This window comes from Neobittarella massiliensis (ex Bilen et al. 2018), from assembly GCF_014269355.1.
GTDB classification, from domain to species: Bacteria; Bacillota; Clostridia; order Oscillospirales; family Ruminococcaceae; genus Neobittarella; species Neobittarella massiliensis.
Map to the genome: position 1 here is coordinate 1 of NZ_JACOGI010000004.1, position 44,497 is coordinate 44,497.

37 protein-coding genes, 3 tRNA genes and 1 rRNA gene are annotated in these 44,497 nt (G+C 58.6%); 31 read left to right on the forward strand and 10 right to left on the reverse strand.

Annotation, left to right across the window (positions count from 1 at the left end):
- Nucleotides 1–44 precede the first annotated feature (44 nt).
- From H8K20_RS13075 to H8K20_RS13095, 5 genes are all read left to right on the forward strand, one after another.
- Nucleotides 45–119 (forward strand) — tRNA-Glu (locus H8K20_RS13075).
- Nucleotides 120–282: 163 nt separating this feature from the next.
- Nucleotides 283–399 (forward strand): 5S ribosomal RNA (gene rrf / locus H8K20_RS13080).
- A 114-nt stretch (nucleotides 400–513) separates the two neighbouring features.
- A tRNA-Asn gene (locus tag H8K20_RS13085) sits at nucleotides 514–589 on the forward strand.
- Nucleotides 590–800: 211 nt separating this feature from the next.
- The gene (locus H8K20_RS13090) at nucleotides 801–1,616 is read left to right on the forward strand and encodes an SWIM zinc finger family protein (RefSeq protein WP_186488724.1); all 816 of its coding nucleotides are present in this window, start codon (nucleotides 801–803) and stop codon (nucleotides 1,614–1,616) included.
- A 616-nt stretch (nucleotides 1,617–2,232) separates the two neighbouring features.
- Nucleotides 2,233–2,595: a VOC family protein gene (locus H8K20_RS13095; RefSeq protein WP_186488725.1), complete on the forward strand. Its 363-nt coding sequence runs from the start codon at nucleotides 2,233–2,235 to the stop codon at nucleotides 2,593–2,595.
- Between the two features lie 405 nt (nucleotides 2,596–3,000).
- Here H8K20_RS13095 and H8K20_RS14105 read toward each other — a convergent pair whose 3' ends face one another.
- Both H8K20_RS14105 and H8K20_RS13100 read right to left on the reverse strand, forming a co-directional pair.
- Complete coding sequence (locus H8K20_RS14105; RefSeq protein WP_279287526.1) at nucleotides 3,001–3,123, reverse strand: hypothetical protein; 123 nt, start codon at nucleotides 3,121–3,123, stop codon at nucleotides 3,001–3,003.
- A 704-nt stretch (nucleotides 3,124–3,827) separates the two neighbouring features.
- Nucleotides 3,828–4,832 carry a peptidylprolyl isomerase gene (locus tag H8K20_RS13100; protein WP_105205995.1) on the reverse strand — a complete coding sequence of 335 codons (1,005 nt, stop codon included), beginning with the start codon at nucleotides 4,830–4,832 and terminating at the stop codon, nucleotides 3,828–3,830.
- A gap of 374 nt (nucleotides 4,833–5,206) precedes the next feature.
- Here H8K20_RS13100 and H8K20_RS13105 point away from each other — a divergent pair, with 374 nt between their 5' ends.
- The 6 genes from H8K20_RS13105 to H8K20_RS13130 all read left to right on the forward strand — a co-directional run bounded on the left by H8K20_RS13105 (nucleotide 5,207) and on the right by H8K20_RS13130 (nucleotide 10,371).
- On the forward strand, nucleotides 5,207–5,962 hold the full coding sequence (locus H8K20_RS13105) for a hypothetical protein (protein ID WP_186488726.1): 756 nt from the start codon (nucleotides 5,207–5,209) through the stop codon (nucleotides 5,960–5,962).
- A gap of 261 nt (nucleotides 5,963–6,223) precedes the next feature.
- On the forward strand, nucleotides 6,224–6,808 hold the full coding sequence (gene lexA / locus H8K20_RS13110; RefSeq protein ID WP_105205993.1) for a transcriptional repressor LexA: 585 nt from the start codon (nucleotides 6,224–6,226) through the stop codon (nucleotides 6,806–6,808).
- Nucleotides 6,809–6,992: 184 nt separating this feature from the next.
- Nucleotides 6,993–8,813, forward strand: a complete 1,821-nt coding sequence (gene typA / locus H8K20_RS13115) for a translational GTPase TypA (RefSeq protein ID WP_186488727.1) — start codon at nucleotides 6,993–6,995, stop codon at nucleotides 8,811–8,813.
- 207 nt (nucleotides 8,814–9,020) lie between these two features.
- A complete protein-coding gene (locus H8K20_RS13120; RefSeq protein WP_105205991.1) occupies nucleotides 9,021–9,434 on the forward strand; it encodes a bis(5'-nucleosyl)-tetraphosphatase in 414 nt (137 codons plus the stop codon).
- Between the two features lie 133 nt (nucleotides 9,435–9,567).
- A tRNA-Arg gene (locus tag H8K20_RS13125) sits at nucleotides 9,568–9,644 on the forward strand.
- Between the two features lie 184 nt (nucleotides 9,645–9,828).
- The gene (locus H8K20_RS13130) at nucleotides 9,829–10,371 is read left to right on the forward strand and encodes a hypothetical protein (protein WP_186488728.1); all 543 of its coding nucleotides are present in this window, start codon (nucleotides 9,829–9,831) and stop codon (nucleotides 10,369–10,371) included.
- 295 nt (nucleotides 10,372–10,666) lie between these two features.
- On the opposite strand, the gene H8K20_RS13135 is transcribed toward H8K20_RS13130, so the two are convergent.
- From H8K20_RS13135 to rihB, 3 genes are all read right to left on the reverse strand, one after another.
- Nucleotides 10,667–11,596: a ribokinase gene (locus H8K20_RS13135; protein WP_186488730.1), complete on the reverse strand. Its 930-nt coding sequence runs from the start codon at nucleotides 11,594–11,596 to the stop codon at nucleotides 10,667–10,669.
- A 3-nt stretch (nucleotides 11,597–11,599) separates the two neighbouring features.
- Complete coding sequence (locus H8K20_RS13140) at nucleotides 11,600–12,430, reverse strand: BtpA family protein (protein ID WP_186488731.1); 831 nt, start codon at nucleotides 12,428–12,430, stop codon at nucleotides 11,600–11,602.
- A 367-nt stretch (nucleotides 12,431–12,797) separates the two neighbouring features.
- Nucleotides 12,798–13,730, reverse strand: a complete 933-nt coding sequence (gene rihB, locus H8K20_RS13145) for a ribosylpyrimidine nucleosidase (protein WP_105205988.1) — start codon at nucleotides 13,728–13,730, stop codon at nucleotides 12,798–12,800.
- 123 nt (nucleotides 13,731–13,853) lie between these two features.
- Between rihB and yeiL the strand changes: the two genes are divergently transcribed.
- Complete coding sequence (gene yeiL, locus H8K20_RS13150) at nucleotides 13,854–14,534, forward strand: transcriptional regulator YeiL (protein ID WP_186488733.1); 681 nt, start codon at nucleotides 13,854–13,856, stop codon at nucleotides 14,532–14,534.
- A gap of 257 nt (nucleotides 14,535–14,791) precedes the next feature.
- Here yeiL and H8K20_RS13155 read toward each other — a convergent pair whose 3' ends face one another.
- Nucleotides 14,792–15,109, reverse strand: coding sequence for a hypothetical protein (locus tag H8K20_RS13155; RefSeq protein WP_186488734.1), 318 nt, complete (start codon nucleotides 15,107–15,109; stop codon nucleotides 14,792–14,794).
- A gap of 259 nt (nucleotides 15,110–15,368) precedes the next feature.
- Here H8K20_RS13155 and H8K20_RS13160 point away from each other — a divergent pair, with 259 nt between their 5' ends.
- The 11 genes from H8K20_RS13160 (at nucleotide 15,369) to H8K20_RS13210 (ending at nucleotide 27,947) form a co-directional block, all read left to right on the forward strand.
- Nucleotides 15,369–15,764, forward strand: coding sequence for a GntR family transcriptional regulator (locus H8K20_RS13160; RefSeq protein ID WP_186488735.1), 396 nt, complete (start codon nucleotides 15,369–15,371; stop codon nucleotides 15,762–15,764).
- Nucleotides 15,733–16,599, forward strand: a complete 867-nt coding sequence (locus tag H8K20_RS13165; protein ID WP_186488736.1) for an ABC transporter ATP-binding protein — start codon at nucleotides 15,733–15,735, stop codon at nucleotides 16,597–16,599. The genes H8K20_RS13160 and H8K20_RS13165 overlap by 32 nt, the downstream gene beginning before the upstream one ends.
- Nucleotides 16,596–17,312: a hypothetical protein gene (locus H8K20_RS13170; RefSeq protein ID WP_105205983.1), complete on the forward strand. Its 717-nt coding sequence runs from the start codon at nucleotides 16,596–16,598 to the stop codon at nucleotides 17,310–17,312. The genes H8K20_RS13165 and H8K20_RS13170 overlap by 4 nt, the downstream gene beginning before the upstream one ends.
- A gap of 634 nt (nucleotides 17,313–17,946) precedes the next feature.
- Nucleotides 17,947–18,903 (forward strand): carbohydrate kinase family protein, encoded by a 957-nt coding sequence (locus H8K20_RS13175; RefSeq protein ID WP_186488737.1) that lies wholly within the window; start codon nucleotides 17,947–17,949, stop codon nucleotides 18,901–18,903.
- Nucleotides 18,904–18,940: 37 nt separating this feature from the next.
- A complete protein-coding gene (locus H8K20_RS13180; RefSeq protein ID WP_186488738.1) occupies nucleotides 18,941–19,873 on the forward strand; it encodes a carbohydrate kinase family protein in 933 nt (310 codons plus the stop codon).
- A gap of 26 nt (nucleotides 19,874–19,899) precedes the next feature.
- A complete protein-coding gene (locus H8K20_RS13185) occupies nucleotides 19,900–20,847 on the forward strand; it encodes a PfkB family carbohydrate kinase (RefSeq protein WP_186488739.1) in 948 nt (315 codons plus the stop codon).
- Between the two features lie 183 nt (nucleotides 20,848–21,030).
- Nucleotides 21,031–21,885: an RNA polymerase sigma factor gene (locus tag H8K20_RS13190; protein ID WP_186488741.1), complete on the forward strand. Its 855-nt coding sequence runs from the start codon at nucleotides 21,031–21,033 to the stop codon at nucleotides 21,883–21,885.
- 2 nt (nucleotides 21,886–21,887) lie between these two features.
- Nucleotides 21,888–22,562 carry a DUF2461 domain-containing protein gene (locus H8K20_RS13195; protein ID WP_207721597.1) on the forward strand — a complete coding sequence of 225 codons (675 nt, stop codon included), beginning with the start codon at nucleotides 21,888–21,890 and terminating at the stop codon, nucleotides 22,560–22,562.
- 336 nt (nucleotides 22,563–22,898) lie between these two features.
- Nucleotides 22,899–24,212 (forward strand): MurT ligase domain-containing protein, encoded by a 1,314-nt coding sequence (locus H8K20_RS13200; protein ID WP_186488746.1) that lies wholly within the window; start codon nucleotides 22,899–22,901, stop codon nucleotides 24,210–24,212.
- Nucleotides 24,209–24,982 carry a hypothetical protein gene (locus tag H8K20_RS13205; RefSeq protein WP_186488749.1) on the forward strand — a complete coding sequence of 258 codons (774 nt, stop codon included), beginning with the start codon at nucleotides 24,209–24,211 and terminating at the stop codon, nucleotides 24,980–24,982. Before H8K20_RS13200 ends, H8K20_RS13205 begins: the two co-directional genes overlap by 4 nt.
- Before the next feature lie 301 nt (nucleotides 24,983–25,283).
- On the forward strand, nucleotides 25,284–27,947 hold the full coding sequence (locus H8K20_RS13210; protein WP_186488752.1) for a calcium-translocating P-type ATPase, PMCA-type: 2,664 nt from the start codon (nucleotides 25,284–25,286) through the stop codon (nucleotides 27,945–27,947).
- Between the two features lie 76 nt (nucleotides 27,948–28,023).
- On the opposite strand, the gene H8K20_RS13215 is transcribed toward H8K20_RS13210, so the two are convergent.
- The gene (locus H8K20_RS13215; protein WP_186488755.1) at nucleotides 28,024–28,653 is read right to left on the reverse strand and encodes a hypothetical protein; all 630 of its coding nucleotides are present in this window, start codon (nucleotides 28,651–28,653) and stop codon (nucleotides 28,024–28,026) included.
- A 191-nt stretch (nucleotides 28,654–28,844) separates the two neighbouring features.
- On the opposite strand from H8K20_RS13215, the gene H8K20_RS13220 reads away from it, so the two are divergent.
- The 5 genes from H8K20_RS13220 to H8K20_RS13240 all read left to right on the forward strand — a co-directional run bounded on the left by H8K20_RS13220 (nucleotide 28,845) and on the right by H8K20_RS13240 (nucleotide 35,962).
- Entirely contained in the window at nucleotides 28,845–30,875 is a 2,031-nt protein-coding gene (locus H8K20_RS13220; RefSeq protein WP_243206573.1) for a peptidoglycan-binding domain-containing protein, read from the forward strand.
- Nucleotides 30,876–32,161: 1,286 nt separating this feature from the next.
- On the forward strand, nucleotides 32,162–32,713 hold the full coding sequence (locus tag H8K20_RS13225) for a peptidoglycan-binding domain-containing protein (protein ID WP_154867987.1): 552 nt from the start codon (nucleotides 32,162–32,164) through the stop codon (nucleotides 32,711–32,713).
- An 826-nt stretch (nucleotides 32,714–33,539) separates the two neighbouring features.
- Nucleotides 33,540–34,595 (forward strand): TRM11 family SAM-dependent methyltransferase, encoded by a 1,056-nt coding sequence (locus H8K20_RS13230; RefSeq protein ID WP_186488759.1) that lies wholly within the window; start codon nucleotides 33,540–33,542, stop codon nucleotides 34,593–34,595.
- A gap of 14 nt (nucleotides 34,596–34,609) precedes the next feature.
- The gene (locus H8K20_RS13235) at nucleotides 34,610–35,476 is read left to right on the forward strand and encodes an MBL fold metallo-hydrolase (protein WP_186488761.1); all 867 of its coding nucleotides are present in this window, start codon (nucleotides 34,610–34,612) and stop codon (nucleotides 35,474–35,476) included.
- Between the two features lie 66 nt (nucleotides 35,477–35,542).
- Entirely contained in the window at nucleotides 35,543–35,962 is a 420-nt protein-coding gene (locus H8K20_RS13240; RefSeq protein ID WP_154867995.1) for a PPC domain-containing DNA-binding protein, read from the forward strand.
- Nucleotides 35,963–36,367: 405 nt separating this feature from the next.
- Here the strand turns inward: H8K20_RS13240 and H8K20_RS13245 are convergent, their stop codons facing one another.
- Entirely contained in the window at nucleotides 36,368–37,474 is a 1,107-nt protein-coding gene (locus tag H8K20_RS13245; protein WP_186488763.1) for a DNA alkylation repair protein, read from the reverse strand.
- Between the two features lie 139 nt (nucleotides 37,475–37,613).
- Between H8K20_RS13245 and H8K20_RS13250 the strand changes: the two genes are divergently transcribed.
- Nucleotides 37,614–38,450: a class I SAM-dependent methyltransferase gene (locus H8K20_RS13250; protein WP_186488765.1), complete on the forward strand. Its 837-nt coding sequence runs from the start codon at nucleotides 37,614–37,616 to the stop codon at nucleotides 38,448–38,450.
- Nucleotides 38,451–38,628: 178 nt separating this feature from the next.
- Here H8K20_RS13250 and H8K20_RS13255 read toward each other — a convergent pair whose 3' ends face one another.
- Nucleotides 38,629–39,852 carry an AI-2E family transporter gene (locus H8K20_RS13255; RefSeq protein WP_186488769.1) on the reverse strand — a complete coding sequence of 408 codons (1,224 nt, stop codon included), beginning with the start codon at nucleotides 39,850–39,852 and terminating at the stop codon, nucleotides 38,629–38,631.
- Between the two features lie 257 nt (nucleotides 39,853–40,109).
- Here H8K20_RS13255 and H8K20_RS13260 point away from each other — a divergent pair, with 257 nt between their 5' ends.
- Nucleotides 40,110–41,399 (forward strand): HlyC/CorC family transporter, encoded by a 1,290-nt coding sequence (locus H8K20_RS13260; RefSeq protein ID WP_243206577.1) that lies wholly within the window; start codon nucleotides 40,110–40,112, stop codon nucleotides 41,397–41,399.
- 69 nt (nucleotides 41,400–41,468) lie between these two features.
- Here H8K20_RS13260 and H8K20_RS13265 read toward each other — a convergent pair whose 3' ends face one another.
- A complete protein-coding gene (locus H8K20_RS13265) occupies nucleotides 41,469–42,644 on the reverse strand; it encodes an RNA polymerase sigma factor (protein WP_186488772.1) in 1,176 nt (391 codons plus the stop codon).
- Nucleotides 42,645–42,860: 216 nt separating this feature from the next.
- Here H8K20_RS13265 and H8K20_RS13270 point away from each other — a divergent pair.
- On the forward strand, nucleotides 42,861–44,497 hold a 1,637-nt coding region (locus tag H8K20_RS13270; protein ID WP_186488775.1), incomplete at its 3' end, for a hypothetical protein.

The following is a 44,497-nucleotide window of genomic DNA, read 5'->3' on the forward strand; positions in this document are numbered from 1 at the left end:
TAATCAGTGGGTCCCGGGTTCGAGTCCCTGATGGTGCACCACATGGCCCGTTGGTCAAGCGGTTAAGACACCGGCCTCTCACGCCGGTAACGGGGGTTCGATTCCCCCACGGGTCACCACAACGCGGAGCGTTGTGGCTAGAAAAACCCTTTGATGAACGGAGTTCATCAGTTTTGCTGGAGCAAAACACAGTGTTTTTCGGGTCACAGGGCAAAGTGAGAAGGCGACCAGAGACCTTTTTTGACAAGTTGGGTACAGCGAGAGCTGATATTCATATATAGAGTCGGTGTTGATGACGCATAGGATCCACCTGTTCCCATACCGAACACAGAAGTTAAGCTATGTTGTGCCGAAGATACTTGGCGGGAAGCTGCCTGGAAAAATAGGTAGACGCCGACTTACATGAAATTTAAGGGAGTTTGCATAGAAACTCTTTTTTTGGAAAGAATACTTGCAAGCTGTCCAGTAGTTTGTACGTGTTCTTTTTTCTGTTCCGTGCAAACTTTTATATATTCCTCCTTAGCTCAGTCGGTAGAGCATGCGGCTGTTAACCGCAGGGTCGTTGGTTCGAGCCCAACAGGGGGAGCCAAAAAATTCTCTTGTTCATAGGGGCAGGAGAATTTTTTATGTGAATTAGATAGCGATACTCGATAAGAGAGCGTCAAGGCGGCCAAGCAAGGGCCGTCTCTGGCGCTCTTTTTTCGCACTACAGCAGTGGAATTTTAACATATACAGTCCGTTTTATCGTACAGGTGAGCGTGTATACTGGAGATACAAAAGAAATAGAGGAGGTACTAGCTATGAAACACCCGATCGGCTTTACCGCAGAAATACCTGCCGACAAAAGAGAGGCGATGCCCACTCCTGTACAGTTATGCCATTCCACACCGGTCAAGTCTGTGGTGCAGGTACATTTTCCAAGAAAAAACAGGACACTGGGCTATTACAACGACTCCTTTGACCTGCACCGCGGCGACTTGGTATATGTAGATGGCAAGTTGGCGGGGCAGCGTGGCCGCGTGGTGGAAGTCAGCTATCACTTTAAAATAAAGTTGTCAGACTACAGGCGCGTGGTGGCCGTCGCAGATACCGAGGTACACGGCACCTTTTACCTGGCGGGTTCGCACCTGGTCACCTTTGCGCGCGAGACACTGCCCTACAGCAAAGTGCGCAGTTGGTTTAAAGCGCCTGAACAGGAAGAGACCTATGTAACTGGGCACGATAGCGAGACACTTTGCGACCTGGAGCACCTGGATGACCTGCAGGTGAGCAGCGCGATCGCCGACCGCGGTTACACGTATTATTTGGAAGACCGGGTCAAGTATATCTGTCTAGACGGGCCATATGGCCGTGCACTGGTGCAGGGCAGCACGATGTATGAGGTGGAGTTTACCTGCCATGGCCGGGAGATCAGTGATCTGTTGTGCGACTGTTTTTGCAGCTATACCTGTAAGCACGAGCTGGCGGCCATGCTGCAGCTGCGCAATGCGTTGGTGTTCATCGAGAAGTATTATGCAGACCAGTACAATGCGGCCCACTACTTTGCCGCAATTGAAAAAGGGGCCTTTTACACCTTGGTGGTCGACAGCAGAGAGAGCGGCAGCATAACGGTTTAGACCGGGCGTGGACAGCCGCCAGACAGATGGACGCAGGGAGTTGGAAAGACCACTCGGTGATGGGAGAGACCGCAAATGGGGCGAAAAGTGGCAATAAGAAAAAGTGAGTGGACTATAGTGGTGGAGTGGGGTCCAGGCTGTACATAGTGCAAAAATCGACCCTCCGGGGATGGATAATTTGAAATACACAGGGCGAGATGGCCGCCTTAACGAAGCAGCGGTGCTCCTGTCCCTACCTATCCCTCATGTGCCACCGTTCGATAGGAAAGCAGTCGCCGAGCCTGCGGCCCGCTTGCCCTGTGCTGCACGATGCGCTATACTGTCCTCAACAGCACCTTTTAGAGCTACTACAGGGGAGCGCTGTTATAGGCCGTCTGCTCCCCGATACACCGCGTAGTCCCTTACCAGCTGTTTGCTTCGGCTGCCGGTATAGCTGGTGTAAGAGTGGTCGCGGGTTGTCCAAGAGCCGGTATATCTGTAAAAAAGAGAGGTGCAGTAGAATACTGTACGGCGTGCAGAGAAATTTACCACTCTACAGCTTACCTGACCAGTCAGCGCCTCACTGTATTTTACCTGCGGAAAATACATCCCACCCACAACTGTTAGGAGGAACGACATGTATCAGTCCAGCATTTGTTTTTTGCCCTGCCGCGACCTGACCCAGACCACCAGCTTTTACACCCAGACAGTGGGCCTTGAGGTAGCAGAGCAGATGCCGGGATGCGTGATCTTTGATACCGGCCGGGGCTATTGGGGCTTTTGCGCATACGGCGATGACCGGCCCATGGCCACCGGGGTGGTGCTCTCACTCAACTGTGCTGACAACGCCGCTGTCGACGCCGAATATCGCCGTCTGATGGCCGGTAATGCCGCTATCGTGCAGAACCCGCCAGCCATGTATGCGGTCTTTCCCGTCTACTCCTTTTTTATTACCGATCCCAACGGCTATCTGGTGGAATTTCAGAAGATACAAAAGTAAAAACACAGATATCGGTCCCACCGGCAACATCATATCGTAAAAAGGGCTGCTAACCACAGATAGCGCGCTTATGACTGCCACAGCGGCTGGTAAAATTTAGCCAGTAAAACAAGCAGTGTCGTAGTATAAATAGCCATTACCACGTAAAATAGAGCGGTATAAAAGCGATTTATATTTTTACCCAGCGGTGTTATCCGCCCGGACCCATCATGGCGATCACATGTCCCCACTACTACAATTAGGCCGGGCCAAATTTGCCGATCATGGAGCCGGACTGGCAAATGCTTAAAAAGACTTATGTTCCGCCCGGCTGGAAATAGCCGCCGCTCCCCCCTCGATATAGATGGCATAACGAGTGATACGCACACACAGGGTCTGAGGGATCGGTCCATACTGTTTGGCCACTTATTTGTTGGAGAATACACTTACTACAGACTTGACCAGCGCGCATTGGCGTGGCTGTACAGGCGCAGACATCATCTCTCTTTTATCAGCAGGTATTTCTGCAGTATCGATCAGGTGTTTCATAGCTGCTGCCTCCTACATTTCTTTGCTGTGCGATAAAATGGACTGTATGCCTGATCAAACGCTTATGGCTTAAGATGTCTACCGTAGTGGGGGTTATAACATGCCATATACTTCTATCACATAAAAAGAGCGCCGGGGTCGACTACGTGTAAATCTACCCCGGCACTCTTTTATAAAATCTGCTTTTTAATAAAAAATTTTTTCCCCATTTGGGAAAGAGAATGTTTTGGCTCCCCCTGTTGGGCTCGAACCAACGGCCCTGCGGCTGACAGCCGCTCCTCTTTGCCACTGTCTGTACACCACATGCAAAATACCAGCGGCCTGAATATAAATCAATAGAAAGTCCCCAGTTATCGTATCCACACAAAATTTGTATGGGCGGTGCCAAAATAACGGCGTACAGCGCAGCGGTCCAGTCACTGCAACACTGCTCTTGCCGAATGCCGGACCTGCTGCCGCAGCCTTGAGAACCGCTGCATGTCGGTAGGTGTGTAGAACAGTGGGGCAGTATGTCGGGGGGATACCCGTTCCTGTTATGGCGCTGCACATCGGGCGGTCTTCTTCGGTGCAACCGTGGCTGCCCGCTTTACAGGGCAAGCAGCGCATAGCTCTGTTACCCGCCATACCTTTCTGCTGACTTCTTCATCGTGAACGAAAAAAGAACCGCCCAGGCGGTTCTTTTTATTGCTGGTATTCCGTACGACCTATTTCACGGTGTCTACATCGATCAGATCGTAGTTTTTATCGTAGGTCACTTTATACCCATCCATCACCTTTTCGATCTGCTCGTATACCTTGGCGGTTTTATAGGTGCTGGTGTAGGTGCTCAAGTTTTCCTGAATGTAGGCGTCGTCCAGCGGCAGACGCTGAATGATGTGGTAGCCAAAACTCGACTCCACCACGCCGCTGACGCTGTTTTCCGGCAGGGCAAAGGCGGCCTCTTCAAACTCGGCGACCATCTCATTTTTGGTGAAGTAGTAGCCGTCCGGGCTCTGGGTCATGCCCGGGTCCTCGCCGTAGGTGCTGATGAGGCTGTCAAAATCCTCGCCGGCAGCTGCTTTCTGGGCCACCTCGTTTGCCACCTGCTCAGCATTCTCGGTAGCAGAGGTGATCAGCACATGCTTGGCGCGCACGTAATTGTCTTTGACATACTGGGTCACCACATCGTCGCCCATCGGTATCTCGCCACCGTCGCCGGTCAGCTTCTCGGTCAGCTTTTGCTGCAGCGTAGACATCTCGCCCATCGAGAGGTATACCTCTTCGGTCAGGTAATTCTGTGCCAGCGCCTCTTCAAAGGCCTCCTCGCTCTCGTAGTTCTCCTTGATCGAGGCCAGATTGTCGCTGATCGATTTGCGCTCGTCAGCGGTCAGGCTCACCCCTTTTTCCTTGGCCAGGTCCATCAGCGCATAGTTGGATTTGATGGTATCCTCCACATGGGTCCGCAGCAGCTCTTTCTTGTCGTCGGCGCCTTCCTGTTCCCACACCGAGTCGTCGCCGCCGTCCAGCTGGTATTTGGTGTTCAGGTAAAAGTATCGGTATTCCTCCATCGACACGTTGTGGCTGCCCACCTTCATGACGACCGGCATGTTCACCGTCTGCTTACCGACTACCAGGTACGAATTTTTGACACAGCCGCTCAGCAGCGTCAGGGACAGCGCCCCCGTCAGGGCGATTGCCGCCAGTTTGCGTGTGAAAGTATGCTTGGCCATAAAACACTCCTATTTTTATATGCTGTTACAACATAGAATGGGCAGATACGTCTGCGCAGTATCTACTATTATAAACGATTTCTGTGTAAAACGTGTGAAAAAAAGTAAACTTTACGCCGAGTGGGGCAAAATTTTTACAGGGACCGGTCCGCAAAGTGGTTATACCATTGGCAAGTATTCCACAGCTGTGGAATATGTTGTGGAAAAACAGATGTTTACCACCAGATATGCAAATACTTGTAAAGGCAGTCGAGCAAAAGCAAACGATAGTTTGCACCTGGTACGAGTTTTTGGTATACTGAGATTACTTTTAAATATGTCATACACGGCTGGCGGCGATCTTTGCAGCGGCCATTTCGATGGGGGAGACGTCCATGCACAGCAAAACGGCACAAAAATGGTGGTCGGCACTGGCCACAGCCTGTATCCTGGCGGTGCTGTGCCTGCTCGCAGCCGCGGCGGCTGATGACGCGCTGTACGCCTTTACCCACAACGGGCAAGACGTGGTGGTGCTGGGGCAGATCGAAAAAATGAGCGGCGACACCGCCACCGTGCAGGTGCGGGAGCTGCTGCGCAGCAGCAAGTCCCAGCGCGGCGCATCGCCGCTGCACTCCGAGCAGGTGGCAGCCACCATTACCGTAAAGGGGCTGTCCGCATTTGCAGCGGGTGACCGGGTGCTGCTGTCTCTGCAAAAAAAGGGCGGCAGTTATCAGGTAGACATGGGCGCCTACCGCGCCAGCAGCACCGAGCTGCCGCTGCAGATCACCGAGCCAGACGGCGCGGCCAGCGCCCAGAGCGCCTGCCTAACCGTGTTTGCCAACTCCCGCGGGGCGCTGTGCGATTTTACACTGCAAGACGGCAGCGCCTTTCTAGAATACCGCGGCCAGCGCTATCAGGTATACAGCCCCGCGCAGGGCTTTTTAGATCCGCAGGTGCCCGGTACCCCGCAGCTGCAGCCCACCTATCCCGCCGCCGGCAGCAACTGGTTCACCCGGCTGCAGTCACCGGCCCTATTTGGGCTGTTGGGTCTGGGCGCGCTGGCAGTACTGTTTTTCTTTTGGCAGCTGCGGCGCCGGGCCCGCCGCCGTACCGTGCGGCTAAAAAACGGCGTGCATCAGCACGACGACTGACCACCACCCCACCCTCGGGCGCTCCGTTAAAAAAATACCGCCAACAGCAGCTGCTGTTGGCGGCATCAAAAGCCTGAGGGGTGCTTTTGAGGAGGATAGTGCAGCCCTAAAAACATTTGCGGCATTGTCTTTAGGCTTGCCTATATTATAGCAGTGTTATTTTTAGGGTTGTGAATGATGTGTAAATAAAAAGTGAAGAAACCTGCCTGATTTTTTGAACTTTAAAAAGCGGGCAGAAACAGATACAGAGAGGACTGCAAGATGGAAAAAGTAGAGCAGAACAAACAGCGGCTGCTGGCCTTTTTGCGCCAGCGCATCGGTCAGGGCATCCCGCCTTCGGTGCGCGAGATCTGCACCGAGATGGGCTTTAAATCCACCTGCACCGCCCACAAATACCTCAAGATGCTCGAGACCGAGGGCCAGGTGGAGATCCTGCGCGGCTCCAACCGCGGCATTCGCCTGCGCGACTTTGGCACCAGCCAGGTGCCGCTGGTGGGCACGGTGGCCGCCGGTACCCCCATACTGGCCCAGCAGAATGTCGAGGGCTATATCGTCACCGACGACCTGCACACCACCGAAGGGGTGTTTGCCCTGCGCGTCAAGGGCGAGAGCATGATCAACGCCGGCATCCTCGACGGCGACATCATCTTGGTGCGCCAGACCCCCGCCGCCGAAAACGGCGAGATCGTGGTGGCACTTATCGAAGACGAGGCGACGGTCAAGACCTTTTATGTAGAGCGCGACGGCCGGGTGCGGCTGCAGCCCGAAAACGACAGCATGTCCCCCATCTACCCCGAGACGGTGGCCATTTTGGGCAAAGTGGTGCGGCTGATCCGCGACTTCTGACAGGCCGGTACATAGGTGTCCTCCCGCGGGGCGGCAGAGCTGCTGCCCGCGCCGTTAGATACAGCTATATTGTCTAAAAAACTGCACTGTGTTTTGTAAAAAATTTTGCTTTATCGGCGCGGATGTAGTATAATAACAAAGTTAAAGCAGCGGACGTTTCATCACAGCTAGGAGGAGTACCAGCTTGATTAGAGAAGACTTACGAAATATAGCGATCATCGCCCACGTCGACCACGGCAAGACCACTCTGGTAGACGAGATGCTCAAACAGGGCGGCATATTCCGCGAGGGCCAAGTCGTGCAGGACCGCGTCATGGATTCCGGCGACCTCGAGCGCGAGCGCGGCATCACCATACTGTCTAAAAACACCTCAGTGGTGTATAACGGCGTCAAGATCAACATCATCGACACCCCGGGCCATGCCGATTTTGGCGGCGAGGTCGAGCGGGTGCTGCAGATGGTCGACGGTGTGCTGCTGCTGGTCGACGCCTTCGAGGGCCCCATGCCCCAGACTCGTTTCGTGCTGGAAAAGGCGCTGGCGCTGGGCCATAAGGTCATCGTGGTAGTCAACAAGATCGACCGCCCCGACGCCCGCCCATCCGAGATAGAGGACGAGGTCTTAGAACTGCTGCTGGAGCTCGACGCCAACGAGGAGCAGCTCGACAGCACTTTTGTCTACTGCTCTGGCCGCGACGGCACCGCCTCGCTGGATTACAGCCAGGCCGGCACCGACCTCACCCCGCTGTTCGAGCAGATCCTGAAAGACGTCCCCGCCCCCGAGGGCGACCCCGAGGCCCCCACCCAGGCGCTGGTCTCCACCATCGACTACAACGAGTATGTGGGCCGTATCGCCATCGGCCGGGTAAAGCGCGGCACGCTGCGCCAGGGCCAAGACGTGATGGTCTGCAACTACCACGGCGACAAAGAGCCCAAAAAGGGCCGCATCGTCAATCTGTACCAGATCTCGGGCCTCCAGCGCGAGGCGGTGGATGAGGCCCAGGTGGGCGATATCGTTTGTTTCTCCGGCATCGAGGACATCTCGATCGGCGACACCATCTGCCAGCCCGACGCCGTCGAGGCGCTGCCGTTCGTCAAGATCTCTGAGCCCACCGTCGAGATGACCTTCTCGGTCAACAACGGTCCCTTTGCCGGCCGTGAGGGCAAGTTCGTCACCTCCCGCCAGATCAGGTCCCGGCTGTACAAGGAGCTGCTCAAAGACGTGTCGCTGCGAGTATCCGACACCGACACCACCGAGAGCTTCAACGTGGCGGGCCGCGGCGAGATGCACCTGTCCATCCTCATCGAGACCATGCGCCGCGAGGGTTACGAGCTGCAGGTCAGCCCGCCCCGCGTGCTGTACCGCGAGGAGAACGGCAAGCGCATGGAGCCCGTGGAGCGGGTGTCCATCGACGTGCCGGAGGAATGCGTGGGCAGCGTGATGGAGAAGCTGGGCTACCGCAAGGGCCAGCTTCTCGAGATGAGCCCCGCCGGCAGCCGCATGAAGCTGGAGTTCCTCATCCCCTCCCGCGGTCTGTTCGGCTACCGCAGCGAGTTCTTGACCGATACCAAAGGTGAAGGCATCCTCAACACCATCTTCGAGGGCTACGAGGAGTATAAAGGCGATATCCCCATCCGCCAGACGGGCAGTCTGGTGGCCTACGAGGCCGGTACGGCGGTGACCTACGGCCTGTATAACGCCCAGGAGCGCGGCACCCTGTTCATCCCCGCCCAGACCGAGGTGTATGAGGGGATGATCGTGGGCAGCACCCCCAAAGACGAGGACATCGTGGTCAACGTCTGCAAGAAAAAGCAGATGACCAACACCCGCGCCTCCGGCAGCGACGACGCGCTGCGCCTTACCCCGCCCAACATCATGAGTCTGGAAGAGGCGCTGGAGTTTATCGGCGACGACGAGCTGGTGGAGGTCACCCCCAAATCCATCCGCCTGCGCAAAAAGATCCTCTCTAACTCCCTGCGCGCCAAGACCCAGCACAAAAAGAGCTAGAGCCCGCCCGCACGGCGAGCAACGACATAAAAGGCCGACAGCACGCGGTTGCTGTCGGCCTTTTTAGCAGCCGCCGGGTCGGCCGTCTGGTTTTAAGGGCGGCGCTGTGGTATAATAACTCTACTGAGAGCGTTTAAAGAGGTGCCGGGCCGCCGCCCACCCTGCGGCAGCCAGCGGCCCGGGCACTACAGTACGGAGGGATAGCGGATGAGAAAAGAAAAATCCTGCGGGGGCGTCGTTTTCAAGCGCGAGCCCCGCAACCTGCAATTTTTGCTGATAAAGCACCGCAAAGGCGGGCATTGGGCGTTTCCCAAAGGCCATGTAGAGGCGGGGGAGACCGAGGAGCAGACCGCCAAGCGCGAGATCTGGGAGGAGACCGGCGTACACGTGCACATGCTGGAGGGCTTTCGCGAGATGGTCTCTTATAAAATAGGACGCGACGTGAAAAAAGACGTGGTGTATTTCCTCTGCGAGATCGACGGCGACGACCCGGTGCGCATCCAGGAGGAAGAGATCATCGAAGCCTCTTTTTTTACTCCCGGTCAGGTCATGAAACGGCTCACCTATCAAAATGATAAGAACACCTTCCAAAAGGCACTGGAGATGGTCAAGAGCCGATAGCGCTACCTGAAAGCGTACGCCGATACCGGTCTCCGGGCACCATAAATGTGAACCGCCCAGCCGCACCAAAAAAAGTGGGGATTTTACTTGACAAACCCCGGGCTGCGATGTATTATAGATAGGCACCGTAGTTGCGCCAGTAGCTCAGCTGGATAGAGTGTCTGACTACGAATCAGAAGGTCAGGGGTTCGAGTCCCTTCTGGCGCACCAAAGCAAGCAGAAACATTTTGTTTCTGCTTGCTTTATTTTTTGCGCAAAGACTTCGGTCTGGTCCCATGGGTAGCCTGCCTCTGCCGGCCTAGCCGAGATGTACGCCTGGCCATTGTCATGGCGCCCCTTTGCCCTGGGTGCTAGACATCGAGAAGATTTGCCACCGGCTAAAGGAGGGGGCGCAATGAAACAGGCAGTTGTAAAGTGTGACATATGCGGCGGCTATTATGTAGCCCAAATGGCTGCAGATGGCAGCCCGGTCTTTTGCTGTTCAAATACTCCCCGGTGCAGCTCCACAAAAAGTGTTTGTGAATTTGTGCTGGCCTATATCCGCCAATATGGTATCAACGTGTATAGATGGGGTGCTCACTGCTGGAATTGCTGCGAGATCACACCCATATACACATATCGTCTGATAAGAGATCTGGCGTGGGTCAGCCCGTTTTTCAACAGCTTTCCAGAAGTCATGCTCGGCACACTGCCATCGGTCGATGCTTTTTTTATAGAGCATTTTGACTCGGTTAAAGGGGTGGGCAAAGCGGGGAGAGCGGTCAACACTTGTATATACTGTGGCGCGCAACAAGGTCAAGTGTTTCGGATAAACGATCATGCCCTGTTTTTGAAACAGCAGAGAGCGCGTCATGCCAATTTTTGTATGGGAAATATTGTATATCCAGATACAGCGTGGATAGAGAATGATATAAAAGCAATTTTTGATTGCTCATAGTAGAGCTCTTTTTCTATATGAGACGAGAAGACAGCCGTGTCTCCCCGCGGCCATTGCAGCTGGGCCGATCCACTTTCATGAACCGAGTTTCCCCCCCTGGATATGCCGGCTGACGATTGACCTTTTAAATGACCAGATATTTATAACTGTAAGATTAGCAGGTATAGAGCGAATGCTTTTTCGGTCAGCTTTTTGTCCAGGGGAGATATGGGCCTGTTGTCGGAAACGCCGTTATTTTCCGTCTAATGATGGCTCTTAAAAAGAGAGGCATATAAGCGCCTCTCTTTTTGTGCGTTTACCTATGTATCAGTGCCAGCACATCCTCCCGCCGGGGTATCGAGGTCTGCGCCCCCATTTTGGTGGTGCTCAGCGCCGCGGCCGCCACCGCCATTCGCAGTGCCTGCAGCAGGTCGCCGTGCTGGGTGAGCTCGCCGCAGAAGGCGCCGATAAACACATCGCCGGCGCCGGTGCTGTCGATAGCTGATACCGCCGGGGCCGGCAAATGCACCGGCTGCCCATCCACCCAGGCCAGTATGCCCTGTGCGCCCAACGACACGATGGGCCGGGCAAAGCCAGCTTGCCGCAGCACCTCGCCGGCCCGGCGCGCCGTATCCGGGTCGCAGACTTCTATACCGGTCAGGGCGCTGGCCTCGGTCTCGTTGGGCTTAACAAATTCCACCATGGGCGGTATGTCGGCTGGAAACTCCGACAGCGGGATGGCCAGCGGGTCCAGCATCACCCGCATCCCCTGCCGGTGCGCCATGCGGATCGCCGCATACACCGTCTCCCGCTCAAATTCCATAGTCAGGGCCAGCATGTCGCCGGGCACGAACAGCTGTCGGCTGTTTTCAATGTCCTGGGGCGTCAGCCGCAGCGTGGCCGCCGGGTCAAACACCACGTAGTTGTTGCCCTGCTTATCCACCAGCACGATGGCCATGCCCACCGTAGTGTCCGGGTCCACGATCATCCCCGCCATATCCACCTGCTCCCGGCGCAGATAACCGTCCATCTCGCAGCTGGTGGCGTCGGTGCCGATGCGGCCGATAAAGCGCACCTGTCCGCCAAATCGGGCGGCGGTAATGGCCTGATTGCTGCCCTTACCGCCGGGAAAGCGGTGGAAGTTGTCGGTCATCAGCGACTGGCCCACGGTGGGCAGCCGGTCCACATACATGGTGTGGTCCATCACGATGCTGCCCATCTCCAAAATGCCCCGTTTTGCCGCCAAAGCCTACAGCTCCTCTCTCAAAAGCTCCACCTGCTCCATAAAGGCACGGGTGCGCTGGTACTCCACTGGGTTTTTCCAGTTGTTGTCGGTCTTGAACCAACTGCCCACAATGGCACCATCGGCTACCGAAAGCAGCTCACGGGCATTCTGGGTGGTGGTGCCGCTGCCCAGCAGCACCGGCAGATGCACGTGCTCCTTACAGGCCCGCACCTTGTCTGCGGTGGGGGCTTTGCCGGTCTCGAACCCGGTGACGATGAGCACCTCCGCCCCTTCGTCCTCGTTGTCTTTGGCCTGGTCCATCACCGTGCGGTCGTGTATCATGTAGTGGCTGCCGTGCTTTACGTTTACGTCGCAGAAAAATTTTACCTCTTTGGCCTGCAACTGCACCCGCATGCGGGCCAGCCGGGCGCCGATCCCCTCGGTGATGCCGGCGTGCGACACATAGGCGTTTACGAACTCAAACACCCGTATCCACTTGGCGCCGCAGGCTACCGCCGCCGCCAGCGACGATGCGCCGCCGTTTAAATGGCAGTTGAGTCCCACCGGAATGTCCACCGCCTCAATGACTTTGCGCGCCGCCACCGCCAGCGCAGTAGAGGTCTCGTGGCCGATCTGCTGGTCTTTCAGGTAGGGGTAGTCCCAGATGTTCTCCACCTGCAGGCCGTCCACCCCGGCGCTCTGCAAGATCTTGGCCTCCTCCACCGCCGTGGCGATGATCTGGTCCATGCCCATGCTGGCCGGGTCATACAGCGGCGAACCGGGCAGCGGCCGCAGATGGATCATGCCGATAATGGGCTTTTGATGGGTAAAGATGCCGTCTAAAACACTGTTCATAGCTGTGCGCTCCTTATGGTCGTGGCGCGTGCCGCGCCGCCGTGGCCGCCGGCCAGGCACGCGCGGCGGGCCACTGTCTTACAGGTTATGCACATCATAACACACCGCCGTCGGTCATTCTATCCGCAAAGTGGCGCAAAAAAAGCGGCTGCATTGCCCATAGTACACAAATACACGCTTTACCGGCTGTCGGGCCCCGCCCCACTGCTGCCGCGCCTGCATACCAGCTGGGGTCCACCTGGCCCTTTAAGGCCGGTGAGTCACCGCTCCACCGCCACCCGTACAAAAAGGAGCCGCCGAGCATTGCCCGGCGGCTCCTTTTTGTAAAAATGACAGCAGCTGATGTGCGCTCATAGCGGCGCAGCCATCAGGCAAATTTCGAGATGGCCCCCTCCACCATGTCCCAAAATTTGTCCAGGTCCAGCGTGATGCCCACCTTGCTGTTGGGCGTCTTGCCCATATAGCCCGACCAGTCGCACACGGTGCGCCCGTAGCTGGGGCCGTGTTCCAGGTCGATCTCGGTGTACATGTCCCGCATGGTAAACAGCTCCGGTGCGATCAGGTAGGCCACACAGGTCACGTCGTGCATCGGGCCGGCGTCCAGGCCAAAGCACTCGTGGGCGGTCTTGAGTGTAAAGCGCATAATGTCGCCGAACAGGTGGGCGGCCCGGTTGTCCAGCCGCTCCATGCGCTCGATGATGTCGGGGGTGCACACCGTCTGGTTGGTCAGGTCCAGCCCCATCATCACAATGGGCGCGCCCGAGCGAAATACCACGTCGGCCGCCTCCGGGTCGGCATACAGGTTGAACTCGGCCGCCGGGGTGATGTTGCCCAGCCCGTAAGCGCCGCCCATCAGCACGATCTCCCGGATCTTGGGGATGATGCGCGGCTCCATGCGCATGGCCACGGCAATGTTGGTCAGCGGCCCCACCGGCACCAGCGTAATGTCCCCGTCCGAGGCCATCAGCGTGCGGATGATGTAGTTGACGGCGTTCTCCTCCTCCGCCTGGCGCTGCAGCGGCTCAAACACGGGGCCGTCCAGGCCGCTCTCGCCGTGGATCATATCGGCCACCACCTGTTTTCGCACCAGCGGCAGCGGCATGCCCCCGTACACCGGCACATCGATATCCAGGTACTGGCACACGTGCAGCGCGTTGGGCAGCGTCTTGTCCAAAGTCTGGTTGCCCGCCACCACAGTGATGGCCATCAGGTCGATGGCCGGGTGGCTGGCTGCCAACAAAATGGCGATCGCGTCGTCGTGGCCCGGGTCACAGTCCAAAATGATCTTGCGTTTTTCCATAGTGATCTCCTTTTTGTCATGCGGCGTGAACACCGCGCTCTTCCATTGACTTTATTGTACGTTTTGCCGTATGCTGCAGATAGGAGAAATCTCCGAGTTTTGGCAAAAAGGGGGCCGATTTATTTGAAAGAGGTATTTGATGAGCCGCTGCGGCAGCGATTTATCGACCGCTCCGGCTTTGGCGACTATTTCTCCTTCCCGGTGGCGGAGGTGGTGCGGCTGTATCGCGCTGCGCGGGGGGCGCACATCCTGCGTGAGGGAGACCCGGTCGACCGGCTGATCTATCTGGTCTCCGGCCGCGCCCGCCTGTCCGAGAGCCTGCCCAACGGCAAATCGGTGCTGCTGGACTTTCCGCAGGCCACCTGCTTTTTCGGCGAGCTGGAGCTGCTCGGCGTCCCGGGCGAGACACTGGGCATTCGCGCCCTGACCAACTGCTGGCTGCTGGTGCTGCCCTTCGATACCTGCCGTCACGCGCTGTTAAACGATGTCAAGTTCCTCCGCTTTCTCGGTACCTACCTGGGCGAAAAGAGCCGGCGCATGGAGCGCACCATCGTGCGCACCCACGGCTATCCGCTGGCCAACCGGCTGGCCGAGTTTTTGCTCACCGCCGCCTGCGGCGACCAGTACCGCGAGCGCAACGTCGACGCGGCGGAGTACCTGGGGGTCTCTTACCGCCACCTGCAGCAGACGCTCAGCGACTTCGTTTGCCGCGGCTATCTCGAAAAGCAGGGTCGCAGCTATACCCTGCGCGATGTCGCGGCCCTGCGGCAGCTGGCCGATGCCATGCAGCAGGGCCGGCCCTGACACATGCCCGGCCGGCTGTCTCAGCCCCCTCTGACCATCCGCTTCCTCTGTGCCCGCCGGGCGTCAAATACATGCACAGCATGTCTACGGCTATAAAAAAAGACGCCCCTGGGGGTGTCTTTTTTTGCTGTGACGACCACAGCAGAAGGAGCATATAGCCCGTCTGGCCACTGTGTGTGGGGGCGTGGCCGGGCGAGCCCAAAACAGCGCGGACAGCACCCGCCGCCCGCGCAGAGGCCAGTCATCATACAGGTCGGTCAATGCCGGCTCGCCGGCGGCTGTGCCGCCCGGTCCAGCTCGCGCGAGAGGTAACCCACCAGCAGCTCTTTTATCTGCGCCGCCGTAGCGGACAGGGGCGCCTGCTTGCCGGCAAAGTAGTGCAGGGCGTCGCGCCAGTCGGCCGGCGCGTACTGCGCCGGTAAGATCCCGTCCAGCGCACACAGCAAAAGCGGGTAGGCAGTCAGGGCCCGCAGATCCGACAGGTAGGGCAGCTTTACCGCCGCCGCCAAGTCCTCCAAAAGGTGCAGGGTCTGGTCGCCGGTGGGGGGCAGGTCGCAGTCGTCGATGGGTCGCATAGAGATCCTCCTCTTTTTGCCGTCTACAGGTGGGGGCGGGGATAAGAGCGGGGGGAGCACGGCGCTCTTATCCCCGCCCGGCCGCAGGAGCACTGCCGCCCCCCAGGCCCCCTAAAAGAGCTCCCCTATATAATAAGTGTCACCGGGCGCAGTTTTGGGTCTAAAATATTTTCCTTGACAGCAGTTCCCGGCCGTGGTATAGTTTAGTCAGTTAGTTACATGTGTAACAAACCATCAAACCAGAAAGGCGGCGTGCGGATTGCAGATCGATACCAGCGGCGACCGGCCCATCTTTTTGCAGATAGCCGATCAAATAGAAGACGCCGTGTTCACCGGTGTGTTCCCCGAGGGGCAGCAGGTGCCATCCACGACCGAGATATCGGCCCAGTGGCAGATAAACCCCCACACCGTGCTCAAGGGGATGAACCTGCTCGTCGAGCAGGAGATCTTATTTAAAAAGAGGGGTCTGGGCATGTTTGTAAAAGAGGGAGCTTGCGCGCGTATACGGGCCAAGCGGCAACAGAGTTTTTTCGACCGCTACGTGGCCAGCTTGGTGGCCGAGGCCAAAAAACTCGACCTGACTCGCGAGCAGGTCGTGGCACTGATAGAAAGGGGTTATATCGATGACCGGGATACAGATACAGGAGCTGACTAAGCGATTTGGAGACAACGTGGCGCTGCAAAACGTCTCACTCACCTTCCAGCCGGGCAAGATCTACGGCCTGCTGGGGCGCAACGGGGCGGGCAAATCCACCCTGCTGGGCATCGCCGCCAACCGGCTGTTTGCCGACAGCGGTCAGGTGCTCATCGACGGCGAGCCCGCCTGTGAAAACGACCGCGCCCAAAAAAAGCTCTACATGATGAGCGAAAAAAACCTCTACCCCAAAGACATGCGTGTGCGCGATGTCTTTCGCTGGAGCGAGCGGTTCTACGGCAGCTTTGACCGCCAACAGGCGCAGGTGTTGGCCCAGCAGTTCGGCCTCAACACCAAAAAGCGGGTCAAAGAGCTGTCCACCGGCTACACCTCCATCTTCAAGCTCATCGTGGCGCTGTGTCTGGATGTGCCCTACCTGTTTTTAGACGAGCCGGTGCTGGGTCTCGACGCCAATCACCGCGAGATGTTTTATCACCTCCTGCTCAAAAACTACGCCGACGAGCCCCGCACCATCATCATCGCCACCCACCTTATCGAGGAGGTGGCCAACCTCATCGAGGAGATCGCCATCATCGACGAGGGCCGTCTGCTCATGAGCCAGTCGGTGCAGTCGCTGCTCGATAGCGGCTACTGTGTATCCGGTAAGGCCGGCGATGTCGACGCCTACGCCGCCGGCAAAAAGGTCATCGGCGAAGATGTGCTCGGCGGGCTCAAAACAGCCTACATTCTGGGCAGCTGCGACCGGCAGGCGCTCTGCGACAGCGGTCTCGAGCTCTCTAAACTCAACCTGCAAAAGCTCTTTGTTGAGCTCACCAAAAAGGAGGGGGAACAGTGAACCTAAAAGCATCTATCGGCTACCAGCTGCGCTCCAGCGGCAAGGCGCTGGCCATTTTTTACGGGGTCATCTACGCGATCATCGCCGTGGCCGCCATCGTCGCCGTCTCCACCGACGGGCAGCTCGGCGTAGCGGGGCTCGAGACCAGCACCGCTGTCTTTATGGGCTTTTTGGGGGTCTTTACCTTCTCCGAAGACTTTCGTTTTCTCATCCAAAACGGCTACTCCCGCAAGTCGATGCTGCGCAGCTTTCTCTGCCAGTTCGCGGTGGTATCGCTGCTGGCGGCGGCGATAGATGTGCTCAACAGCCGCCTGCTGCTGCCGCTTTGGGGCTACCGCAGCACCTTTACCCAGCTCTACGGCCAAAGCCAGCTGCCCGGCCTTATCTGGCAGCTCCTGTGGGGCTGTAGTCTCTACTTTGCCATCGCCACCATCACCTACTTCATGGCCGCGCTGTACCAGCGCCTGGGCCGCCTGCAGCGGCTGCTGTTTATGCTCATCCTGCCGCTGGCGGTGCTGGTGCTGTTTCCGGTACTCGACTTTCAGCTGTTGGGCGGCACCGCGACCCGGTGGTTGCTAAAGGTGCTGTCGCAGGCCTTGGGCTTTGCAGAGGGCGGCCTGCAAATGGGCCTGCCGGTGCTCTTCTTCCTGGCCATCAGCGCCGTGTTTTCCGTTTTTTCCTACCTGGCCACCCGCCGCGCCAGCGTCAGCTGAGCGGCCTCTGCACGGCTAGTGTTCATGCCAGAGCCGGGGCGCCCGCAGCGGCGCCCCGGCTCTTTTCTGTTTTGCTGCCGGTATTGGCGTGGTCTTTGTCCCGGCCTGGGGCGCCGTAGCTGGGGCGCGCTGTGGCGGTCGTGGGGGTGCGGTGGCGATGCAGTGATGAGTGATGCCGCGGTGCGCGGCCGCCGCTTTGCCCCTGTATATGGGCTGCCCAGCAGCCGCTGTTGCGCCCAATTTTTGCCCCGGTCGGGCAGCTGTCAAAACAGCTGCCCTTTTTTTGTGCAAACTTTTTGGTCTCGGCCCACATTTCTAGCGGACCCGTTAAATTTGTTTTGGCGTGAACTCTAAAAAATGAACGCAAATACTATACATACTGCTAAAAATGAACAGCGATTTAAAATGCCTTTTATGCTTATTGACTTTAAAATGCATTTCTAGTAAAGTAAAATTACGCAAAACAACTGGCGGGCGCCAGGCGCTCTGTCCAGCTGAAAAATAGCCCTCATCCCTGTGCAGGCCGCCCCTGCACAGGGTTTTCATGCGGTCGGCGCCCCGCCGTACCGCGGCTCCCAGCAAATATCGATCACGCTGTGCCGGTATCCGGCAAAACGACTATTGAGGTGATGAAATGGACTTTATCGCAATTGGCAACACCATGACCGACAGCATCATGAACCAGGACGGCAGCTGCACCGAGTACCACATGGGCAGCCCGTCCCCGTTTGCCTATGCCGGCATCCGCATCTGGAACGACAGCTGCTCAATGATCACCAATGTGGGCGAGGACTACAATGCCCTCTACGGCGATTGGATCCGCAAAAACCAGGTCTGCACCGACGGCATCACCGTGGTGCACGAGACCACCCACAACAATATCCTCACCTATAATGAGGACGGCACCTACGGCGCCTCCAATCTGGCCCCCCACGACTACGCCACCGAGATGGGCTACATGGAAGTAAGACCCGAGCAGATCGAGCAGTTTACCAAAGGCGCCAAGGCGGTCTACTTCTTTTTCGACGCCTACAACCCCGTCTTCTGGGAGGAGTTTGCCCGCATCAAAGAGAAAAACGGCTTCGAGTTCATGTGGGAGGCCTCCGGTGTTACCAGCACCCCCGAGTACCTCGACCGCATCAAAAAGATCATCAGCGACTGTAAAGTAGAGCAGTTTTCCATCAACTACCCCGAGACCAAGTCCCTCTTTGGCGTCGACACCCGCGAAGACGCGCTGGCGGCCCTCAAAACGCTGGGGGTGCCGTTTATCATCATGCGCGACGGCAAAAACGGCATGTACACCATCAAGGGCGACAAGCACTATCTCATCCCCAGCGTAGACATGGGCAAGTTCGTCGACCAGACCGGCTGCGGCAACTGTTCCACTGGCGCGGCCATGTACGCCTATTATGTCACCCGCGACCCGGTCATGGCCGGCATCATGGCCAACATCTCCTCCGGCTATAACATCTGCCAGTTCGGTCTCACCCAGCAGTTCACCCCCGAGATGCGCACCCGCGCCGAGGAGACCGCCCAGCAGATGTACGCTGACTATCTGCAGCAGCACGGCCTCAATAAACAAGATCTGTAGGCCCCGTCGGGGCGACCACTGTAAAGAGAGAAGTATCATGAAATATATCTGTTCTGGCAACATTATGCTCGATACCGTCAAATACCCCAACGGCACCACCAGCGGCACCCATATCGGCGGCCCGGCCATCTTTGCCTACGCCGGCATCAAGCTGTGGGATGACGACTGTCAAATGCTCACCAACGTGGGCAGCGACTACGATGAATACTACGGTCAGTGGATGCGGCAAAACGGCGCCACCTATCAGGGCATCACCGTCATGAGCGACTTTTGCACCCACCACTACCTCACCTACCACGACGACGGCACCTACGACTGGGAGTATGTCCACGGCGCGCATAAAGGCGCCATCAACATGGGCTTTTTAGAGATGCACCCCTACCAGTTCGAGGCCGCCTGCGACCAGGATTCGGTGCTGTATTTTCCCATTTCCCTGGAAAATCACACCTTCTGGGATCAGCTTTTAGAGGTCAAGCGCAAAAAGAAGTTTACCTTCATGTGGGAGATAGGCGCCACCTCCGCCGTGCCCGAAAATCTGGAGCGCATCCGCCAGATCTGCTCGCAGATCGAGATGTTCTCCATCAACTACCCCGAGGCCAAGGTCCTCTTCGGCGTCGACACCGAGGAGGAGGTGCTGCGCGGCATGAAGAGCCTGGGGGTCCCCTTTAGCATCATGCGCATCGGCAAGCGGGGCATGTACACCATCGAGGGCCAAAACCACTGGCTCATCGACTCCATCCTCATGGATCAAGTCGACGCCACCGGCTGCGGCAACTGCTCCACCGGAGCGGCCATGTACGCCTACCACAAGACCAAAGACCCGGTCATGGCCGGTATCATGGCCAACATCTCGGCCGGCTACAACGTCATGCAGTACGGCCCCTGCAAAGACCTGGCCGCCGTGCGCAGGGAGGCCGAGCAGCTGGCCCAAAAGACCTACCAGCAGTACAGAGAGCGCTACGGCCTGTAAGGCCAAACCGATAAGGAGGAATGACCATGAAATACGCAGCAGTGGGCAACTTCATCACCAACCGCCTGCAATTCGTCGACGGCCGGGTGGTAAACGACGTGATGGGCGGCACCGCCTACGGCATCGAGGGCCTGCGCCTGTGGCACGACGACAGCTCCATCATCTGCGGCGCCGGCACCGATATGGACAAACACTACGGCGCCTGGTTTGAAAAGAACAACCTCTCCCGTGAGGGGATTCGCCTGCTCACCGACCACACCACCTACAACTACGTTCAGTACCGGCCCGACGGCACCTATTACGAAAACAGCATCGTCGGCACCAAGGTGTACGGCTGGAACAACTTCGGCTATCTCACCCCCACCGCCGCCGATGTAGAGCGGGTGTGCGGCGGCATCGTGGGCCTCAACATCTGCCGCGGTCTCGACCACTTCTTCTGGTCCGAGATTGGCAAGCTCAAAAACAGCCACTGCTTTAAAGTCATGTGGGAGATCGGCACCAGCTGCTGCGTGCCCGAAAATCTGGAGCGCATCCTCGACACGCTGCAGTATGTCGACTACTTCTCCATCAACCTCCCCGAGACCAAAAGCCTTTTCGGCGTCGAGACTGAGGAGGAGTGCCTGGCCAAATTAAAAGAGTTGGATGTGGAGTTCACCCTGTTCCGGGTAGGCGAGAAGGGGCTCTACAGCATCGCCGGCGATCAGCACTGGTTCGTGCCCTGCCTGCGCTGGGACGGCGACATCGTCGACCCCACCGGCTGCGGCAATTCCTCCACCGCCACCGCGCTGGTGGCCCTGTGTGAGGGGGAAGATCCCATCATGGCCGGCATCATGGCCAACATCACCGCCCACTACAACGTGCGCCAGTACGGCCCGGTGTTCGATATGTCCCATGAGCTGCGCGACGAGATGACCGCCCTGGCCAAAAAGCTGCGGGCCGAGTACCCCGACCAGCCGGCTCCCCTCTGCCAGTAAAAACTTACCAGCCGTCGGCTCCAGATCATAGCCCGGCTGCCGCCGCAGCGCGCAGTTTTCTGCGCGCTGCGGCTTTTTGCTGTAAATAGGACAAAAAGTGCCCGTATTTACAAAAAATTAACAATTTCTATTCTGTCACAAATGCGCTGCCGCCCAGTCTAATAAAAAGGAGGTGTATAAATAATGATGTCTACAACACACGAAAAACAGCTGCTCGCCGCCGCCGTCGCCGGCGACGAACAGGCGCTGGAACAGGTGCTGCACAGCGTACAGGATATGGTCTTTAACCTCTCGCTGCGCATGCTGGGCACCATCCCCGACGCCGAGGATGCCGCGCAGGAGATCCTCATCAAGGTCATGACCCACCTGTCCTCTTTCCGCGGCGACAGCGCTCTGTCCACCTGGGTGTACCGCATCGCCGTCAACCACCTGACAAGCTGCCAAAAAGGCATGTTTAAAGACCATCCCCTGAGCTTTGAGGAGTACGGCGCCGATATCCTGTCCGACCGCGCGCACGGCCTGCCCGACCTCAGCGGCGGCGTCGACCGGGCGCTGCTGGCGCGCGAGCTCAAGCTCTCCTGTACCTGCGTCATGCTGCAGTGCCTCGATGCACCCAGCCGCGCGGTGTACATACTGGGCACCATGTTCGGCCTCGACAGCCGCACCGCCGCCCAAATACTCGGCACCACCCCCCAGGCCTACCGGCAAAAGCTCTCCCGCACCCGCAAAAAAATGGCCGCCTTTCTGGGCGCCTACTGCGGCCTGGGCGGCGGGTCCTGCCGCTGTGCCGACCGGGTCGATTACGCTGTCGCCAGCCACCGCATCGACCCGCAGGACCCGGGTTTTTGTGCCCTGCATCCGGCCAGCCCACAAGCAACCGTCCACACCGGCGCCATGGAAGAGCTCGACGCTCTCTCCCAGGTCTTTGCCGACCTGCCCCATTACCGCTCGCCGCAGCAGGTGTCTGACTGGGTGCACCAGCTGGTGCGCAGCAAGAGCTTTCGCACCGCTGTAAACGGGCAGGGGGGAGATGCGTGAACATGCAGCAGATGCTCGACTTTCTCGCCCAACTCGAACAAAATAACTGCCGCGACTGGTTTTTGCAGCACCGCTCGCAGTACATGCAGGCCAAGCAGTGTTTCGAGCAGCTGGTGGCAAAGCTGGTGTGCCGCCTGCATCGCGCCGACAGCGCGATCCCCCTTACGCCGGCCAAAGCGCTCACCTTTAAGCTCATGCGCGACACCCGTTTCAGCCGCGATAAATCCCCCTATAATCCCGCCTTTCGCGCCCATATCGGCCCGTCCGGCAAACAGCCCATCCCGGTGGGGTACTTTCTCTACCTCCGCCCGGGCGGCCGCTCTTTTCTCGGCGGCGGCCTGTTTGCCGATATGCTAAAAGGCGCCACTTCTATGGTGCGCGACCACATCGCCGCCCACGGCGACGACTGGCAGCAGATCATTGCCTACCCCGATTTTCGGCGGCACTTTACCGTCGGCGGCACCGCTCTCAAAAACGTGCCCCGCGGCTACGACCCCGGCCATCCTCAGGCCGCATACCTCAAAAATAAGAGCTGGTATATCGAGTGCCCGCTCACCGACAGCCAGTTGCAGAGCGGGTCGTTTCTCGACGATGCTGTCGAGATCTATTTAAAAATGCGACCCTTTCACGACTTTCTCAACACCGCTCTGGCTGGCTTTGTGATGCCCGCCCGCTAAAACGCCAAAATGTCTTTCTGTTCCCCGCCGCCCCTCCCTCGAGTTAAAAATACCCCCGCCCGTGTCATATCCGTCCACACTGTGCCCTGCCGGGCCCGCGACAGCTGTCGCGGGCCCGGCTTTTTTGATCGCCGCCCCGCCTAAAGCGATCACCCTCCCCATTTTGTGCATGTTTTTACACGCGGCAGCTGGTATACTGCAAAAAAATAGTGCAGTTACCAAAGATGACTCGCCGTCAAACACCCATCACATTGGGCTGTAAAAATATACGGTACGGTAAACGCAAAGAAGTGTGGCCGGGCCGCGTGCCCGGCAAAAAAAGAGGGATCTAAACACATGAGATTTACACTGGCTCTACTGGTGGGCAAACTGCTGGCCAAACTGGGCGGTCTGCTGGGCAAAGCCACCAACCTGCCCGGGCAGGTCGCCCTGAAGATCTGCCCCGACCTGATGGCCCGCATCCGGTTTAACGGCAAGGTACTGGCCGTCACCGGCTCTAACGGAAAGACCACCACCGCCAATCTGGTGGCTCATATCCTCACCCAAAATGGCTACTCGGTGGCCGGCAATGCCAAGGGCTCCAACCTCACCGGCGGCGTCGCCACCACGCTGCTGTGCGCCAGCGATCTGCACGGCCGCGCCCGACAAGATTTTATCGTGCTCGAGGTGGACGAGCGCTACTCCCGGCTGATCTTTCGCTGGTTTTCCCCCGACTACCTGCTGGTCACCAACCTGTTTCGCGACCAGCTCACCCGCAACGGCAATGTCGATGTGATCGTAGATAAACTGCATCAAGCCATCGGCCCCGACGTGCAGCTGGTGCTCAACAGCTGCGACCCCATCAGCGGCGATCTGGCCCCCCACAACAGCCGCGTGTACTACGGGCTGGCCAAGACCCCTCTGTCGACCGACGAGAGCCCCAACCTCACCCACGACGCCCGGGTCTGTCCCCGCTGTCTGGGCCGCATGCAGTACAGCTACTACCACTATAACCACATCGGCCAGTACCGGTGCCCCAGCTGCGGTTACCAGAGCCCCAAGCCCCAGTATCTGGCCACAGACTTTGACCCCGCCACCGGCGACTTTGCGGTAGGTGGACAGCGGGTACACACCAGCTACCCCAGCTTGTTTCACGTGCTCAACATCACCGGGGCGATTGCCCTGTGCTGCAGCGTCGGTCTGCCGCTCGATCGCGCCGCCGCTGCCGCCTCCACCTTTACGGTGAGCAAAGAGCGGCTGGAGACCTTTGCCGTAGGCGACCGTCAGGCCACCATGATCCTGTCAAAAAACCAAAACCCCGTCTCGTTCGACCAGTCTATCTCCTACCTGCTCGAGCGCGACTGTCCCGGCGGCAAAACGGCCATTATTCTGGTCAACAACATCAACCACACCGGCCATAAAGACACGACCTGGCTGTACGATATCAGCTTTGAGCGGCTGGTGGGCCAGGTGGAGCAGGTGGTCTGCACCGGGCCGCGAGCTCTCGATCTGGCCGTGCGGCTGCAGGTGGCCGGCCTTCGCCCTGATCAGGTGCGCATCCAGCCCGAGGTGCGTCAGCTGGCCCCGGTGGTGGCCGATACCACCGGCGACCTGTTCATCCTCACCGAGATTTACGATGCCCACTCGATACTGGAGGTGATCTGCCCGTGAGCGATAAAAGAGAAGTCACCCTGCTCTGGCTGTACGACGACCTGCTCGATCTGTACGGCGACCGCGGCAACATGATGGCTCTGCAGTATATCTTTGCACAAAACCAGATAAACTGCGTACTGCGCTGCCAGAGCCTGGGCGACGCGCTCGACTTTGACAGCTGCGACTTCGTGTACATGGGCCCGGGCAAAGCCCGCAATCTGCAGGCGGCTACACAGCACCTGCGGCAGTACCGGCCGCAGTTTATGCAGGCGGTGCAGCGCGGGGTGCCCATGCTGTTTTGCGGGGGCGCCATCATGGCGCTGGGTCAAAGCGCGCAGTTTGCCGCCGACCGGCCGCCCGAGGAGGGGATGGGCCTGTTTGCCTACACCACCGCCGACAGCGGTGAGGTATTCGTCAGCGATGTCACCGCTATCGAGCGCTTTACCGGCCTCGATCTGCGCACCTACGGCTTTGTAAATCGCACCGCCGCACAGCAGTGGTCTGCCGCCAGTGCCGACCGCCGTTTTTGCCAGCTGCTCTACACCAGCCGCCCGCTCGACTGCGACCCGCAGGCAGACTCTGCCGCCGGCTTTCGCACCGAGGGGGCCATCTGCAATAATCTGCTGGCTACCTGGCAGCTGGGCCCACTGCTGGTCAAAAATCCCGGTCTGGCCCGCCACTTTGCCCAGCTCATCGCCGGCCGGCAAGACCTCATTTTCGACGACAGCCTGTGGCAGCAGGCGCTGGAGGCCACCCTGCGCGAATTTAGTGGCCTGCAAGCGATCTAGACCGTCCCAAAAACCGGTAAAACTGAAAGTTTGGTGTTGACACAGCTGAGAAATACTGGTATGATATCAAAATAATTGAAAACAGAAAACACCCATGGGGGAGTAGTAGGCGCGATTTGCGTGGCAAGTCAACATACTGACCGGTCTGTCCGGTCTGGCTTGCCTTAATGTACGAGACTCATGTATGGCCGTTACCGGCAGTACATGCGTCTTTTTTAGTTTAGCGTCAAGACCCAGGTACAGTCACTGCGGCTGTACCTGGGTCTTTTCTATTGTAAAAGTTTTATGGGAGGAAACTTTTATGACCGCTCATACCGCCACTACTGCTGATCTGCTGGCCCGCTTGCAGGTCGATCCGTCTACCGGTCTCACTTCCGCCGCGGTGGAGGAGAACCGCCGCCGTCACGGCGCCAACAGCTTTACCCGCGAAAAACCGCCCACGCTGGCTCGCCGCATCTTCGCCTCCGCCACCGAGCCGATGATCGTCATGCTCATCTTAGCCGCCTGTATCACGCTGGGGGTCAATCTGGTGCGGTATTTTACCGGCGGCCAGGCCGACTTTTTAGAGTGTATCGGCATCTTTGCCGCCATCTCTCTGTCCACCGTCATCACCGTGGTGATGGAGGGGCGCAGCGCCAAGGCGTTCGAGGCGCTGGGCCGCATCGGGGCAGATACCCGGGTGCGGGTGCTGCGCGGCGGCGAGGTGCTGCTCTGCCCGCAAAAAGACATCGTGGTGGGCGATATCCTGCTGGTCGAGACCGGGGACAAGCTGCCCGCCGACGGCCGCCTGCTCGAGAGTGTCGCTCTCATGGCCGACGAGTCGCCGCTCACCGGCGAGAGCGCCCCGGTCAAAAAGAGCGCCCAGACTGTTATCACCGACGAAAACACCCCGGTCGCCGAGCGCGGCAACATGCTCTATTCCGGCTGTTTTATCACCGGCGGCAGCGGCAAACTGGTGGTCACCGGGGTGGGGGATGCCACTGAATTCGGCCAGATCGCCCGGCAGCTGGCGTCGGTCGACAAGAGCAGCACCCCGCTGCAGGAGAAGATGGCGGCGCTGGGTAAGCGCATCACCGTCATGGGTTCGGTGGCAGCGGCGGTGGTGTTCATCATCCAGCTGCTCATCTTTCTCTCTCAGGGCACCGCCACGCTGGATACCGTGTCCGAGGCATTTATCACCAGCATCGTGCTCATCGTCGCCGCGGTCCCCGAGGGCCTGCCCACCATCGTGGCGGTGTCGCTGGCCATCAACGTCATCAAAATGTCCCGGCAAAACGCGCTGGTCAAAAAAATGATCGCCTGTGAGACGGTGGGCTGCATAAGTGTCATCTGCTCAGATAAGACCGGTACCCTCACCGAAAACCGCATGACCGTCACCGACGTGTACGCGCACCGCCGGCTGGTAAAGCCCCAGGACTTGCACGACGCAGACCTGCTGGAAAACTTCTGTGTTAATTCCACCGCCGATATCCGTGTCGAGGACGGCCGCGCCCAGTTTATCGGCAACCCCACCGAATGTGCGCTGCTGGTGGCGGCACAAAAAGCCGGCTGCCGCTACTGTGACCTGCGCAATAGCGGCAGCCCGGTATATGTCTACCCCTTTACCTCCGAGCGCAAAAACATGACTACCGTGCTGGCGGCGGGGGAGAGGTACCTGGCCTACAGTAAGGGAAGCCCAGAGAAGATCCTCTCGATGTGCGCCATAGACGACAGCGAGCGGCAGGAGGCGCAGGCCCAGATAGCCCGTTTTCAGGAAAAGGCCTGCCGCGTGCTGGGCTTTGCCCATAAGGAGCTGCAGAGCCGCCCCGACTTTGACGCCGAGCGCGGCGAGATCGAGCAGGGGATGATATTTGACGGCTTTGTCGCCATCACCGACCCACTGCGGCGGGATGTGTATGCGGCGGTGGAGCGCTGCCGCAGCGCCGGTATCGAGCTGAAGATGCTCACCGGCGACAACATCGTCACCGCCCGGGCCATCGCCGACGAGCTGGGCCTTTTAGACGGTGATCACGTCGCCGTCGAGGCCCATCAGATCGAAAACATGACCGATGCGCAGCTTGCCCGAGAGCTGCCCCGCATCCGGGTCATCGCCCGCAGCACGCCGGTGGTCAAAATGCGGGTGGTCGACGCCCTCAAGGCGCAGGGCGATGTGGTGGCTGTCACCGGCGACGGTATCAATGACGCGCCGGCTATCAAAAATGCCGACGTGGGGGTAGCTATGGGCATCTCCGGCACCGAGGTCTCAAAAGAGGCCAGCGACATCGTGCTGCTCGACGACAGCTTTTCCACCATCGTCAAGGCGGTGCAGTGGGGCCGCGGCATCTACGAAAATTTTCAGCGCTTCATTCAGTTTCAGCTCACCGTCAACCTCTCCTCGGTCATCGTGGTGCTCTGCTCCATCCTGTCGGGGTTCGCCGCCCCGTTTACTGCCCTGCAACTGCTGTGGATCAATATCATCATGGACGGCCCGCCGGCCCTGACACTGGGGCTCGAGCCGATGCGTGGCGATCTGATGCGTCGTCGGCCCACCAGCCGCAGCGCCAGTATCGTCTCCGGTGGCATGCTGGCGCGTATCGCGGTAAACGGCGTCTTCATCTCGGCGGTGTTCATGGCCCAGCACTGGACAGGCTTTTTGGGCGGCACGCCGCGCCAACAGCCAACGATACTGTTTACTCTTTTCGTGGTCTTTCAGCTGCTCAACGCCTTTAACAGCCGCGAGCTGGGCAGCGACAGCATCTTTAAAAACCTGGGCGCCAACCGGCTCATGCTGGGAGTGTTTGCCGGCACCTTTTTGCTGCAGGTGATCATCACCCAGTTTGGCGGCTCCTTTTTCGGCACAGTCCCGTTGCCGCTGTACATGTGGGTAAAAATTGTAGCGCTGGCGGGCTCGGTGCTGCTGCTGGCCGAGCTCACTAGGCTCACCAAGCTTATGGGGCGGGCGTTCGCCCGCGCCCGCCGCACCTGATCGTCCATCAAAAAATACAAAGAGAACTGCCGGCTTTTTTGCCGGCAGTTCTCTTTGTACGTGATGCATGAGTTCTCTATTTTTCGTCGCGGATGCCGGTGATCAGCTCTTTGGCGTAGGGCAGGGAGCCGATCCAGTCGCAAAACACATGCCACTCGGCCAGCTTGTGGTCCTTGCGCGCGTAGTACATGCTCACCAGATTTTCGTAATTCATGGTCACGGTGCGCATCTGCTCATAGCTGGTGGGCAGCAGCTGGATCATCGAGTACCAGATCTCTTTATCCTTGGTCTGCAAGTACTGCTGGCGCAGCTGCTCCAGGCAGGCGATCACCCCGTCTAAACAGGCGCGGGCGGTGCCATTCATCCGGTCGCAGCTAAAATCGTCGGCCGAAAAGGGCTTAGCGTGTATCTTGTGCATGGTAGAGGTGGAGTTGGCCACCGTGCCTACCTTGTAGGTATCAAATTCTTTCCACCAGTACAGCGGGGCGGTAATGTCTACCGACACGAAGATCTGCCGCATAAATTTGCGGTGATCCGAGCCGGCCCGGGCCAGCCGCATAGCCAGCGACAGGTCATTTTCCCCCAGTAGGTATTGGCCGTCGTCGCCGTAAGCGCTGTCCGACCGCGCCCAGCTGTTGAGCGGATTGCGCGCGCCCCGCAGGGCATTTTCCATATTCATCACTGCTGTCTTGTCTACCCGCAGCATAGTCGGTCCCTCCTTTGTGGGCAAAGCAGGCCGCACCTTGGGGGCGGCCACATCGCAGCTATCATACCATGTGCCTATGGCCCTTGTCAAAACGGTGAACCCTCTCTGCCCGGCGGGCATAGAATGTGATGACCCTGGCGGCAGGCGGGCAGCCGCTGTGGCGAAATGCAAACCGAACAGGAGGAATTGTTTTGGGCACAGGACAACTGATTTTTAGCATCAAGACAGCACAGAACGCCCTGCCGGTACAGAGTGTACGGGTCACCGTTACCCGTGAGGAAAACGGCGAGATCGTCTTTGACCGGGAGCTGGTGACCGATGCCGACGGCAACACCCAACCCATATCGCTCACTGCGCCAGATATGGCCCTCTCTCTCGACGAGAGCTATCGGGGCGCAGCGTACGAGACCTACGACGTGGTGATCGAGGCCGACAGGTACCTGCCTTTCACCATCAAAAACCTACAGATATTCGATCAGCGCACCGCCCTACAGGAAGTGCAGATGATCCCCGACGACACGGGCAGCCACGCGGCGCCCGCCCAGTATTATAATATCCCACCCAACCAACAGGCGCTGCCCTGTCCCTGCTACTCTACGGCCCCGCCGGAGAGCCGTATCCTGGTGCAGCCCATCATCCCCACCAACATCACCGTCCACTTGGGCCGTCCCACTAACGCCTCAGCTGAAAACGTGACTGTCAGCTTCCGCGACTATATCAAAAACGTGGCCTCCAGCGAGATCTATCCCACCTGGCCCGAAAATGCCTTGCGGGCCAACATCTACTGCCAGATCTCGCTGGCCCTCAACCGGGTGTATACCGAGTGGTACCCCAGCCGCGGCTACAATTTCCAGATTACCAACTCCACCCAGTACGACCAGTATTTCGTCAAAAACCGCAACATCTTCGAGAACATCAGCCGCATCGTGGACGAGATCTTCAACGTCTTTATCCGCAAGACCGGCCGCGAGGAGCCGTTTTATGCCGAGTACTGTGACGGCCGCCAGGTGACCAACTGTCCCGGTCTCAAACAGTGGGGCACGGTCACGCTGGCCAACCAGGGCCTCACGCCGCTGCAGATCCTGCGCCGCTACTACGGAAACGAGGTCTATCTCTACGAGAGCGACCGCATCCAGGATATCCAGCAGTCCTACCCCGGCACGCCGCTGCGGCTGGGCAGTTCCGGCTACGACGTCACCGTCATTCAAAACCAGCTCAACCGCATCCGCCGCAACTACCCCTCTATCCCGGTCATCAACCCGGTCGATGGGCAGTTCGGTTCGAGCACCGAGGCCGCCGTCCGCGCCTTCCAAAAGGCGTTCAACATGACGCAGGACGGCATCGTCGGCAAAGGCACCTGGTACAAGATCTCCTACATCTATGTGGCGGTCAAAAAGCTGGCCGAGCTGGGCAGTGAAGGCGAAGATATCGACGTGCCCGACAGCCCGCCGTCCTCCGTCCTGCGGGAGGGGGATACCGGCGACGGGGTCAAGGTGGTCCAGTACGTGCTCAAGTCGGTAGCTCAGTTCTACGACGAGATCCCCGACCTGGCTGTCGACGGCATTTTTGGCCCCGGCACCACCACCAGCGTCAAGGCCTTCCAGCAGTACTTCGGCCTGCCTACCGACGGTATCGTCGGCCAGGAGACCTGGAACAAGCTCATCCAGGTCTACAAAGAAGTATCGCCCGAGGTGCCCGACGTCAACTGTCCCTGTAAGACTTACCCCGGCACACCGCTGCGGCTGGGCAGCCGCGGCACCAACGTCAGCGATGTGCAGTTCTACCTCAACGCCATCGGCACCGTCAATATCCTCATCCCGCGGCTCACGGTCGACGGCATCTTCGGCACCGGCACCCAAGAGGCGGTCATGGTATTCCAGCGGCTGTTCGGGCTCACCCAAGACGGCATCGTCGGCCCGGCTACCTGGGCCTCTATCTGTGAGCAGTTCTGCGGCCTGCCGGTAAAACCTCCCTGCCCGGCCTACCCGGGCGGGACCTATCGCCAGGGCTCTACCGGAAATGCGGTGCGCAACATCCAGTCGATGCTCAACATCATCTCGCTGGGCTACCCACAGATCCCGCGGGTCACCGTCGACGGCATATTTGGCCCCGCCACCACCCAGTCGGTGCGGCTGTTCCAGCAGAACTTCGGCCTCACCGTCGACGGTATCGTCGGCCAGGCAACTTGGAACAGCATGTGCCGGGTGTATAACACCATCTAACTTTTTGCGCAAAGCCAGCTAAGAGCATCATCGGGACTGAAAATCCATCCCACCCAAAAGCGGCGCAAAAAGCGTGAGGACCACTCTCAGGGCACAGCCCTTCGCACCGCCTTGGCGGTGGCGCGGACCTCACCAAAACGCGGGTGAGCACACGAACCCTATCTGCGCAAAGCCAGCTAATGGCATCATCAGGACTGAAAATCCGTCCCACCCGCAAGCGGCGCAAAAAGCGTGAGGACCGCTCTCAGGGCGCAGCCCTTCGCACCGCCTTGGCGGTGACACGGACCTCACCAAAACGCGGGTGAGCACACGAACCCTATCTGCGCAAAGCCAGCTAAGAGCATCATTAGGACTAAAAATCCGTCCCACCCGCAAGCGGCGCAAAAAGCGTGAGGACCGCTCTCAGGGCGCAGCCCTTCGCACCGCCTTGGCGGTGGCACGGACCTCACCAAAACGCGGGTGAGCACACGAACCCTATCTGTGCAAAGCCAGCTAATGGCATCATTAGGACTAAAAATCCGTCCCACCCGCAAGCGGCGCAAAAAGCGTGAGGACCGCTCTCAAGGCGCAGCCCTTCGCACCGCCTCGGCGGTGGCACGGACCTCACCAAAACGCGGGTGAGCACACGCGCCATATTTGTACAAAGCCAGCTAATGGCATCATCAGGACCGGAAATCCGTCCCACCCGCAAGCGGCGCAAAAAGCGTGAGGACCGCTCTCAGGGCGCAGCCCTTCGCACCGCCTTGGCGGTGGCGCGGACCTCACCAAAACGCGGGTGAGCACACGAATCATATCTGCGCAAAGCCAGCTAATGGCATCATCAGGACTGAAAATCCGTCCCACCCGCAAGCGGCGCAAAAAGCGTGAGGACCGCTCTCAGGGCGCAGCCCTTCGCACTGCCTTGGCGGTGGCGCGGACCTCACCAAAACGCGGGTGAGCACACGAACCCTATCTGCGCAAAGTCGGCTAATGGCATCATCAGGACTGAAAATCCGTCCCACCCGCAAACGGCGCAAAAAGCGTGAGGACCGCTCTCAGGGCGCAGCCCTTCGCACCGCCTTGGCGGTGGCGCGGACCTCACCAAAACGCGGGTGAGCAGAATGGTCTGCCCCGAGTAAAAGCCCCTGAGTGCCGGTGCAAAACGAGGGGCCGGTTCCCGCGACCAGCGGTGTAAAGAGAATAAAAAGCGCCGCCAACCCGCCGGCAGCGCGGTACGCCTGTGTTGCCGGCCCTGTACACAAGACATATCCTATCTTCGTCACAATTTTTTTATGAGGTGAACAATCATGTCTAGTTGCGTATGCAAATCCTATCCCGGGTACGTACTCACCGTCGGTTCCTCCGGTTCTAACGTGGCCGATGTACAGTACTATCTCAATGCCATCAAGACCCGCTATGCACAGATCCCGGCGGTCACCGTCGACGGCCAGTACGGCTCGGCCACTCAAAACTCGGTGCGCACCTTCCAGCAGATCAAGGGTCTGGGCGTAGACGGCAAAGTCGGCTGGGCCACCTGGAAGGCCTTCTGTCAGGAGCTCTGCGTCAACCCCGTAAAGCCGGTGGCCAAACCCTACCCCGGCCGCAGCTACTCCCTCGGCAGCACCGGCAACCCGGTACGTGATATCCAGCACTACCTCAGCGTCGTCGCCACCCGCTATCCCATCGTGCAGAGAGAGTCGGTCGACGGCACCTTCGGCAACTCCACCAAGTACTCGGTGCAGCTGTTCCAAGAGGCCTTCGGCCTGCCGGCTGACGGCATCGTCGGCCGCAACACCTGGAACAAACTCGTTGAGGTGTATAACACAGTAGACCCCACCGTTCCCGATCTCAGCATCTAACTGCATATAGGTAGCCGCCACTGCGGCCACCATAGGGCAGGGCCCGGCACGTATCCCGTGCCGGGCCCTGCTGCGTCCTGGGCAAAAAAACGCCCAAGTAAGCGGTGCCCCCAGTACCGTGTAACATAGTGGCCGCGGCAGCAGATAGCCGTAAGCGGTGCCTGGTACCCACAGCCGTGGGCACACCTGTCCCGGCTGCGGCCGGTTGCATATCGCCACCGGCGGCGCCGAGCCGTATATCCGGCCCAACAGCGGCCGGTGCTGCCGAAAAAGTGCCGTCACCGGGCCACCCAGCCAAAAAGCACCGCAGTGCCCCAGTGCCCCAGTGTCACCGCGGTACCCGGCATGGCTGTGCTCTTTATGCGCCGCGGCCGCCTTGGCGCAGAGGCATCGCGTTCCGCTTAGGCCAACGGGTCGCCGGCGCCGACTTGCAGTGCGGTGGTGATACGGCCGATCACCTTCAGGTCCGGTCGGCCGTTGCCGCGCTGCCAGCTGAAGACGGTCTGTCGGGCAATGTACAACAAGCCCCCCCAGCGCTGCCGGGATCAGGCTCTGCTGCGGCCGCAGCTGGCGTGTGCGGCTGCCGATATCCCCATAAAGATCACCTCTATGCACCTGCACCTTTACGGTAGCACTTGGTCGCCGCAGCGCAACGCAGAGATAGCTTATCCTCTGCTAAAATATGTGCGCCGTGGTCGTCACCCGTATAAACAGCGGGTCATTGTGCAGCAGCCCCTGTGCGCCCGGGGCCGAATGTGTTATAATGGCGGTGGACGCCGCACGCTGTGCGGTGCGCCAAATCTGTGTAAAAGAGGGGGAGCGAGCCGTGCCGCCCGTCACCTACTATATTCTGGTCAACCCCGGTCACAACCGGGTCTACCTCAAAAATTCTCAGCAGATGGCCCTGGCCGAGCTCCAGCTGCTCTGCAGCCGTTTTGCGATGCCTTGCCGCGACTTTGCGCGCATCCAGCTGGCCGGCGGCGTGTGCGACAGCTTTATAGCCGATGAGCCGCTGCCCCCACCGGCGCTGGATGCACTGTGGCGGCTATCCGATATTTACGCCCTGTTTTCAGGGGCGCCGGACGGCTTGCTGCGCCCCATACAGCCCAGCTGGCAGCCGGTGTTCGACGAGGGGATCAGCACCATCTTAAAATACACCGGCAAGACAAACGAACTCTTTACCCGTATGCTCATAAATGTGGCCCGCCTCTCCAGCGATTACGCCGACGCCCCCGACCTCTGGCTGCTCGATCCTATTGCCGGTAAAGGGACCACGCTGTTCGAGGGGATGCGTCAGGGCATGGACTGCTGCGGCATCGAGATCGCCTCGAAATCGGTGCAGGAGTCGGTGGCCTACTTAAAAAAATACCTGCAGACCGAGCGCTTTAAATACACCTATAAAAAAGAGCGCCGCGGTGGAAAAGATGCCAAAGGCGCCAGCTTTACCGCCGCGCTGCACCAGTTTACCTATGCCGCCGATAAGCAGCAGCAAAAACAGGGCGGCCGGCAGTGCATATTTGCCGCCGGCGACAGCACCGTTGCCCCGCAGATTTACAAAAAGGGCCAGTTCCACCTCATCGTGGGCGATCTGCCCTACGGCGTGGCCCACGGCAACGTGTCCGGCCCGCAGAACGGCGGCAAGACCCGCAATCCCACCCAACTGCTCAGGGCCTGCCTGCCCGGCTGGCGCCAGCTGCTCAGGCCCGGCGGGGCCATCGCCCTGTCCTGGAACAGCTTTTTGCTCGGCCGCGACCAGATGCGGCAGCTGTTTGCCGAGAGCGGTTTCGATCCCTGCACCGGCCAGCTGTACGACAGCTTTGAACACCCGGTCTCGCAGGCCATCCGCCGCGATATCGTCGTCGCCCGCCGTCCGGCCCGGTAAAGAGAGGAGCTCCCATGTCTATCCAAGTCACCCTGCATATCCTCATGGATAACCAGCCCGCCCCCGGCCGGGAAGAGGAAGGCCTGGTCTGCGAAAACGGCTTTAGCTGCCTGGTCACCGTGACCGAGAATGGCCGGCAGCATAAGCTGCTGTTCGATACCGGTGACAGCGGCCGCTTTCTGCAAAATGCGGCGCAGCTGGGGCTCGACCTCTCGGCGGTCGAGTACGTGGCGCTCTCCCACGCCCACTACGACCACACCCGTGGCTTTTTGGCCTTTGCCGGCATGGGCTACGACTATAAACTGCTGGTGCACCGCTACTTTTTTACCCCCAAATACTGGGATCAGGAGCACAGCTACCTGTATGTGGGCAATGCATTCGGGCAGGAGTATATCACCCGCCACCACATTCCCTGCGCCATGATCTCCCACCAGACACACCCGGTGTGGGAGGAGGGGCACACCTACCTCATATCCGCCTTCGACCGCACCTGTCCCTTCGAGCCGCTGGACAGCTGCCAGCTGCAATCCCGCGGCGGCGAGTACTGCCTCGACGACTTCCGCGAAGAGATGGCTCTGGTCATCGAGGGGGCAGATGGCCTGGTGGTGCTCAGCGGGTGCAGTCACAGCGGGCCGGTCAACATCTGTCAAACTGCTGCCCGACGCTTTGGCAAGCCGGTCAAGGCCTTTGTGGGCGGTACCCATCTCATTGCCGCCGACGAGGAGCGAGCTGCCAAGACCATCGAGTACTTTAACCGCTCCGGTATCGAGACTGTGGGGGTCTGCCACTGTACCGGTGAGTTGGGTCTGGCTGCCTTTGCCGATCACTGCCCCCACAGCCAGCATATCGGCGTGGGCACGGTCCTGCGGTTCGAGATATAAAAGACAAGATACAATAAGGCGTAATTCAAAAAAATATTACTAAAAGTAAAATAAGGAGGAGATCAAATGACTTATCAAGTGCTGGGCGATACCATCGCTCTGCGGCTGCAGATCGGCGAGGAGATCATCACTTCTATCACTGCGGTCTGCGAAAAAGAGCACATCACCGCCGGTACCATCAGCGGCCTGGGTGCCGCTGACCACGCGGTGGTCGGGCTTTACCGGGTGGGGGAGAAGAAGTATTTCCCCACCGAACTGGACCGGGATATGGAGATCACCTCGCTCATCGGCAATATCTCGCAAATGGATGGCAAGGTCTACCTGCACATCCACGCCACCTTTGCCGACGACACCGGCCGCGTATTTGGCGGCCACCTGAACGAGGCCACCATCAGTGCCACCGCCGAGATATTTCTCCGCCGTCTGGACGGGACGATCGGCCGCCGCCACGACGCATCTATCGGCCTCAACCTCATGGACGTGTAGAGCTTTCGGGCGGCACCGTTCCTCGAGCGGCCGGGTCCGCAGCGCTGTCGGGGAGCACCGGTGCGGTACATGGTCCGCACCGTGCCCCCGATCTTACCGGTAGCCTTCCCAAAATGTTTCGATTAGACCCTATAAAATACGGGAGAAACAGGTGATGTGTATCCGGCGTGCCCGGCACCGAGCGATCAGCGGTGCGGCCGGAAAAGAGCGGCAAAGATCAGTAGCACAGGTAAAACAGACTGCGTTGGCAGTTCTGTTTTTGTGCCTTACCTCTTGATCTACTGCTGCTATCATTTTGTCCATCGTCTCGAGCAGCTGCAGAGAGGTATCTGTGGCTGCTTTCTTTTTATCGGGTAAAAGCGGGCCCGAATATCGGCGGTACATCGTATCTGCCTGCCGATCAGGCTATTTTGCTGCCAATACCTCAAAATGCAGTACATCCTGCTGGGTGCCGCCGATGATGAGCGCAATAGAATGCGTTCCAGGATAGTGGCTTCTCGTGCTTAGATCGGCGAAAGAATGCGTTTTGTCGTAGCGCTTTCTCTGTCCCGCCTTTAGGGATATCTCGGATATAAAAAATATTTTGCGGCTCTTTTTGCCGCCCGCCTTTACATAATCGATGCTGTATTCCAGCCGTAACCGAGCTGCTCTTTTGGCCTCTATACAAACGGAAAAAGGCAGGCTCTCTCCGATCGAGACGGCCGATGCCCCCAGTGAAAAGTCGATAATGTCTACACAGTCGACAGCAGAAAGGCCAAAGATATCCAGCGCGCCCCGATCGCCTTTTTTAAGGAGAGATCGGCACCCGTGTTTTACGATCCAATCGGTATATGGGTGCTTTCCGTACCACTCTCTGGCGATCGTTACGACCAGGTCGGGATGTGTTTTAGATATATCATTGAGATTGTTGGCCACGCTTTTGCGGACATGGACCGATGGATCGGTCTTCAGCTGTTCCAGGATGCCGAGCACTGGCGACGGATCTTTTTTAAAGCTGGGCAGCGCCTGGCCCCAGGGCAGTTGTGGGCGGCAGCCCTCGCTGGCCAGCCGCCGCACAAATGCATCTTCATGACCGGCCCAGATGGACATCTGCCGCATCATGCGTTCTTCGTGATGTATGATAAACGGCCTTACAGCAAATTCGGCAGTAGCGTAAGGGGTATACCGCTCTAAAGCCGCCATCGACAGGTCCCAGTTACACACATCCTGCCCATATACCTCAACATAATCAGGAAAACATGCACAGGCATTTTGGTGAAATCCGATGGGATAACGCACGATGACCTGATCCATAATAGCGAGCGCCCGGCCATAATCTGCCGGTAGATACCTGCCCAGGTAAATGGTGACACGCCGCATACGCTCTTTTAACTTTCGTGCGTCCCAAATGTCATCTATGATGTCGGCAATAAAAGCAGCCGCTTCGAATGTGGGATATACGGCCTTTATGCGCAGAGCCAATTCGTGGAGCACATCAACATGATAGTATTTGTTTTTCATCAGGTCTGGCATATGCTCGTCCCTTCAAGTCACGCTGCAAAAACACTTCTGCATGCCTGTAAAATATGGCCGCTTTTTAAAAGAGCGAAACGGTACACATTGTCAAAAAACGATCTTCATACCCCTTTTTATCTGGAGAGGAAAAACTGCGATGTATCATCAACTAGCCGCCTGCCTGCAGCCCCCGGCCACCGCCTACGCCCCCAGCGATGTCAGCATCTGGACCGACGCGCACATATCCAGCCAGATGCTGGCCGCCCATCTCGACCCTTCATTTGATGGCGCCAGCCGTCCCCATCGGTTTATCGACCGCTCGGTGGCGTGGATCAAAGAAATATTGCCCCCACAGGAGTACCGGTCGCTGTTGGATGTCGGCTGCGGCCCCGGCCTGTACGCCGAGCGGTTCTGCCGGGCGGGATACCGGGTCACAGGTGTCGATTTTTCATCCCGCTCCATAAACTATGCGACTGCTGCGGCCCAAAAACAGCGGCTGGATATTCGCTATGTCTGTCAAAACTACCTCCAGCTGTCGTCCCGTGCCGCTTTTGATCTGGCTACACTCATCTACTGCGACTACGGCGCTCTTTCGGGCGAGGATAGAAAAACCGTACTGCAAAAGATCCACCGCGCACTAAGACCCGGTGGAAAACTGCTGCTGGATGTATTCTCCATGCGGCAGTACAGCGACTTTACCTGTGGCCGCAGTTGGGAAGACCACCCCGCCGGTGGATTTTGGAGCCCCGCTGCACACCTGGAAGTAAACAGTGCCGGCTACTTTGCCGACGATCTCACCCTGCGCCAAACGGCCGTCATCACCGAAACCGAGATACGCCGCTTTTACCTGTGGGATACCTACTTTACCCGCGAGAGTCTCGCCGACGAAGTGCAGGCCGCTGGGTTTGCGGTGTGCGCCTGCTACGGCGACGTATCCGGCGCCCCGTATCGGCAGAGCAGCCCAACGCTGGCGGTACTGCTCACAAGGCAGTGAACAGGCGCCGCCCATCGCCGCCCCGCCCGCGGCAATAGAGAGCAAAAAAGAGCACGGCGTTTTCGCCGTGCTCTTTTTTGTAAAAGCCTCGATCAAGGCCCTAAGCAAAGCCCCGGCGTACCGGCCAAGCGGCAGGGCCGGTACATAATTCCGCATACCGGTCTCGATCCGCGCCCGCTCAGCGCTCAAACGTCTCGGCCACCGTCGGCCTGACGGGTACGTCCTCCTCTACCGGGGCCACCGGCCCTGCGGCTTTGTAGGTCTCGGCGTCGGTGGGCATGCCGCGCTTTTTAAGCCGCTCCTCCACCAGCGATTTGGTAAGCACATAGATGACCGAGAACATGGGCACCCCCACGACCATGCCCAGCACCCCCAAAAAGTGCCCGGCGATAAGGATGGAGAACATCACCCAAAAAGCCGAGAGACCGGTGGATTGCCCCAGGATCTTGGGCCCCAAAAAGTTGCCGTCGAACTGCTGCAGCGCGATGACGAACAGCACGAACCACAGTGCCTTGATGGGCTCGGCGATGAGGATGATGAACGCCGCCGGTACCGCGCCGATGATCGGCCCAAAAAAGGGGATGATGTTGGTCACCCCAATGACCACGCTCACCAGCAGGGCAAACGGCATCTTCATCAGGCTGCAGCCCACAAAACAGATGATGCCGATGATCAGCGAGTCGATCAGCTTGCCCGATAAAAAGCCGCCAAAGGTGCGGTGGCTCAGGTCCACCACCGATATGGTCTTGTCGGCAGTACTGCGGCGCACCGTGGCGTACAGCAGCCGCTTGGCCTGCGAGCAAAAACGCTCCTTATTAAACAGCAGGTAGATGCTGGCCACCAGCGCCACTAAAATGTTGAGCACAAACGACCCGATCGAGAGCGAAAAGTCCAGCAGTTTGGGCAGCGTCTGCTTGGCGATATCCAGCGCCTGTACCAGGTACACCTCCCACGAGGCGAACAGGTCGGTGACCTTGGCCGGGTCAAACGAGTGCTCGGCCAGCGTGGTGCGCACCAGCGACTCCAGCTGTTTGTACCAGCCGGGTATGTACTCCAGCAGCGTGCGCACGCTCAGCACCACCTGGGGCAGCACCACCGCAATAAATGCGGCCACGATCAGCAGGGCCATCGTGTACACCAGCAGCGCCGCCACCAGCCGCCGCAGCCGGGGGCTGCGTATGCCCTTTAGCCATTTGCGCTCCAGGTAATTGAGCGGGGTGCTCAGCACGTAGGCGATGGCAAAGGCGGCAAAAAATGGCGTCAAAATACCGCTGAACTGCTGTATCGACTGGGCGATGCCCTTAAAGTTGATGCACAGCACAAACAGCAAAACACCGGTGCACACCACCACCACGCCCGGCAGCGCCCGGTAAAAGATGTGCGAGACTCTTTTTCTGTTCATAGATAGAGACCTCTCTTTGCAGATGTAAAAAACATACAGTCCCAGTATACGATGAAACGCCGCCAAACACAACCTGCCCGGCCGTTTCTCGGCGCCCGGCCGTTTTCCAATATTTTTTGGACGCGGTCTATCCTGTAGTTTCTCTTGCAGCATAAGCGGGTTTTTGCTATAGTAGAAATGATACGAACAAATTTCAAGTAAGGGCTATTTGCACGCCCGCCACCAACCGTCATCATAAAAAAGGAGTGTTACCTACATTGGAAGATGGCAGTATAGGCCTGTTTATCATGCTCATCGTCGTTTTAGTTGCACTGTCGGCATTTTTTTCGGCGTCCGAGACCGCGCTGTCCACCGTCAACCGCATCCGGCTCAAAAAGCTGGCTAAAGGCGGCTCAAAAAAGGCGTCGCGCGCGCTCGACGTGGCCGAGCAGTTCGACAAGGCGATCTCCACCATCCTCATCGGCAACAACATCGTCAACATCGCCTCCGCCTCTATCGGCACCGTGCTGTTCACCGCCCTGCTGGGCGCCAGCGGCGCGGGTGTGTCCACCCTGGTCATGACCATCGTGGTGCTCATTTTCGGCGAGGTGCTGCCCAAGTCGGTGGCCAACGAGTACTCCGAGAGCTTTGCCATGTTCTCTGCCGGCACGCTGCGGGTGCTCATGAAGGTGTTTGCCCCCTTTGTGTGGATGTTCAGCAAACTCAAAAATGTGGTCTCTAAAAAGCTGCAGGGCTCAATGGGCGAAGTCACCGCCCAGCCCTCGGTCACCGAAGACGAGCTCAAAGTCATCGTCGAGGAGATCGGCCAGGAAGGCGTGCTCGAGAGCCAGGAGAGCGAGCTGGTGCGCTCCGCGCTGGAGTTCGACGAGATCACCGTCAACGAGGTGCTCACCCCCCGCGTCGACGTGGTTGGGGTCGAGGTGGGCGACGATATCGACGAGATACGCGACCTGTTTTTTGCCGAGCGGTACTCCCGCATCCCGGTGTACGAAAAAAACATAGACAATATCATCGGCATCCTCAACCAGCAGGAGTTCGTCATGCGCCTGTGTAAAGGCCAGAATTTTAAGGTGGCCGATATCCTGCAAAAGGCGCTGTATGTGCCCCCCACCAAAAATATCTCGCAGCTGCTGCGCGAGCTGCAGCGCGAGAAGTTGCACATGGCCGTGGTCACCGACCAGTACGGCGGCACCCTGGGCATCGTCACCCTCGAAGACCTGCTCGAAGAGCTGGTGGGCGATATCTGGGACGAACACGAGGAGATCACCTACTCCATCATCCCGGTGGGGGAGGACCTGTACGAGGTCAGCGGCGACTTAAATGTCTACGACATGCTCGAGAAGCTGGGCTTTGACACCGACGGCTACGATTTCGACGCCACCAGCGTCAGCGGTTGGGTGCTGGAGGAGTTCGAGCACATCCCCCAAAAAGGCGAGCGCTTCACCTTCGAGAATCTGGAGGTCGAGGTCACCCAGGTAGACGACCAGCGCATCCTCAAGGTGCTCATCAAAGTCGCGCCCCCGCCGCCAGAACAAGAGGATCGATGACCGCTGCATAACCCAGCAGCAGATAAAAAGAGGGCCGCCCGGCCAGAGCGGGGCAGCCCTCTTTTTTATTTAGGCCAGGTCCATGTGCACCGTGCCGGTCGATCCGTTGCCCAAAACGTCGGTCGCCTGCACCGTGTAGTCGCCCGGCGGTATAGAAAACACAGCCCTCTTGGCCGCCCGGTCCAATTTGCCCGGGTATATACCGCCGTCGCTGCCCACACAGGTCACCGCCTGCAGGTCGCTGTCATCCGCCAGCTGTAAAGTCAGCGTGCTGCCGTCTTGCATAAAGTGCAGCAGCTGTGGCCCCCGGCGGTCCACCCCCTGCACATACACCGCCGTTTGGCTCTGGGTGCCGCCCGGCGACCGGGCCCGCACCGTGTATTCTCCCTCCTCGGTCACGGTGGCGGTGTATACTGCACCGCGGCGCCGCTCGGTCAAAGCCACGGCTTTTCCACTTGGCCCGTACATCTGTACCCGGTTGTTACCGGTCAGCCCGCGCGGCTGTATTTGTACGGTTTTCTGCCGCGCCGGCTGGCTGTCCTGCACGGTGGCCTGTATGTCGATCGGCCGCAGCGTGGCCGCCGCCCCAAAGCAGCAGAGTATCGCCGCTATCCCCGCCGGCAGCAGCCGGCGCGCGGCCCGCCCTTTATCTCCGGCCGGGCGCGCCGCGCCCCAATGCAACAGGGGCAGAGGGAGGGGGAGGAATACAAAGTGCAGCCCCTGCCGCATCTTGTCCAGCGCCGCGCGCAACAGCCGTTTTACCGTCCGCTCCGAAAGGTGCATCCTGTCTGCCACCTGGGCGATCTTCAGCTGCTCAAAGTAGCGCAGGGTCACCGCCTCCAGCTCGTTTTCGCTCAGCCAGCCTAAAGCGGTGCGCACCGCCTCGCGGTCGTCATAGGCGGCCACCGGGTCGCGGCGGTCGGCGATGTCCTCCAGCTCTCCTGCCCCCTGCACGCGCTCGGTCTCCCGTGCCTGTCGGCGGCGGTAGTTCATGCACAGGTTATAGGTGATGCGGTTTAGGTAGGCCACCAGCCCCCGCGGCTGCGACAGCCGCCCAATATTTTGCCATAACACCAGGTACACGCCCTGCAAAATATCGTCGGTGGCCTTGTCGTCGCCCAAATAGCGCCGTATCTGTCCGGCCTGCATGGGGGCGGTGGCGGCATACAGCGCGTCAAAGGCGGCCCGGTCGCCCCGTCTGGCGCGCACCAGCAGCTCGCCCAATTGCTGATGGGTCAATTGCATACGATCTTCCCCCACTGTCTTAACGAAATATATCGCCGGCACAAACGGCATACCGATGGCAGATATGCTGCTATTATAACATTGCCGGCCTGCAGATTCGACAAAAAACACCGGTATCCCATATTTTACAAAAAAGTTGTCCCTTTTCCCCGCGCCCCGACATTATAGAAATGTAGCGTGTCATATCTGTGTGTGGAAAAACAGGAGGGAACGATCATGTCGATAAAATTGAACAAGAGCCGACTGTTGGCCGGCCTGCTGGCGGTGGCCCTGTGTGTGGGCAGCCTGCCGCCGGGGCTGCCAGCCGTTTCAGCGGCCGCAGCCGAAGACGATTCCAGCAGCGAATTCGTGGGGAGCTTTGACCTGCAAGAGATATTTGACTACAGCCACCCAGAAGAGGACACAGCAGGTGTACTGGGTCTTTTATCTGACGGCAACAGCTGGCACGCGGCTGATGTAAAGTCTTATTGGGACCACCCACAAAAGCCCGAGACAAGATATTATACCGGTTCAGGCGTGTCGAGTAAAAATCTCCTCTCTATGAACGCCAGCTGGGAGATCGTGGCCGAGACCGAGATGAAACTGCACCCCAGCCTTACCTACTTAACAACGACGATGCATTTGATACCGGAAAAACCACCGGTCACAGCTACTGACCAACAAATTAACCAGTATTTTGTGGTAGGGCTTGATGGCAACCGCAACCAAAAAACAGTATCCTCATGGAATTTTCACAGTGTTAACGGGGTAGACAAATTTGATAGCTATACAAACGACGATGGCCTCACCGCATCCGAGATGCAAACGAAACAAAATATAACGCTGGCTTATGACCATGATACGAAAAAGCTCACCTGGGGGTTGGATAACCGCCATATTACTGTTGAGCGGAAGGCCAGTATCGCCAATACGGATAAGGCGTGGTTGAGCATAAGCGGTTCAATTATCTGGAATAAAACGAGCGCCCTGCCCACCGATTCAACAGTAGACCTGGCCTTTAAATCTGCCCGCTACACCCACTATGCGCCGCAATTCGTCAGTACCAAGCTGCTTGGCACCGACGGCAGCGAAATGAGCGACGAGCAGAAAAAGCAGCTGAAAGACGGCGATATAGTCACCGTGCAGGCCATCGTCAAAAACACCCACCCCGACGCCGGGCAGGAAGTAGTGTACGACCATCTCACCATCGTCCCCCAGAGCGACGACAAATACAAAAAATATCCCACCGCCGGGCTGGATATCCTCACCGCGGCCGAGGGCCAGCAGATCGTGGTAGACGGCAAGCCCCTCACCGAAGATATCGATGTAGCTGCCGACGGTATACCATTCGGCTGTACCGCCGCCGGCAATACCATCACCTATAGGGTAAAGATAAACAACCCCCAAAATAAAGCTGTCACCGTCGGTCAGGTCATGAGCGACGACTTCTTCGGTTCCCGCCAGTACTCTGGCACCGAACTGGTGCCCGAACAGCCGCTCATTCCCTACGACCCTGCCGCCCCGGAAGAGGAACAGCTGGAGCCGGGCAAAGACTACCACTACATCCGCACCCCAGCCAACGAAAACGGCTGGAACAACGGGGACGTGAAGATCGAGTTCTGCCCCGGCGACTTCGACCGGTTCGGCATCACCGACAGGCAAAATACCGGCGACAAGGTGCTGCTGGACGAGACGAACAAGGTCCAGCAGTACACCGACGAGCTCTCCGGCAAGCCGGTGTACCTGCAGGCCGAGAGCTCCAAAGAAAACGCTGTATCGGTAAAAAAAGAAGACGAGATCAAGATCGATAAGACCGCCCCCGGTCTTGCCGCCGCCAGCACCGACCTCACCCTCACCGACAGTCTCTCCGGCGT

Bases quoted from the DNA above. Each gene is read 5' to 3' on its own strand.
- H8K20_RS13090 (WP_186488724.1), top strand. From the start codon at position 801: ATGAAACACCCGATCGGCTTTACCGCAGAAATACCTGCCGACAAAAGA.
- H8K20_RS13095 (WP_186488725.1), top strand. From the start codon at position 2,233: ATGTATCAGTCCAGCATTTGTTTTTTGCCCTGCCGCGACCTGACCCAG.
- H8K20_RS14105 (WP_279287526.1), bottom strand. From the start codon at position 3,123: ATGAAACACCTGATCGATACTGCAGAAATACCTGCTGATAAAAGAGAG.
- H8K20_RS13100 (WP_105205995.1), bottom strand. From the start codon at position 4,832: ATGGCCAAGCATACTTTCACACGCAAACTGGCGGCAATCGCCCTGACG.
- H8K20_RS13105 (WP_186488726.1), top strand. From the start codon at position 5,207: ATGCACAGCAAAACGGCACAAAAATGGTGGTCGGCACTGGCCACAGCC.
- lexA (WP_105205993.1), top strand. From the start codon at position 6,224: ATGGAAAAAGTAGAGCAGAACAAACAGCGGCTGCTGGCCTTTTTGCGC.
- H8K20_RS13120 (WP_105205991.1), top strand. From the start codon at position 9,021: ATGAGAAAAGAAAAATCCTGCGGGGGCGTCGTTTTCAAGCGCGAGCCC.
- H8K20_RS13130 (WP_186488728.1), top strand. From the start codon at position 9,829: ATGAAACAGGCAGTTGTAAAGTGTGACATATGCGGCGGCTATTATGTA.
- H8K20_RS13140 (WP_186488731.1), bottom strand. From the start codon at position 12,430: ATGAACAGTGTTTTAGACGGCATCTTTACCCATCAAAAGCCCATTATC.
- rihB (WP_105205988.1), bottom strand. From the start codon at position 13,730: ATGGAAAAACGCAAGATCATTTTGGACTGTGACCCGGGCCACGACGAC.
- H8K20_RS13155 (WP_186488734.1), bottom strand. From the start codon at position 15,109: ATGCGACCCATCGACGACTGCGACCTGCCCCCCACCGGCGACCAGACC.
- H8K20_RS13165 (WP_186488736.1), top strand. From the start codon at position 15,733: ATGACCGGGATACAGATACAGGAGCTGACTAAGCGATTTGGAGACAAC.
- H8K20_RS13175 (WP_186488737.1), top strand. From the start codon at position 17,947: ATGGACTTTATCGCAATTGGCAACACCATGACCGACAGCATCATGAAC.
- H8K20_RS13180 (WP_186488738.1), top strand. From the start codon at position 18,941: ATGAAATATATCTGTTCTGGCAACATTATGCTCGATACCGTCAAATAC.
- H8K20_RS13185 (WP_186488739.1), top strand. From the start codon at position 19,900: ATGAAATACGCAGCAGTGGGCAACTTCATCACCAACCGCCTGCAATTC.
- H8K20_RS13190 (WP_186488741.1), top strand. From the start codon at position 21,031: ATGATGTCTACAACACACGAAAAACAGCTGCTCGCCGCCGCCGTCGCC.
- H8K20_RS13195 (WP_207721597.1), top strand. From the start codon at position 21,888: ATGCAGCAGATGCTCGACTTTCTCGCCCAACTCGAACAAAATAACTGC.
- H8K20_RS13200 (WP_186488746.1), top strand. From the start codon at position 22,899: ATGAGATTTACACTGGCTCTACTGGTGGGCAAACTGCTGGCCAAACTG.
- H8K20_RS13210 (WP_186488752.1), top strand. From the start codon at position 25,284: ATGACCGCTCATACCGCCACTACTGCTGATCTGCTGGCCCGCTTGCAG.
- H8K20_RS13215 (WP_186488755.1), bottom strand. From the start codon at position 28,653: ATGCTGCGGGTAGACAAGACAGCAGTGATGAATATGGAAAATGCCCTG.
- H8K20_RS13225 (WP_154867987.1), top strand. From the start codon at position 32,162: ATGTCTAGTTGCGTATGCAAATCCTATCCCGGGTACGTACTCACCGTC.
- H8K20_RS13235 (WP_186488761.1), top strand. From the start codon at position 34,610: ATGTCTATCCAAGTCACCCTGCATATCCTCATGGATAACCAGCCCGCC.
- H8K20_RS13240 (WP_154867995.1), top strand. From the start codon at position 35,543: ATGACTTATCAAGTGCTGGGCGATACCATCGCTCTGCGGCTGCAGATC.
- H8K20_RS13245 (WP_186488763.1), bottom strand. From the start codon at position 37,474: ATGCCAGACCTGATGAAAAACAAATACTATCATGTTGATGTGCTCCAC.
- H8K20_RS13250 (WP_186488765.1), top strand. From the start codon at position 37,614: ATGTATCATCAACTAGCCGCCTGCCTGCAGCCCCCGGCCACCGCCTAC.
- H8K20_RS13255 (WP_186488769.1), bottom strand. From the start codon at position 39,852: ATGAACAGAAAAAGAGTCTCGCACATCTTTTACCGGGCGCTGCCGGGC.
- H8K20_RS13265 (WP_186488772.1), bottom strand. From the start codon at position 42,644: ATGCAATTGACCCATCAGCAATTGGGCGAGCTGCTGGTGCGCGCCAGA.